The sequence below is a fragment of the Methanoculleus sp. UBA430 genome (genome assembly GCF_002506585.1).
Taxonomy (GTDB): Archaea; Halobacteriota; Methanomicrobia; order Methanomicrobiales; family Methanoculleaceae; genus Methanoculleus.
In genome coordinates this window covers 1-54,623 of the sequence record NZ_DAXW01000001.1, presented here as the reverse complement: position 1 = coordinate 54,623, position 54,623 = coordinate 1, and the positions used below count along the sequence as shown (strand labels likewise).

62 protein-coding genes and 1 tRNA gene (1 of these 63 running past the window's edge) are annotated in these 54,623 nt (G+C 61.2%); 41 read left to right on the top strand and 22 right to left on the bottom strand.

Annotation, left to right across the window (positions count from 1 at the left end; all coding sequences use genetic code 11):
• Positions 1–2,432, top strand: partial view of an Ig-like domain-containing protein gene (locus BRA49_RS00315; protein WP_292382450.1) — the 3' portion only. It extends 523 nt beyond the left edge of the window; only the last 2,432 of its 2,955 coding nucleotides appear in the window; the start codon falls outside the window, past its left edge; it ends in the stop codon at positions 2,430–2,432.
• A gap of 39 nt (positions 2,433–2,471) precedes the next feature.
• On the opposite strand, the gene BRA49_RS00310 is transcribed toward BRA49_RS00315, so the two are convergent.
• Positions 2,472–2,543: transfer RNA gene (locus tag BRA49_RS00310), tRNA-Arg, on the bottom strand.
• A gap of 55 nt (positions 2,544–2,598) precedes the next feature.
• On the opposite strand from BRA49_RS00310, the gene BRA49_RS00305 reads away from it, so the two are divergent.
• The gene (locus BRA49_RS00305; protein WP_292382448.1) at positions 2,599–3,024 is read left to right on the top strand and encodes a dCTP deaminase; all 426 of its coding nucleotides are present in this window, start codon (positions 2,599–2,601) and stop codon (positions 3,022–3,024) included.
• The gene (locus BRA49_RS00300) at positions 3,021–3,989 is read left to right on the top strand and encodes a DUF128 domain-containing protein (RefSeq protein WP_292382447.1); all 969 of its coding nucleotides are present in this window, start codon (positions 3,021–3,023) and stop codon (positions 3,987–3,989) included. The genes BRA49_RS00305 and BRA49_RS00300 overlap by 4 nt, the downstream gene beginning before the upstream one ends.
• On the opposite strand, the gene BRA49_RS00295 is transcribed toward BRA49_RS00300, so the two are convergent.
• Complete coding sequence (locus BRA49_RS00295) at positions 3,973–5,868, bottom strand: tubulin/FtsZ family protein (protein ID WP_292558964.1); 1,896 nt, start codon at positions 5,866–5,868, stop codon at positions 3,973–3,975. The two genes, BRA49_RS00300 and BRA49_RS00295, sit on opposite strands and share 17 nt — an antisense overlap.
• Positions 5,869–6,222: 354 nt before the next feature.
• Between BRA49_RS00295 and BRA49_RS00290 the strand changes: the two genes are divergently transcribed.
• From BRA49_RS00290 to BRA49_RS00280, 3 genes are all read left to right on the top strand, one after another.
• Positions 6,223–7,215, top strand: a complete 993-nt coding sequence (locus BRA49_RS00290; protein ID WP_292382443.1) for a 5,10-methylenetetrahydromethanopterin reductase — start codon at positions 6,223–6,225, stop codon at positions 7,213–7,215.
• Between the two features lie 175 nt (positions 7,216–7,390).
• Entirely contained in the window at positions 7,391–8,320 is a 930-nt protein-coding gene (locus tag BRA49_RS00285; protein WP_292382442.1) for a galactose-1-phosphate uridylyltransferase, read from the top strand.
• Between the two features lie 25 nt (positions 8,321–8,345).
• A complete protein-coding gene (locus BRA49_RS00280) occupies positions 8,346–9,767 on the top strand; it encodes an aldehyde dehydrogenase family protein (protein ID WP_292382441.1) in 1,422 nt (473 codons plus the stop codon).
• Between the two features lie 188 nt (positions 9,768–9,955).
• On the opposite strand, the gene BRA49_RS00275 is transcribed toward BRA49_RS00280, so the two are convergent.
• Entirely contained in the window at positions 9,956–10,798 is an 843-nt protein-coding gene (locus BRA49_RS00275; RefSeq protein ID WP_292382439.1) for a F420-dependent methylenetetrahydromethanopterin dehydrogenase, read from the bottom strand.
• A 143-nt stretch (positions 10,799–10,941) separates the two neighbouring features.
• Between BRA49_RS00275 and BRA49_RS00270 the strand changes: the two genes are divergently transcribed.
• From BRA49_RS00270 to cmk, 28 genes are all read left to right on the top strand, one after another.
• Positions 10,942–11,346, top strand: a complete 405-nt coding sequence (locus tag BRA49_RS00270) for a Tfx family DNA-binding protein (RefSeq protein ID WP_292382437.1) — start codon at positions 10,942–10,944, stop codon at positions 11,344–11,346.
• 818 nt (positions 11,347–12,164) lie between these two features.
• The gene (locus BRA49_RS00265) at positions 12,165–13,178 is read left to right on the top strand and encodes a 50S ribosomal protein L3 (RefSeq protein WP_292382435.1); all 1,014 of its coding nucleotides are present in this window, start codon (positions 12,165–12,167) and stop codon (positions 13,176–13,178) included.
• Positions 13,179–13,184: 6 nt separating this feature from the next.
• Entirely contained in the window at positions 13,185–13,934 is a 750-nt protein-coding gene (gene rpl4p, locus BRA49_RS00260) for a 50S ribosomal protein L4 (protein WP_292382433.1), read from the top strand.
• The gene (locus tag BRA49_RS00255; RefSeq protein WP_292382431.1) at positions 13,931–14,179 is read left to right on the top strand and encodes a 50S ribosomal protein L23; all 249 of its coding nucleotides are present in this window, start codon (positions 13,931–13,933) and stop codon (positions 14,177–14,179) included. Before rpl4p ends, BRA49_RS00255 begins: the two co-directional genes overlap by 4 nt.
• 12 nt (positions 14,180–14,191) lie before the next feature.
• A complete protein-coding gene (locus tag BRA49_RS00250) occupies positions 14,192–14,911 on the top strand; it encodes a 50S ribosomal protein L2 (protein WP_292382430.1) in 720 nt (239 codons plus the stop codon).
• A 10-nt stretch (positions 14,912–14,921) separates the two neighbouring features.
• On the top strand, positions 14,922–15,335 hold the full coding sequence (locus BRA49_RS00245; RefSeq protein WP_292382428.1) for a 30S ribosomal protein S19: 414 nt from the start codon (positions 14,922–14,924) through the stop codon (positions 15,333–15,335).
• A 5-nt stretch (positions 15,336–15,340) separates the two neighbouring features.
• Positions 15,341–15,802, top strand: a complete 462-nt coding sequence (locus BRA49_RS00240) for a 50S ribosomal protein L22 (protein ID WP_292382426.1) — start codon at positions 15,341–15,343, stop codon at positions 15,800–15,802.
• A complete protein-coding gene (locus BRA49_RS00235; protein WP_292382424.1) occupies positions 15,802–16,506 on the top strand; it encodes a 30S ribosomal protein S3 in 705 nt (234 codons plus the stop codon). Before BRA49_RS00240 ends, BRA49_RS00235 begins: the two co-directional genes overlap by 1 nt.
• Positions 16,507–16,710, top strand: coding sequence for a 50S ribosomal protein L29 (rpmC, locus tag BRA49_RS00230; protein WP_292382422.1), 204 nt, complete (start codon positions 16,507–16,509; stop codon positions 16,708–16,710).
• A complete protein-coding gene (locus BRA49_RS00225; protein ID WP_292382421.1) occupies positions 16,707–16,979 on the top strand; it encodes a ribonuclease P protein component 1 in 273 nt (90 codons plus the stop codon). The genes rpmC and BRA49_RS00225 overlap by 4 nt, the downstream gene beginning before the upstream one ends.
• A gap of 13 nt (positions 16,980–16,992) precedes the next feature.
• On the top strand, positions 16,993–17,319 hold the full coding sequence (locus BRA49_RS00220; RefSeq protein WP_292382419.1) for a 30S ribosomal protein S17: 327 nt from the start codon (positions 16,993–16,995) through the stop codon (positions 17,317–17,319).
• Positions 17,316–17,714: a 50S ribosomal protein L14 gene (gene rpl14p, locus BRA49_RS00215; RefSeq protein ID WP_292382417.1), complete on the top strand. Its 399-nt coding sequence runs from the start codon at positions 17,316–17,318 to the stop codon at positions 17,712–17,714. Before BRA49_RS00220 ends, rpl14p begins: the two co-directional genes overlap by 4 nt.
• A 13-nt stretch (positions 17,715–17,727) precedes the next feature.
• Complete coding sequence (gene rplX, locus BRA49_RS00210) at positions 17,728–18,093, top strand: 50S ribosomal protein L24 (protein WP_292382416.1); 366 nt, start codon at positions 17,728–17,730, stop codon at positions 18,091–18,093.
• On the top strand, positions 18,093–18,818 hold the full coding sequence (locus BRA49_RS00205) for a 30S ribosomal protein S4e (RefSeq protein WP_292382414.1): 726 nt from the start codon (positions 18,093–18,095) through the stop codon (positions 18,816–18,818). The genes rplX and BRA49_RS00205 overlap by 1 nt, the downstream gene beginning before the upstream one ends.
• On the top strand, positions 18,815–19,318 hold the full coding sequence (locus BRA49_RS00200) for a 50S ribosomal protein L5 (protein WP_292382412.1): 504 nt from the start codon (positions 18,815–18,817) through the stop codon (positions 19,316–19,318). The genes BRA49_RS00205 and BRA49_RS00200 overlap by 4 nt, the downstream gene beginning before the upstream one ends.
• A 3-nt stretch (positions 19,319–19,321) precedes the next feature.
• A complete protein-coding gene (locus tag BRA49_RS00195; RefSeq protein WP_292382411.1) occupies positions 19,322–19,501 on the top strand; it encodes a 30S ribosomal protein S14 in 180 nt (59 codons plus the stop codon).
• Positions 19,502–19,512: 11 nt separating this feature from the next.
• Positions 19,513–19,905, top strand: coding sequence for a 30S ribosomal protein S8 (locus tag BRA49_RS00190; protein WP_292382410.1), 393 nt, complete (start codon positions 19,513–19,515; stop codon positions 19,903–19,905).
• 14 nt (positions 19,906–19,919) lie between these two features.
• Positions 19,920–20,444, top strand: a complete 525-nt coding sequence (locus BRA49_RS00185; RefSeq protein ID WP_292382408.1) for a 50S ribosomal protein L6 — start codon at positions 19,920–19,922, stop codon at positions 20,442–20,444.
• Positions 20,445–20,449: 5 nt separating this feature from the next.
• Positions 20,450–20,878, top strand: a complete 429-nt coding sequence (locus BRA49_RS00180) for a 50S ribosomal protein L32e (protein ID WP_292382406.1) — start codon at positions 20,450–20,452, stop codon at positions 20,876–20,878.
• On the top strand, positions 20,871–21,323 hold the full coding sequence (locus BRA49_RS00175) for a 50S ribosomal protein L19e (RefSeq protein WP_292382404.1): 453 nt from the start codon (positions 20,871–20,873) through the stop codon (positions 21,321–21,323). The genes BRA49_RS00180 and BRA49_RS00175 overlap by 8 nt, the downstream gene beginning before the upstream one ends.
• Positions 21,323–21,850 (top strand): 50S ribosomal protein L18, encoded by a 528-nt coding sequence (locus tag BRA49_RS00170; protein ID WP_292382402.1) that lies wholly within the window; start codon positions 21,323–21,325, stop codon positions 21,848–21,850. Before BRA49_RS00175 ends, BRA49_RS00170 begins: the two co-directional genes overlap by 1 nt.
• A 1-nt stretch (position 21,851) precedes the next feature.
• Positions 21,852–22,469 carry a 30S ribosomal protein S5 gene (locus BRA49_RS00165; RefSeq protein ID WP_292382400.1) on the top strand — a complete coding sequence of 206 codons (618 nt, stop codon included), beginning with the start codon at positions 21,852–21,854 and terminating at the stop codon, positions 22,467–22,469.
• The gene (locus BRA49_RS00160) at positions 22,469–22,930 is read left to right on the top strand and encodes a 50S ribosomal protein L30 (protein ID WP_292382755.1); all 462 of its coding nucleotides are present in this window, start codon (positions 22,469–22,471) and stop codon (positions 22,928–22,930) included. Before BRA49_RS00165 ends, BRA49_RS00160 begins: the two co-directional genes overlap by 1 nt.
• Before the next feature lie 5 nt (positions 22,931–22,935).
• Entirely contained in the window at positions 22,936–23,361 is a 426-nt protein-coding gene (locus BRA49_RS00155; RefSeq protein ID WP_292382398.1) for an uL15m family ribosomal protein, read from the top strand.
• 20 nt (positions 23,362–23,381) lie between these two features.
• Entirely contained in the window at positions 23,382–24,815 is a 1,434-nt protein-coding gene (gene secY, locus BRA49_RS00150) for a preprotein translocase subunit SecY (protein ID WP_292382395.1), read from the top strand.
• 366 nt (positions 24,816–25,181) lie between these two features.
• Positions 25,182–25,757 (top strand): adenylate kinase, encoded by a 576-nt coding sequence (locus BRA49_RS00145; RefSeq protein ID WP_292382394.1) that lies wholly within the window; start codon positions 25,182–25,184, stop codon positions 25,755–25,757.
• A gap of 6 nt (positions 25,758–25,763) precedes the next feature.
• Positions 25,764–26,384 (top strand): DUF106 domain-containing protein, encoded by a 621-nt coding sequence (locus BRA49_RS00140; RefSeq protein WP_292382392.1) that lies wholly within the window; start codon positions 25,764–25,766, stop codon positions 26,382–26,384.
• Positions 26,384–26,932, top strand: coding sequence for a (d)CMP kinase (gene cmk, locus BRA49_RS00135; RefSeq protein WP_292382390.1), 549 nt, complete (start codon positions 26,384–26,386; stop codon positions 26,930–26,932). Before BRA49_RS00140 ends, cmk begins: the two co-directional genes overlap by 1 nt.
• On the opposite strand, the gene BRA49_RS00130 is transcribed toward cmk, so the two are convergent.
• From BRA49_RS00130 to BRA49_RS00120, 3 genes are all read right to left on the bottom strand, one after another.
• The gene (locus BRA49_RS00130; RefSeq protein WP_292382389.1) at positions 26,929–27,573 is read right to left on the bottom strand and encodes a V-type ATP synthase subunit D; all 645 of its coding nucleotides are present in this window, start codon (positions 27,571–27,573) and stop codon (positions 26,929–26,931) included. The two genes, cmk and BRA49_RS00130, sit on opposite strands and share 4 nt — an antisense overlap.
• A gap of 9 nt (positions 27,574–27,582) precedes the next feature.
• Positions 27,583–28,695: a V-type ATP synthase subunit C gene (locus BRA49_RS00125; RefSeq protein WP_292382387.1), complete on the bottom strand. Its 1,113-nt coding sequence runs from the start codon at positions 28,693–28,695 to the stop codon at positions 27,583–27,585.
• Between the two features lie 232 nt (positions 28,696–28,927).
• The gene (locus BRA49_RS00120; protein WP_292382386.1) at positions 28,928–29,686 is read right to left on the bottom strand and encodes a GyrI-like domain-containing protein; all 759 of its coding nucleotides are present in this window, start codon (positions 29,684–29,686) and stop codon (positions 28,928–28,930) included.
• Here BRA49_RS00120 and BRA49_RS00115 point away from each other — a divergent pair.
• From BRA49_RS00115 to BRA49_RS00090, 6 genes are all read left to right on the top strand, one after another.
• Positions 29,685–30,677: a histone deacetylase family protein gene (locus BRA49_RS00115; protein ID WP_292382384.1), complete on the top strand. Its 993-nt coding sequence runs from the start codon at positions 29,685–29,687 to the stop codon at positions 30,675–30,677. The genes BRA49_RS00120 and BRA49_RS00115 overlap by 2 nt on opposite strands.
• Positions 30,678–30,737: 60 nt before the next feature.
• Positions 30,738–30,938, top strand: coding sequence for a hypothetical protein (locus tag BRA49_RS00110; RefSeq protein WP_292382382.1), 201 nt, complete (start codon positions 30,738–30,740; stop codon positions 30,936–30,938).
• Between the two features lie 206 nt (positions 30,939–31,144).
• A complete protein-coding gene (locus tag BRA49_RS00105; RefSeq protein ID WP_292382381.1) occupies positions 31,145–31,711 on the top strand; it encodes a hypothetical protein in 567 nt (188 codons plus the stop codon).
• A complete protein-coding gene (locus tag BRA49_RS00100; protein ID WP_292382379.1) occupies positions 31,701–33,245 on the top strand; it encodes an ABC transporter ATP-binding protein in 1,545 nt (514 codons plus the stop codon). Before BRA49_RS00105 ends, BRA49_RS00100 begins: the two co-directional genes overlap by 11 nt.
• Positions 33,176–33,961: an energy-coupling factor transporter transmembrane component T family protein gene (locus BRA49_RS00095; protein ID WP_292382378.1), complete on the top strand. Its 786-nt coding sequence runs from the start codon at positions 33,176–33,178 to the stop codon at positions 33,959–33,961. Before BRA49_RS00100 ends, BRA49_RS00095 begins: the two co-directional genes overlap by 70 nt.
• Before the next feature lie 6 nt (positions 33,962–33,967).
• Positions 33,968–34,387, top strand: a complete 420-nt coding sequence (locus tag BRA49_RS00090) for a hypothetical protein (RefSeq protein ID WP_292382377.1) — start codon at positions 33,968–33,970, stop codon at positions 34,385–34,387.
• 5 nt (positions 34,388–34,392) lie between these two features.
• Here BRA49_RS00090 and BRA49_RS00085 read toward each other — a convergent pair whose 3' ends face one another.
• The 5 genes from BRA49_RS00085 to BRA49_RS00065 form a co-directional block, all read right to left on the bottom strand.
• Positions 34,393–35,136 (bottom strand): sugar phosphate isomerase/epimerase family protein, encoded by a 744-nt coding sequence (locus BRA49_RS00085; protein WP_292382375.1) that lies wholly within the window; start codon positions 35,134–35,136, stop codon positions 34,393–34,395.
• 10 nt (positions 35,137–35,146) lie between these two features.
• Positions 35,147–38,254 carry a helical backbone metal receptor gene (locus tag BRA49_RS00080; protein WP_292382373.1) on the bottom strand — a complete coding sequence of 1,036 codons (3,108 nt, stop codon included), beginning with the start codon at positions 38,252–38,254 and terminating at the stop codon, positions 35,147–35,149.
• Positions 38,251–41,919 (bottom strand): PQQ-binding-like beta-propeller repeat protein, encoded by a 3,669-nt coding sequence (locus BRA49_RS00075; protein ID WP_292382371.1) that lies wholly within the window; start codon positions 41,917–41,919, stop codon positions 38,251–38,253. Before BRA49_RS00075 ends, BRA49_RS00080 begins: the two co-directional genes overlap by 4 nt.
• A gap of 408 nt (positions 41,920–42,327) precedes the next feature.
• On the bottom strand, positions 42,328–43,572 hold the full coding sequence (locus BRA49_RS00070; RefSeq protein WP_292382370.1) for an ABC transporter ATP-binding protein: 1,245 nt from the start codon (positions 43,570–43,572) through the stop codon (positions 42,328–42,330).
• Complete coding sequence (locus BRA49_RS00065; RefSeq protein WP_394339095.1) at positions 43,569–44,450, bottom strand: FecCD family ABC transporter permease; 882 nt, start codon at positions 44,448–44,450, stop codon at positions 43,569–43,571. The genes BRA49_RS00070 and BRA49_RS00065 overlap by 4 nt, the downstream gene beginning before the upstream one ends.
• Positions 44,451–44,671: 221 nt before the next feature.
• Here BRA49_RS00065 and BRA49_RS00060 point away from each other — a divergent pair, with 221 nt between their 5' ends.
• Positions 44,672–45,637, top strand: a complete 966-nt coding sequence (locus BRA49_RS00060) for an EF-Tu/IF-2/RF-3 family GTPase (RefSeq protein WP_292382366.1) — start codon at positions 44,672–44,674, stop codon at positions 45,635–45,637.
• Positions 45,638–45,801: 164 nt separating this feature from the next.
• Here the strand turns inward: BRA49_RS00060 and mtrH are convergent, their stop codons facing one another.
• The 11 genes from mtrH to BRA49_RS00005 all read right to left on the bottom strand — a co-directional run.
• The gene (mtrH, locus tag BRA49_RS00055) at positions 45,802–46,839 is read right to left on the bottom strand and encodes a tetrahydromethanopterin S-methyltransferase subunit H (protein ID WP_292382364.1); all 1,038 of its coding nucleotides are present in this window, start codon (positions 46,837–46,839) and stop codon (positions 45,802–45,804) included.
• A gap of 15 nt (positions 46,840–46,854) precedes the next feature.
• Positions 46,855–47,592 (bottom strand): tetrahydromethanopterin S-methyltransferase subunit A, encoded by a 738-nt coding sequence (gene mtrA, locus BRA49_RS00050; protein WP_292382362.1) that lies wholly within the window; start codon positions 47,590–47,592, stop codon positions 46,855–46,857.
• Position 47,593: 1 nt separating this feature from the next.
• The gene (locus BRA49_RS00045) at positions 47,594–47,806 is read right to left on the bottom strand and encodes a tetrahydromethanopterin S-methyltransferase subunit F (RefSeq protein WP_292382360.1); all 213 of its coding nucleotides are present in this window, start codon (positions 47,804–47,806) and stop codon (positions 47,594–47,596) included.
• Positions 47,807–47,811: 5 nt separating this feature from the next.
• Positions 47,812–48,534 (bottom strand): tetrahydromethanopterin S-methyltransferase subunit A, encoded by a 723-nt coding sequence (mtrA, locus tag BRA49_RS00040; RefSeq protein WP_292382358.1) that lies wholly within the window; start codon positions 48,532–48,534, stop codon positions 47,812–47,814.
• Positions 48,535–48,544: 10 nt separating this feature from the next.
• Positions 48,545–48,829, bottom strand: coding sequence for a tetrahydromethanopterin S-methyltransferase subunit MtrB (gene mtrB / locus BRA49_RS00035; RefSeq protein WP_292382357.1), 285 nt, complete (start codon positions 48,827–48,829; stop codon positions 48,545–48,547).
• The gene (gene mtrC / locus BRA49_RS00030) at positions 48,830–49,684 is read right to left on the bottom strand and encodes a tetrahydromethanopterin S-methyltransferase subunit MtrC (protein ID WP_292382355.1); all 855 of its coding nucleotides are present in this window, start codon (positions 49,682–49,684) and stop codon (positions 48,830–48,832) included.
• Positions 49,685–50,536: a tetrahydromethanopterin S-methyltransferase subunit D gene (gene mtrD, locus BRA49_RS00025; protein ID WP_292382353.1), complete on the bottom strand. Its 852-nt coding sequence runs from the start codon at positions 50,534–50,536 to the stop codon at positions 49,685–49,687.
• A complete protein-coding gene (gene mtrE, locus BRA49_RS00020) occupies positions 50,533–51,432 on the bottom strand; it encodes a tetrahydromethanopterin S-methyltransferase subunit E (protein WP_292382351.1) in 900 nt (299 codons plus the stop codon). The genes mtrD and mtrE overlap by 4 nt, the downstream gene beginning before the upstream one ends.
• Positions 51,433–51,626: 194 nt before the next feature.
• Positions 51,627–53,333, bottom strand: a complete 1,707-nt coding sequence (mcrA, locus tag BRA49_RS00015) for a coenzyme-B sulfoethylthiotransferase subunit alpha (protein WP_292382350.1) — start codon at positions 53,331–53,333, stop codon at positions 51,627–51,629.
• Between the two features lie 6 nt (positions 53,334–53,339).
• Positions 53,340–54,101 carry a coenzyme-B sulfoethylthiotransferase subunit gamma gene (gene mcrG / locus BRA49_RS00010; protein ID WP_292382348.1) on the bottom strand — a complete coding sequence of 254 codons (762 nt, stop codon included), beginning with the start codon at positions 54,099–54,101 and terminating at the stop codon, positions 53,340–53,342.
• Between the two features lie 14 nt (positions 54,102–54,115).
• A partial coding sequence (locus BRA49_RS00005) for a methyl-coenzyme M reductase I operon protein C (RefSeq protein ID WP_292382347.1) occupies positions 54,116–54,623 on the bottom strand: 508 nt, incomplete at its 5' end.

Here is a 54,623-nt window from a genome sequence, read left to right as displayed (position 1 = left end):
CCGTCTTCATCGACGACGGGGGCTCGCCGGTGCCGGTGCTCGAACGGAGCACCAACGTCACGGGCTTTGTCCGGGCGGAATTTCGAACCGGCCGCACCGTCGGTGAGAATATCGTCCGGATGACCGTCCTCCCGGCCGGCGTCGACCGCTACATCTCCATCCGCGGGCTGCCCACCGGGCTTCCCGCCGCAATCGACGTCTCGGTCAGCCCTGATGCCGACCCTATCCCCTATCGGTCCGCGAACGGGGAAGATACCTTCACCCTGACCTACAGGCTCTTCGACGCCTGGGGCAACCCGGCGGCCGGCCGCGGCCTCCAGGTCAACACCTCCCTTGGAGAGAATGCCGTCCTGACGACGAACGGCACGGGCATCGCCTGCCTCACCTACGGCCCGAAGGACACCACCGGCAGGATCACCATCACCGTGACGACCGTGGACAACGCGAGCGTGACCTCATCAGAGACCGTCGAGTTCATCCACACCGACCCGGTGGATATGCTCCTGTCGGCAAACCCCCAGTCCATGCCGAGCCGGGATGTCAACCGAGATTCCATCTCGGAACTCCGGGCCAAGGTGATGGATATCAAGGGGAACCCGGTCGCGGACGAGACGGTGACGTTTGAGATTGTTCCCGGATCGGTCAATGTCGGTGGATACACCAAAATTCAGGATCCGGCACTGACTACGACGTCTGCCGAGACCGATGAATACGGGTACGCCACCGTTGAGTTCCAGCCGGGGACGTTTGCCGGTCCGAAGGAGAATGGCTGGGACGCCACTGCAAAGGGTACGGCGACTGTCCGGGCGACGTGGAGGGATCTCAGCCGGGATATTCTCCTGACCTGGATGAACTATCCTTATCTCTCCGTGGAGGCGAGCGTCTCTAACCAGACAGTTGCGGTGAACAACACGACCGAAGTCACCATCCGGCTGAAGGGAGATGGGTATGCGCTGCAGCCGGACCCGATCGATGTGGTGCTCTGCACGGATCGTTCAGGGAGTATGCTTTATGATAACCCCGACCGGATGCACTCGGTGAGGGAGGCGGCAAAGGAGTTTGTTGACAGCATGTCCGAGAGAGATAAGGTGGGTCTTGTCACCTTCGGGAGGAATACCGGTTCGAGAAATCAGATCGATGTTCCAGGGGAAAGTTCGTTTACCAATCCTTGGAACTATATCGACAATGACTATAGCACGCCGAAACGATATCGCGATTATGCGACGGTTGATCTGCCGCTTATTGATACTCTCTCTTCGGTGAAAACTGAGCTCAATAATATAGTGCCTGACTACGGAACACCGATGCGAGGTGGCACCTACAGGGCGATCAACGAGTTGAGCGTTAACGGCAGTTCCGATGCTGTGAAAGCGATCGTTTTACTCTCTGATGGGGATTACAATTGGTACGGTGATCCTCTGGCCAGAGGGAATGGTTATCCCTCTTCCTGGTATGGCCCTACTGCTTATGGAGATCTCGTTCAGGACTATTACATGTTCGACGGTCTGTTAGATGCCGAACAGAATCTTTCTGTCTATGCCCGGCATAAAAATGTCACGATCTACTCGATCGGATACGCGGACAGCATTTCTCCTGGCGGCAGAGCTGCCCTGAAAACACTTGCCGAGTCCACAGGCGGGAAGTATTACAACGGCACTGCAGCTAACATCGGTGCTGTCTACACTGCCATTGCAGGCGACCTCAAGACCGAGGCCGGCGTCGACACCACCATGACCCTCGACTTCGGCACGATCCGGGTCAACGACGAAGATCGGGAGGGGGAGGCCGTCTTCACTTACGTCCACGAAGACGGTATCTCAACCACCATCGAGAGCTGGGTTGAGAACGATACAGGACGCCACGAGATCACGCCATTTACCACTATCAACCAGACCGACGACTGGAACGACGACCACGCCCTGCAATTCGAGATCGGCACCGTCCACCTCGACCAGGTCTGGGAGGCGACATTCCGCCTCAGAGTGCTCACCGACGGCAACATCAACGTCTTCGGCCCCGGTTCAACGATCACGTTCAACGACGGTGCGGAGCTCGCCCTCCCCGACACCTTCATCACGGCCGTGCCGGACCTTGCCAACACCGGTCTCGGCTCCGCAACGCTCACGCTTGCAAACCCGCGTTACACCTGCACTGAGCCGGTGCTGGAGTTCCTCACCGCCGCCTGGGACCTCGCGTACACCGGGTCGGGGTCCGTGACCCAGGTCGTGGAGTACTCAAACGACGGCGGCCTCTCCTGGGTGCAGTTCGACACCCCGACCAGTGGTGCTTCCTCCCTCGACGTCCGAAACCGGCCGCCCGGAGAGTATCGGATCCGGGTACGTGCCTCAGCAGACGACGCGCCGGATGCCGGGGTAATCTTCCCCCCTATCCGGGTAGGAGAATGGCAGAATGCGTATATCCGACTTGCATAAGATCTCCGGGTGCCACAAGAGCGCACCCGGAAGAACTGACGGACCCAGCGGGAATTGAACCCGCGTCCTTGGGTTCGAAGCCCAAAAGGATGTCCTCTACCCCATAGGTCCCCACATGGTTTTCTATCATAAGTTATTAAGCGTTTTTATGTCAGTACAATATACAATGATTCTCTCGTCCAGCGAAATCGTTCGCCGGCTCCAGGACGGCGATCTCGTCATCGAACCATACCACGGCATCTCCCAGCAGCCCGCATCCTATGACCTCCGGGCAGCTGAAAAGACCGTACTCCCGTGCGGCACGTGCACCCTCGTCCCCTCGATCGAGCGGGTGGAACTTCCCGCCGACCTCGCGGCAACCCTCCGGTGCCGCTCCTCGCTCGCCCGCCGCGGCGTCCTCCTCGGCGGCGGATTCGTAGATCCGGGGTTCCGGGGTCAGCTGACGCTCTGCCTGACGAACACGGGTACAGAACCGGTTACTCTCGCCGGCGGAGACAGGATCGTCCAGATGATTCTCCAGGAAGTGCGGAACGGCGACCGCGTCTACCAGGGCCGGTATCAGGAAAGTGTTGGCGCGGTGCAGACACGATGACCTCCTCGATACGCTCGGAACGGAAGTACCTTGAGATCCTGCGAATCCTCGCCGATTCGCACGAACCCCTCGGCGCCAAAAGGTTAAGCGAGAAGATGGCTGAGAGGGGGTTCGTCTTGAGCGACCGCGCCGTCCAGTACTACCTCCAGTACCTCGATGAAGCGGGATTTACGGAGAAGGTCGGGAACCGGGGTCGCATCCTCACTGACGCGGGGATCGCAGAGAGCGAGAGCGCCCTCGTCGACGAGCGGATCGGCTTCATCATATCGAAACTCGAACAGCTCTCCTTCCGGAGCACCTTCGACCCGGCGACCGGGACAGGGAGCGTCGCCTACAACCTCTCCTTCGTGCGGGAGGAAGACCTCCCGGGCGTCGAGGCAGCCTTCGACGAGGTGGCAGGAGTTGGTTATGGATTCCTGAACACCTACCGGATCGTCGACACCGATCCCCGCATACCCGAAGGCCATGTGGGGATCATGACGGCCTGCAGCGTCACGCTGGACGGCGTCCTCCAGAAGATGGGTATCCCGACGAGGCTCGAGTACGCCGGCAGGATCGCCGTCGATGAGGATGGCTCTGCCGGGTTCCTCGACCTCATCGGCTACCGGGGGACATCGGTCGACCCCCTCCAGCTCTTCATATCCGCCGGCCTCACCTCGATCAACCGGCTGGTGACGACCCGGGCCGGGGTAGGGCTAGCCAACATCCGGGCGGTGCCCGCGGTTGCGCGGGGTCAGGTGGAGGAGGCCGCCGGGTTGATGATGGAGTGTGGGTTCGTATTCCCAGCCGGCGGGGGCATTGGAGAGTTCAATCTCCCGAAACATCCCTATCGGCTCTCCGTCGTCGCGTTTTCCGGCATGAACATGGTGGGGAACGCCCTTGAGAAGGGATACGCCATCAGGACCGAGATCGGCGCCGGGATCATACCGTTTGAACGAATGGCAGACGCTACCGGATCCAGGTGAACCCTTCACCGTCCGGATCCTCTTCGGCCTTCTTCTCCGCTTCCTTCCGGCTCCGCGACCGAGTGGTCGCGTCGATCACATCGAGCCTCCCGCGCGAGGGGTCAATCTCCTTCGGGCGAGGACCCCCGTGGCCGAATCCCCGGCCGTTCTGGTCCAGCAGGGCATCCTTCGGTGCGGGGGCCGCCCCACGCACACGCAGGTCGCGCCCATCGAGGGTACTGTCGCTCGGCCGCTGTATCCCACGATCGATCGAGGCCCGATCGCCGGTGAGCGCCCCGTCTTTCGGGCGCTGCACCGTTTTTATGGTTGTGGGGTATACGATTGTATCGTCCTTCGGAGCAGTCTTCTCGATGCTGATTCCTTTCGGACCAAAGACGGAGTTCTTCGGCGCAGGCATGGACGAGGTGACCGAGGTCGATCCCGTGAGGTCGATCTCCCTCCCGCCCTGCTTTGGGGGGAGGATGACGGCGCCGTCGTCTCGCTTCTTCTCGGCTTTCGGAAGGATATCGATGGTATCGTCCCTGCGCACGTTGCTGCCCTGGCCACTGCCCGGGAGCATGATCATCTCATCCCTCTCCGCTGCATGCTGTTCTGTCATATGCTTATTCTCCTCCTGAAACGCTGACTCCAGGGGAGAGACGAACTCCGGGGCGTCGTCCTCGTCCGGTGCCCCGGTCTCCGCCGCCCGGGCAGCTTCCTCGCGCAGCCGCTCCTCCTCTTCGGCCTTCAGTTCTTCTTCCTCGCATTCAAGCCGGTATTCGGTTCGGATCTCCCGGAGTTCTTCGACGCGGGGGACATTGGATAACCCCGAGAGCACGATGATGATCCCGACAAACGAGGTGTTCCTCACCGGATAGTCCCCGGACCGCATCTCGAGGCCGGCGATGCTCCGGTCGATCCATTTCCTGACGGTCTGAAACCCTTTCATCGAGAGCTCGGCCGAAGGCCCGGCGATCAGCACCAGTGCCTTATCGGCACTTGTGAGGTCGCAGGGGACCGATACCTCCTCGTAGACCGCTTTCTTCGCGAGCGAGACGATCCGGGCGGCCTTCTCCTGGGAGCCCTGAATGAAGTACTTCAGCGACCGCCGCCGGTAGAGGAGGTCCAGCCACCCGGTCGGCAGGCGTTCGGTGGCGTAACCGACCGCGACGAAACTGTTCCCTTTCAGGGTGTTGAGGACTTCCCCGGCATCCAGGACAACCTCGGCGAAATCGAGCCCGGACTCGTTGAACTCGCCTGCACGGAGGAGGAGGCCGATCTGGCGAGCGATCCGCTCGTTGAGCAGACCGTAGTGGGTCCTCGGGTCGAGCACCCCGGAGTTCCGGCGCAGCCTGCCCATGAAGCCGGGCTCTTCCGTCTCGGCTGCAGCCGCGGCCGCCCTGATCTTCTGCGACCAGGTCTCGTTATCGAAGAGGATGACCGCATCGACAAGCCCCTGGAGGGTATCAAGGTCGTCGGCGGCCTTGGCCGAGACCCGTTTCCCCTCATCCAGGCATGGCAGCATAGCGAGCGCGAAGATCGGTTCTACGTAGGACTTCCGGAGCTCTTCGATGATGGGCGGCGCGATGTCGATTACACTGCCTCCGAGCCCGCAGCAGAGCAGGACGGCGTCGATATCCAGTGTATCCAGGGCCTGGATCCGGGTCATCACCTCCTCGATATCGATCACGCTCGTGATATCGCCGGGATCCATGATATCGATCCGTGGGAAGAAGATCCTCGCGGGGTCAGGGAGGTGGCGGAGCTGCACGAGAGAGTTCGGGTCGATGTCGATCGCTACCGCACTCATGCAGTAAACTCTGCTTCGCCGATCGTGATCGTAGAGGCTATCCACAACCCGCGACCCGGCGCCACCCAACCCTATCGCCAGCACTCGCATACCGTTATACTCCCCCGTCCTCGTCGTATGTCCGGAGTGGCTTTTGCCGCAGAAAAGGGCGCGCATGCCACTCAAAACCATTGATGAATATGTGGGCGGGCGAACATATATATTTCTGTCACGTTCCGGGCCGGGAGCGCATCCGTTTTCAAAAGCAATGTATTTGAATCCTTCGGTTTCATCCCCTTGTGCTGGAGCCCTTCGTCGGGTTAGGAAGGAAATTCTCCGGATGTCCTGGAGAACACATTACATCTCTCCGTTTTGCAGTACCTGTGCAGTACGTGTCGTTCGGCGAGCACAAAATGGTAATATATATAACTCTCGGCACGTAACTACTCATTGAGGTGTATAGCCTTGACTACATATGGAATTGAATTTGTGCCCGGAGCAATCAATGTCAAGCAGGTGGTGAAGTTCACCAAGCTTGCAGAGTCAAAAGATATTGACTACGCTTGGATCACCAACCACTACAACAACCGTCATGCCTATCCGACCCTTGCCATGATCGCGGCAAACACCGACTCGATCAAGATGGGACCGGGTATCATGAACACGTTCACCGACACCCCGGCAGCCATTGCCTCCTTCATGGCTACCTTAAACGAGATCTCCGACGGACGCGCCGTCCTCGGTATCGGGCCCGGCGACCTCTCGACCCTCCCGAAGCTCGCCATCGACCCCGTCAAGCCCGTCGGCCACCTGAAGGAAGGCGTCGAGCAGATCCGAAAACTCCTCGCCGGTGAAGAGGTCAAGAAGAGCGGCAACATGGAGTTCTTCGACTACGACGGTGCCAAGCTGACCGGTGTCACCCTGCCCGGCAAGAAGGGCATCCCGGTCTACATCGGTGCCCAGGGACCCAAGGTGCTCGAGCTCGCCGGCACGATCGGTGACGGCGCCCTGATCAACGCATCGAATCCCAAGGACTTCGACATCGCGATCCCGATCATCAAGGGAGCCATGGAGAAAGTCGGCAAGAAGACGTTCGACGTCGGTGCCTACACCGCCATGTCCATCGACATGAACGAGAAGAAGGCCCGGAACGCCGCAAAGATTGTGGCCGCATTCATCGCCGCAGGCTCCCCGCCCGCGCTCCTCCAGCGTCACGGACTCGACCTCGCCAACGTCGCGAAGATCAAGGAAGCGCTCGGCCGCTTTGACTTCAAGACCGTCGGCGGACTCGTCGGCGACGCGGAGATCGACGCCTTCACCATCGCCGGAACCCCCGACATGGTCAAGCAGAAGTGCGAAGACCTCGCAAAGTCCGGAGTTACCCAGATCATCTTCGGCTCGCCTCTCGGCCCCGACATGACCAACTCCATCCGCCTCCTCGGCAAGTACGTCGTATAAGTCAGGAGACAGCACTCATCTTTTTTTTATCCACGATCCCGGGATCATTTCGTGCCGGCCCGGTATTCCCGGCTCTTCCGCCCGCTTCCACATCTCCCGGAGCCTTCGGCTTTCGTTCCCCGCAACCCGGACAGAGTTTTATACGGTCGGCGCGCCAATCGGATTACAAAAGGCCATGTTCACCACTCGCGAGATTCGGACCGATCGGGGAGTTCTCCAGTACCGCCGGGAGTCACTCACCGGCATCCGGTGCCGGATCAGTCCCGTCCGGGTCGAACGACGGATCGACGCCTTCCCAGCCCTGCCCTGCTCCCGTGACGGCTGCCCGTTCTGCCCCAACGCCATAGAAACATCTACCCCGACGTTCGCGGACGGCACCCGGCTCCGGTGCGGGAAGAGCGTGACGTTCCCGAACCTCTACCCTTACGCCGAGCACCATGTGGTCACGGTGATCACGCCCGATCACGATACGGCAGGTCCATTCGACCAGAGGACCCTTGCCGACGCCATATCCGGTACGGCGGAAGCCCTCGCCCGGGGACCGGGCTACGCGACCATCAACTGGAACTACCTCCCTTCAGCCGGTGCAAGCATCGTCCACCCGCACCTGCAGGGTCTGGCCGACCGGGAGCCCGCCCGCCTTGCGGACCTCTATATCTCCGGTGGCCGCCGGTACCTCGCCGACCACGGCCGCCTCTACTGGGACGACCTCGTGGAGCACGAGCGCACCTCGGACCGGTTCCTCTTCGAGGACGAGATCTTCTGGTCGGCAAGCCCCGTCCCCCTCGGCGAGCGGGAGGTCCGGGGGATCCTCCCGGTATCGACGCTTGCCGAACTCGGGCCGTATGTCGAGCCGCTGGCCGCCGGGATCCTCCGGGTCGTCGCCTTCTACCGGAGCCTCGGCACGCACGCCTTCAACGTCTCGATCTTCTTCGATGCTCCCCGTGCGGGGCAGGGTCACCGGGCCTTCTGTTCCCTCATCGCACGGCTAAATCCAAACAGCCTCTCCATGTGCGACTCGGCGTTCATGGAGCGGCTGCACCAGGAACCGGTCATTCTGACCCTCCCCGAGGACGTGGGCCCCCTCTTCCGGGAGAAAGGTTGATTCCGTCCAGTGCCGATTCTTTACCATGACGGGCGCGCGCGAATTCCTTGTCGGTGGGGAGTGGCGAGCGAGCAATGAGATCCTGGATGTCCGTTTCCCCTACACCCGGGAGACGGTCGGCCGGGTCTGCCTTGCCGGGAGCGTGGATATCGAGGACGCCCTTCGATCCGCAGCGGCAGGCTTCTCTCTCACCCGGCATCTTCCGGCCCACCGCCGGTCCGAGATCCTCTATGCCCTTGCTGATCTGCTCCGGGAACACGCGGCGGAGTTTGTGGAGACGATCGTCCTCGAAGCGGGAAAGACCCGGGCTCTTGCAGAGGGCGAGGTTCTGCGTGCCAGAGAGACGATCGAGGTCTCTGCCGAGGAAGCGCGCCGAATCGACGGCACGATCCTCCCTCTCGACTGGAACGAGGGCGGTGAAGGGCGGATTGGATGTATCCGCCGGTTCCCGCTTGGCCCGGTGCTCGCGATCACACCGTTCAACTTTCCGCTCAACCTCGCCTGTCACAAACTCGGGCCGGCCATCGCCGCCGGGGACTCCATCGTCCTCAAACCCGCGTCGGCAACCCCGATCTCCGCGTTGATGTTCGGGGAACTGATGCTTGACGCCGGGTTTCCCCCGGCGGCAATCAGTGTCGTCCCCTGTCGAAGCGAGCTTGCCGAGCGGATGGTGCAGGACGACCGGATCGCCTGCCTGAGTTTCACCGGAAGCCCGGCCATTGGGTGGCACCTTCGCGGCATCGCGGGCCGGAAAAGGGTCGGGCTGGAACTTGGCGGCAATGCGGCTGTGATAGTTCACGAAGATGCCGATATCCCCTTCGCGGTCGGCCGGATCGTCGCCGGCGGATTTTCCAACGCCGGCCAGGCTTGCATCTCGGTGCAGCGGGTCTACCTCCACCGGCCGATCTTCGAGGAGGCGCTCGCGCTGCTCGTCGACCGGGTCCGTGCCCTCACCGTCGGCGACCCGCGCGAGCCCGGAACTGCCGTGGGGCCGATGATAACGGGGGAGGCTGCCGGGACGGCGTTTGCAAAGGTGCAGGACGCGGTCGGGAAGGGTGCGAGGGCGATCACGGGCGGGAGCTGTGAGGGTCCGCTCTTTTACCCTACAGTCCTCCTCGACACGACCCCGGATATGGAGGTGAACCGGACCGAAGTCTTCGCCCCGGTGGTGACGGTCACCCCCTACGATACCTTTGAAGAGGCGATTGCACTCGCAAACGACTCTGACTACGGTCTGCAGGCCGGCCTCTTCACCCATGATGCCCGGAGGATCGCACAGGCGTTTGCCGGCATCCGGGTCGGCGGGCTGGTGATCAACGACGTCTCGACGTTCCGGATGGACCACGCTCCGTACGGCGGGGTCCGAGGTTCGGGGATCGGGCGTGAAGGGCCGAAGTATGCTATCGAAGAGATGACTGAAGAACGGATGATGGTCTTCTCTCCGTAGGCGGCAAGGATCGACCCGGGTTCCTGTCCTCTCGCATTGGTCCGATATCTTCTGGATCCCTGTTCGGGCTGTCCATCCGGGGAAGGCTCAAGCGTGCGTTACGGGTTGACTCATTCGTGCCGCTGCTCCAGGGAGCCCTGCGGCAGCAGTCGCTCACAAACGATGCAAAAAATAGACTGGTATTGGATTTACTCGGGCTTGCTGATGAGCGCAGTTTTCGAGACGATCTCGCCGGTCTTCTTGTGGGGCTTCCTGATGACCGCGTCCACACTCTTCTCGAGGTTGCGTGCTTCCTCGCAGAGGATCATCGCCTGGCGCATCATCTCGTGGGCGCTCGTGACGATCGGGATGTACTTCTCCCACTCCTTCGTCATGAAGCAGCCCTTGACGTTGACGCCTGCAACCGCCTGGGCGATCTCGTAAGCCGCGCGGGCCTTCGCGAGCGCGTAGGGGTTGCTGAACTCGCCCTCGACCGCCTTGTCGGAGGTCATGACGACCTTCGGGAGCGCGAGGTCCGCGCCCTTCTTGCCTGCCTTGACCTGGTCGATGACCTTGTCGAGCTCCGTCTGCATCTTCCGGAACGCGCCGGTGATAGCGAGGACCTTGACGAGGTTTCCATTGTAGTCCGCCATCTCGATGGGGTCGAGGAACTCACGGCGGGCGCCGATCATGGCGTCGGCCTTCATGATGATGTAGCCGAAGTTGCTCGCCTTGAGCGCCTCAAACTGCTCCTTCTTGGTGGTGACGTCGTCGGTGATGACAACGCAGGGAATTCCGGCCGCTGCGAGGTCTTCACGGGCCTTTACAGGTCCGGGGAGGACGCCGTTCGGGGAGACGACGATACAGAAGTCCGGGCCCCATGCCTTCATGTTGCTGACCACGCGGTCGATGTCCTCGGGCTGCAGTTTCGTGCCGGAGGTCGCCATGAACGTGATGATGTCCTCACGGTCGGCGCGCTCGTCGAGAAGGAGTTCACCCATTACACCGCTGGCGATATTTCCCAGTTTTGCAATTCCTACTTTAACAACCACTTTAACACCTCTCAAAATTTGAGAACACGATAGTATCGCCAAGTTCTCATATAAACGTTTTGAAATGGCCCGAAACCTCTCCCTGGAGTGGGTGAAGTTAAGGGGAAGTGTTTAAATTGAATGTGATTATATATATTTCCCTAATGAAACAGGGTCTGCTTACCGATCGCCAGAAGGAAGTGCTGCGCTACCGGAAGAAAGGGCTGACGCAACAACAGATCGCGGAGATTATCCATACCTCGAAGGCAAACGTCTGCACTATCGAAAAGGCCGCCATCGAAAACATCTCGCGCGCACGTGAGACGCTCGAGTTCCTCTACACCCTCGACGCGGCGCACCTCTGCACGCTTCCGGGCGGCCTCGACCTGCTCAAGGCGCCTGAGATCATCTACACGGAGGCCGAGAAGATGGGGGTAAAGGTCAAGTATGATACGATATCGCTCATTAACCGGCTCAGGGACGCTAACCCCGACCGGTTCAGGGGCAGGCAGGTCCGCGACGCGGTCGAGATCTACATCAACGAGGACGGCGACCTGTACTTCGGGTGATGGTGTTCCCTGGCGCGCGGGCTTATGCCGGCGCGGTCGTGTCGGGAGTCCTGCGGGCCGGGGTCTTCCCGCTGGGTGCCTGCGAGCGGCCCACTCGCGGCCCTTCGTTCATCCCCCGGGCAGCTCAGTTCGCCGAATTAATGCCGGACATGCAGCAGATATCCGTTTTGTCCGGGTTTCCGGGAAATTGGATGACAAGGTTTATATCCAATTTTAAGTAATGTTTAAGAAACCGCTCTCCATTGCTCCGCCCTGATCCACGAGATAACCGGCACTGCACGTGCCTCTGATCTCGGGGATCTCTCCGGTTTCGCTTCATACGCGGATCAGAGACTCGCGGCGGGGCAGTGTAGGGGGTACCAGACAAAGCAACGATCGAACCTCCTCATGGAGGGCCGATGTCGATATGGAGTTGTGCTCGTCACAACGGGATGACAGGAGCTGGATCTGATCGAGACGTTGGGCCAACGCCAGTGCAGCGCGCCCGGTTCCGGGAACCCCCTTCCCGGGAGCGTCAAAGTGTCAGGATCTATTGGCGAAGACTGGAACCACGCCCGGTGCACACCGGGCCGGCAACGGAGATGAGCGATCGGAAGGCGCGGAGACGGACGTCTCTGCGCCTTCTCGCTCCCCGCTGCCTCCATCAACTGTTTCCCTTCGCGTCGCGCCGTAATGGCGCGGCGTTCGATATCCTGCCCCGAATCTACGGGTTCGTCAGAAGACCGATCGTGCCGGCACGTCCGGCACGGAATTCGGCGTCGAGCACCGCTCTCAGGAGCGATGTATCGCACTACAATGCACGAAGGGTTGATTGAAACATGCCGAAGATTAACAGGCCACGCAGAGGATCCCTCGCGTACAGCCCGAGAAAGCGGGCAAAGAGCCCGGTTCCCCGCTACGGTTCATGGCCGAAGTACGCGGGATCCCCGGCTGTGCAGGGATTTGCAGGGTACAAAGTGGGGATGACCCACGTCATCATGGTGGACGACCACAAAAGCAGTCCCACCGAAGGCAAGGACGTGATGGTGCCGGTGACCGTGGTTGAGGTCCCGCCCATGCGGGTGGCGGGGGTGCGCGCATACAGCGAGGATACCTACGGAAAGCACGCGCTGACCGAGGCCTGGACGACCGACCTCGACGAGGAGTTGTCCCGCCGCATCAACGTCCCGAAGAACCACGACACCGCTGCCGCCCTCGATGCTATCAAGAATGCGATCGGTGAGGGCAAGGTCGCTGAACTCTACGCTCTGGCCTACACCCGGCCCATGGAGATCACCGGCGTTCCGAAGAAAGTTCCCGACCTGATGGAGATGCGGATCGCCGGCGGAAACCTTGACGATCAGATCGCCTACGCCGCCGGAATTCTTGGAAAAGAGATTACGATCTCCGGCAACCTCGAGGTCGGCGAATACGTCGATGTGACCGCTGTTACCACCGGTAAGGGCACGGAAGGCCCCGTCAAGCGCTGGGGCGTTCAGGTCCGGAAGCGGAAGCACTCCCGTGGCGGCAAGAAGCGCCACATCGGCAACCTCGGTCCGTGGCATCCGCACCATGTTCGGTGGCAGGTGCCCCAGATGGGCCAGATGGGCTACCAGCAGCGCACCGAGTTCAACAAGCGCATCTTAAAGGTCGGCACCGACGGCGCCGACATAACGCCGGCAGGCGGATTCCTCCACTACGGCCTTGTGCGTGGTCCCTACGTCTTGATCAAGGGTTCCGTCCCGGGACCGAACAAGCGCCTGGTCCGGATCCGGTCCGCAATACGGCAGGGTGAACACACCGTCCGCACGCCGGCGATCAGTTTCGTCAGCGCGCAGAGCCAGCAGGGGTGAGCAGCGATGAAGGCACAGGTTCGAACACTGACAGGCGAGATCGCCCACGAGATCGATCTCCCGGAAATCTTTAATGAAGAGTACAGGCCCGACCTGATTAAGCGGGCTGTCCTCGCGCTCCAGAGCACCCGGTTCCAGCCGCATGGGACAGACCCCTATGCCGGGATCCGCACCTCGGCAGAGTCGTGGGGTAGCGGCCGGGGTGTCGCTCAGGTCCCCCGTCTGAAGAACGGCAGCAAGGTGGCACGAGTGCCGCAAGCAACCGGTGGGCGTGCAGCACATCCCCCGAAGGTCGCAAAGATCCTCGTCAAGGAGATCAACCGGAAAGAGAAGCGCAAGGCCTTCCGGTCTGCCGTCGCAGCCAGCACGTACCAGGACCTCGTCCGGGGACGCGGGCACCTCTTTTCGGGTGAACTCCCGCTGGTCTTCGAGGACCGGTTTGAAGAGGTCGTCCGGACGGGCGATGTCATCTCGGCGCTCTCCGCCCTCGGGGTCTATGCCGACGTCGAGCGGGCGAAGGACAGCAGAAAGGTCCGTGCGGGACGCGGTACCATGCGTGGCCGCCGCTACAAGCAGCGCAAGAGTGTCCTCATCGTCACCGGGAGCGAACCGCTCCGGGCGGCCCGGAACCTTGCCGGCGTCGATGCCGTGGCGGTCAACCAGCTGAACACCGAACTCTTAGCACCCGGCACGCAGGCAGGACGCCTGACGATCTGGACCGAGTCTGCAATCCGGAGACTGGAGGAGTTCTCATGATGCTGAAATATCCGTTCGTTACTGAAAAGGCAACGATGATGCTCGAAGGCGAGAGCAAACTCCAGTTTATCGTGCAGAGGAATGCCACCAAGCAGGATATCAAGCGCGAGCTGGAGTCTTCCTTTGAACAGGAAGTGACCTCCGTCCGCACAATGATGACCATGAAAGGCGAAAAGAAGGCCATCGTAACGTTTGCGGATGCGAAAGCGGCTGAAGAGATTCTCAGCCGGCTGGGGATAATGTAAGGTGAGTGACGAATGGCACATCGAATTATAGCACAGAGCCGCGGAAAAGGCGGTCCATCCTACCGTGCACCGTCGCACCGGTATAAGGCCGAACTGCGGCACATGGGGAAGACTGACGCCCTGGTCTCCGGGATCGTCGTCGACATCGAGCACGACCCGGCCCGTCACGCGCCGATCGCTCTCACGAAACTCGAGGACGGCCAGAAGGTCTACATCCTCGCCACCGAAGGGCTCGGTGTCGGGGATGCGATCTCCTGGGGCACGGGAGGCGTGGTGAAGAACGGAAACACCCTGCCGCTCAGTGAGGTCCCGGTCGGTGCATACGTCTGCAACATCGAGGCCAGGCCCAACGACGGCGGCAAATTTGTCCGTTCAAGCGGCGTCCAGGCCCTCGTTATCGGCAAGGCCGACGACGGCAGAGTCGGTGTTCGGATGCCGAGCGGCAAGAACAAGTGGTTCAACGGTGCCTGCATGGCAACCGTCGGTATCGTTGCCGGCGGCGGACGGGGAGAGAAACCGTTCGTCAAGGCAGGAAAGAAGGCTTTCCACGTCAGGTCCTCCTCTGAACGGTGGCCGCGCGTCAAGGGTGTCTGCATGAACGTCATCGACCACCCGTTCGGTGGCGGTGGCCACCAGCACTGCGGACGCCCGAAGACCGTCTCCCACGGGACGTCCCCGGGGCGGAAGGTAGGGCATATTGCCGCCCGGAGAACCGGCAAGTGGAAGAAGTGAGAGGTGAATCATGGCAAAGAAGACACAAAAGCGAATGCCGCGGCGGCGTGAGGAATTCACCTATCGCGGCCACTCCATGGAGGACCTGCAGCAGATGGCTCTCTCCGAGCTGATGCCGATCATGCCGGCCCGGGCACGGAGGAAGTTTGATCGCGGTCTCTCACGGGAACACGAGAAACTCCTCGCCGATCTCCGGTCAGGAGACGAGAAGATCCGCACCCATCTGCGCGACATGGTCGTCCTGCCCGAGATGATCGGCAAGACGATCGAGATCCACAACGGGAAGGAGTTCCAGAAGGTGGAGATCCAGCCTGAGGCGGTCTTCCACTATTTTGGAGAGTTTGCACTGACCCGCAGGAGGGTCTCTCACGGCAGCGCCGGTATCGGTGCAACCCGGTCGAGTAAGTACGTACCGCTGAAGTGATGGCTATGGCACGAACAGAGTATTCAGCAAAGATTGAGGGCGAGAACGTCGCTCGCGCAAAGGCGAACGAGCTTCCCGTCTCTCCCAAGCACTCGATCGAGATTGCCAGGTTCATCCGGAACATGACCACTGTCGAAGCAAAGGCATACCTTACTGAAGTGGTGGCGCTCAAGAAGGCCATCCCCTTCAAGCGGTTCAACCGCAACGTCGCCCACAAGCGCGGCCTCCAGAAGTGGGCGGCAGGCCGGTACCCGGTCAAGGCTGCAGAAGCCTACATCAGGCTGCTCGAGTCTGTCGAGAAGAACGCCGAATACATCGGCCTTGATACCGCAAACCTCCGGATCGACCACGTTGCCGCGAACGCCGGCCGTGGCCTCCGGGCGTTCTTCCCGCGTGCGATGGGTCGCGCCACCCCGAAACGCAGGGAGACCGTGAACATCGAGATCGTAGTGACTGAGGTGGCGTAATGGCAATCGAGAAAAAATTTATCACTGACGGCGTGCGTAACGTCCGTGTCGAGAAGTTCCTTACGAAGGAACTCAAGCGGGCGGGATACGGCGGCATGGACATCACCCGGACGCCGCTCGGCACCCAGGTGACTATCTTTGCAGAGAAGCCCGGTATCGTGATCGGGAAAGGCGGCAAACAGGTCCGCCAGCTCACACAGGACCTCGCCACCGACTACGAGATCGAGTCTCCGCAGGTGGAGGTCCAGCAGGTCCAGAATCCCAACTTCAACGCCCAGATCATGGCTGAGCGGCTTGCAAACGCTCTTGAGCGGGGCTGGTACTTCCGAAAGGCCGGATCGAGTACGATTCGCCGGGTGATGGAGTCCGGTGCCCTCGGCTGCGAGGTTGTCGTCGCCGGGAAACTGACGGGCGCCCGGTCACGGACCCAGAAGTTCACCGAGGGCTACGTCAAGCACTGTGGTGAGCCCAGCGAGACGATCGTCGAGAAGGGCTACGCGCTTGCGATCAAGAAACTCGGGACCATCGGGGTTCAGGTCAAGATTGTCCCGCCGGATGCCCGGCTGCCCGATACCTTTGACGTTCTCGAGCCGGAGCCCAAGAAGGCTCCGGCCGAGCTGATCGAGACCGAAGAGGTCGGCGAAGAGGTCTTCGAGGAAGAGTTCGAGGAGACCTCCGATGAGGTATACCCGGAGGAGAGATAGATGGCAATCTTTCGCGCACGGGAAGTGAAGCAACTCTCCGATGTCGAGCTCCTCGAGCAGGAGCAGAAACTCTCCCTCGAACTGATTCAGGAGCGCGGGAAAGTCAGCGCCGGCGGTGCCACCGAGAACCCCGGGAGGATTCGCGAGGTCAGGAGAACGATCGCGCGCATCCGAACCGAGCAGAATGCACGGAGGAACGCATGATCTCTCCCCAGAACGTCCTGCGGCACGAATTGATCGGCCTGGACGTTCTGGTCGCCCGCGCGAGCAACCCGGGTCATGTCGGGGTGTCTGGTCGCATCGTCGATGAGACCAGAAACACCCTGGTCATCCAGACCGGGCAGGGAGAGACGCGGATACCAAAACGGTGCAGCGTATTCCGCCTCCGGCTCCCGGACGGCACGACCGTCGATCTGGACGGTTCGAGCCTCGAGACACAGCCGGAACGGCGGATCAGTATGCGCATCAGATAAACGAGGATGAATAATGGCACGAAACATTGGGTTGGACGTCCCCCTTCCGGAAACGGAATGTGAGGACGCAAATTGTCCGTTTCACGGCACTTTACCGGTACGCGGCCAGGTGATTACCGGCAAAGTCGTGAGCGACCGTATGAACGGTACCGTCGTCGTGGAGCGTGAGTTCCTCCACTACGTCAAGAAATACAAGCGGTACGAAAAGCGCAGATCCCGGTACCACGCCCACAGCACACCCTGTATCAATGCGGGTGTGGGTGATGTGGTCCGGATCGCGGAATGCAGACCGCTTTCAAAGACCAAGAACTTCGTGGTGGTCGAGGTGATGAAGGAATGAAGGCAATGCAGTCGACCATTCCTCGCGCCCTCGCCACCGGCTCCCGGATGGTCTGCTCCGACAACACCGGCGCACGGCTCGTGGAGATCGTCTCGGTTGACGGCTACCACGGTGTCCGGCGGCGGCAGCCCTGCATGGGTGTCGGCGACATCGCGACCGTGAGCGTCAAGAAAGGCACTCCCGATATGCGGAGGAAACTTGAGAAAGCTGTGGTCGTCCGGCAGAAGAAGGAGATCCGCCGCCCGAACGGCATCCGGCTTTCGTTCGAGGACAACGCTATGGTGCTCATCAACGAGCGCGGCGAGCCGAAGGGAACGGAGATCAAGGGTGCCGTCCCTCGCGAGATCGCAGAGCGTTTCCCGAAGATCGCCTCCATGGCGACGATAATCGTCTAAGGTGTGGTGAAGCATGGTACGCATAGTAAGCAAACAACCAAGAAAACAGCGTAAGGCACGCTATAACGCGCCGAACCACACCCGGGGCCGGTTCCTCTCCGCACCGCTTGCCCCCGAACTCCGCGGCAAATACAATACCCGGCGGACCCGTGTGGTCAAGGGCGATACCGTCAAGGTGCTTCGTGGAGACTTCGCCGGCGATGAAGGCGTCGTCGATGCGGTCGATATGCAGATGTGCCGGCTGGTCGTGCACGGCGTGATGGTGACGAAGTCGGACGGAACCGAGGTTCCCCGGCCGGTTGATCCCTCGAACGTGCAGATCACGAAGCTCAACCTGAAAGACAAACTACGTGAGGAGAGACTCGGAGGCGGAGCATAATGTCCAATTATCTCAAGCGGCTGGTAGCGCCGGAATCCTGGCATATCCCGAAGAAAGTACAGAAATTCGTCATGAAGACCGCCCCGGGCCCCCACAACGCCGGCGCTCTGCCGGTAGGCGTCTGGCTCCGCGAGCACGTCGTTCTTGCACAGAATGCGAGCGAGGTCCGGAAGATCCTGCACCAGCGTGACATCATCGTCAACGGGCGGGCCTGCCGGAACCCGCAGATGGGCCTTGGCGTATTCGACATCGTTTCGATCCCGAAGCTCGGGAAACACTACCGCATTCAGCTCGATATGCGGGGCAACCTGGTCGCCGTCGAGATTTCGGCAGAGTCTGCGAAGACCCGGCTCTGCAAGGTCCAGAACAAGACCACGGTCCGCGGCGGCAAGGTGCAGTTGAACCTTGCGTTCGGTGCGAACATCCTCGCCGACAACACCTACAAGGCAAAAGACTCCATCGTCGTGACCCTTGGTGACGGCGAAGACCGGTTCCGCATCGTCGACCACTTCCCCTTCACAGAAGGCAACGTGGCCACAATCGTCGGTGGAAAGCACTCCGGAAAGGTCGGCAGGATCGTCGAGATTATCAAGACCGCAAGTTCCGTCCCGAACCGCGTCATCCTCACGGACGACTCGACCGGAACCCGGTTTGAGACCATCGAGGAGTACGTCTTCATGGTCGGCCGCTCCGCGATTGCACCTGAACTGGAGGCACTGGCATGAGCGCGATGCAGGATATCTACATCGACAAGGTCGTTGTGCACATGGGCGTCGGAGAGAGCGGTGAACGGCTGGTCAAAGCCGAGGATCTCATGAGAAAGATCACCGGCCAGAAGTCCGTCCGCACCATCGCAAAGCGGACCCAGCCCGCGTTCGGTATCCGGAAGGGCGCACCCATCGGGTGCAAGGTCACCCTGCGCCGGGAGAATGCCGAGAAGTTCATCACGACCGCGCTTGATATCATCGAGCGCCAGCTTGCAACCTCGCAGTTCGACCAGACCGGCAACGTCTCCTTCGGTATCGAAGAGCACACGGACTTCCCGGGCATGTCCTACGATCCGGCGATCGGCATCTATGGTATGGACGTCAACGTGGTGCTCGAGCGCAAAGGCGTTCGGATTGCACGGAGGGCCGTCGAGCGCAGGAAACTGCCGGCCGACCAGAAAGTGAATAAAGAGGAAGCCATCGCGTTCATGCGCGAGCACTACCAGGTGGAGGTGTAAAGAATGGCAGATGCATCAGGAGCACCTTCAGCAGGCGAGAACGTAAAGAAGTTCGGCCGTGGTGCAAACGAGTGCCGCATATGCGGCAGAAAGCAGGGCCTTGTGCGTAAATACGGCATCTACTTCTGCCGACAGTGCTTCCGCGAATGGGCAGGGAAGATGGGCTTTAAGAAGATGAACTAGAGGTTAGAGAAATGGCACGACTGAATCCAATCGCTGACGCGATGAGCACGATCAAGAATGCCGGCGACGCTGGAAAGAACGAGGTTATTGTCGAACCCGCCAGCAAGCTTCTCGGTGCAATGCTCCGCGTTATGCAGGAAAACGGCTTTATCGGCAGCTTCGAGTTCATCGACGACGGCCGCGGCGGCCAGTTCCGGGTCCAACTCTCCGGAACGATCAATAAGTGTGGCGCCATCACCCCCCGGTTCCCGGTAGCGATGGCCGATATGGAATACTGGGAGTCGCAGTACCTCCCCGCAAAGAACTTCGGTATCCTGATCGTCTCCACCTCGAAGGGAGTTATCTCCCACGCCGAGGCCCGGGGCGAGGGTATCGGTGGGCAACTGCTGGGATACGTCTACTAAAGGAGGGGAAGAGTATGGGAATAACACGACAGGTCGAGATCCCTCCCGGTGTGAACGTCACGCTCGAGGGCAGCATGCTCACGGTCTCGGGACCGAAGGGCACGCTGGTTCGTGATATACGCTTCCCGCAGATCGATGTCACGGTCGGGGACGGCGAAGTTGTCGTCTCCACGGCATCCGATAAGAAGCGGTTTCTCGCCATGAGCGGCACGCTTGAGGCACATGTGAAGAGCATGTTCCGGGGTGTCGTCGAAGGCTACGAGTATCGCATGAAGGTGGTCTATAGTCACTTCCCGATCCAGCTCAAACAGCAGGGCGATCGCCTCGAGATCAACAACTTCCTTGGGGAGAAACAGCCCCGGTTAGCAAAGATCCTCAAAGGCGTCACCGTCAAGATTGGGAACGACGAAGTGACTCTCACCGGTATCGATAAGGAGAAGGTGGGCAACACGGCCGCAAACATCGAGCACGCAACCAGGGTCACGAAACGTGATCCCCGGGTGTTCCAGGACGGCGTTTACATCACCGAGAGGGCGTGAAGAGCATGGATGAGACTAGAAGATTGATCCGCGTCCGCACCCGGCACAACAAGCCCGCCTTCAAGAGGCGGGGACTTCACCGCAAATCGAGACTGGCAGACGTCTGGCGGCGTCCACGCGGTCTGCAAAACAAGCAGAGGCGGCAGTTCAGCGCGAAAGGCGCCCTTCCCCGGCCGGGATACGGGAGCCCTGCTGCAATCCGCGGCATGCATCCGAGCGGCTATGAGGAGGTCCGGGTCTTTACGCCGGCAGAACTTGCGGGACTGAACCCGGAGGTTCAGGCTGTCCGGATCGGCGGATCCGTAGGAAACAGAAAGCGTGGGGAGATTCAGGCACGGGCCCTGGAACTGGGGCTTAAGGTGCTGAATGCAAAGGATCTTACCCGTGCGGCCGCGACTGCGGAAAGCGAAGAAGAGGTGAACGAAGATGAGTGATCTCGCCAGTCAGAGGCGAATGGCAGCCGCTATTCTCAAGTGCGGTGCCAACCGTGTCTGGTTCGATCCTGAGCGCCAGGCTGATATCGAGGCGGCTATCTCCAGAAACGACCTGCGCGAGCTGATCGGCGAAGGCGTGATCAAGGCTCACGTCGTGAAGGGGAATAGCCGCGGCAGGGCCCGGGCACGGATGGCAAAGCGTTCCTACGGCCACCGGAAAGGACCGGGGCGGAGGAAAGGCGCCGCTGGAGCACGTGGCCCCAGCAAGCGGGCATGGATACGCAAGATCCGGGCGCAGCGGCGCACGCTGCGCGAGATGCGCGACGAAGGAACAATCGAGCGGAGTCTCTATCGCGTGATGTACCGGCGGGCTTCCGGAGGGCAGTTCCGGAGCGTGTCGCATCTTGCATCTCATGTTGAGACGATGGCAGGGAGGATGAGATAATGGCAACCGGCCCAAGATACTTCGTGCCTTTCCGGAGAAGGCACGAGGGCAAGACTGATTACTACAAGCGGATGTCGCTCCTGTCATCAGGAAGCCCCAGGATGGTCGTCCGGAAGACAAACCGGCAGATCATCGTGCAGCTGGTCGTCCCCGAGATTGAGGGAGACCGCACCCTGGTGGCTGCATACTCGGCTGAGCTTGCCGACTTCGGCTACGAGGGATCGACCTCCAGCACCCCGGCAGCCTACCTGACCGGGATGCTGTTTGCGATCAAGGCGTTGAACGCAGGGTATGAAGAGGGTATCCTGGATATCGGGCTCGCCCGGGCGAAACCCGGAGCACGCGTCTTTGCTGCCCTCAAGGGGGCAGTGGACGGCGGTCTCGACGTTCCCTATGGTGAATCGATCCTCCCCGATGAGGAGCGGCTCAAAGGTGCACACATCGCCGGGTATGCCCCTGAAAAGGCAGGCAACCTGGTGGCAAATGTAGAGGCTGTGGCTCTGGCCATCAAGAAGGAGCTGGTGTGACATGGCATACGTACAGGAAGAATGGATTCCGCTCACCGGTCTCGGGCGCATGGTCGCTGCAGGCGAGATCACCAGTATCGATGAGGTGCTCGCAAGCGGCAGGCCGATCAAGGAGCCCCAGATTGTCGATATCCTCCTGCCCGACCTGGAGGACGAGGTGCTGGACATCAACATGGTCCAGCGGATGACGGACTCGGGTCGCCGTGTAAAGTTCCGCACCGTCGTGGTGGTCGGGAACAGGAACGGTTACGTCGGGTTCGGCCAGGGCAAGGATGTCCAGGTCGGCAACGCGATCCAGAAAGCGATAGCAAACGCAAAACAGAATCTCGTCAAGGTCTCCCGTGGATGCGGGAGCTGGGAGTGCGGTTGTGACACCGCCCACTCTATCCCCATCGAGGTGACCGGCAAGGCGGGCAGTGTCCGGGTGACGCTGAAGCCTGCCCCGCAGGGAATCGGTCTCGTGACCGGGGATATTCCAAAGAAGGTCCTGCAGCTTGCAGGCATCAAGGATGTCTGGGCCTTCAACCGGGGGCAGACCCGGACGACCATCAACTACGCCAAGGCGACGTTTGAGGCACTCAAGCAGACGAATATCGTCCGGATCGGAGGGAAAGAGTGATGTACGCGGTAGTGCAGGTGCGCGGCGTGGTCAATACCAACCGCGAGATCAAGGACACCTTGAAGATGCTCCGTCTGCACCATATCAACCACTGCGTCCTCGTGCCCGATACCCCCGCGTACCTGGGCATGATCCGCAAGGTCAAGGACTTCGTGGCGTACGGCGAGGTGACCGGAGAGACTCTGGCCACCCTCCTGCGCACCCGGGGCAGGCTGACCGGAGACGAGCGGCTGACCGACGAATACGTCCGTGCGCATACCCCATATGCCGGCATCGACGAATTTGCAACGGCGCTCTGCAGTGGCGAGGCAAGCTTCCGCGATCTGACTGAGATTAAGCCGGTGCTGAGACTGCACCCTCCACGAAAGGGCTATAAAACCATCAAGCGAACCTTTCAGCAGGGTGGGGCTCTTGGCTACTATGGTCCCGAGATCAACGATCTCCTCTACAAGATGAGGTGAGACTGATGCCCGTAAACAAGAGAACCAAATATCGGGGTTCACGAACCTGTGGCGGCGGCACGCACAAGAACCGGCGTGGCGCCGGTAACAGGGGTGGACGGGGTAGAGCCGGGCAGCGGGACCACCGCTTCTCCCACTTCTACCTGAAGGGTGAGATATCCAATGGCAAGCACGGGTTCGTCAACAAGACCTCTGTGTCGGTATCTGCTCTAGATATCGGTGATATCGACCAGATGGCCGAAGCGCTGCTCCGTGAGGGGTTTGCCACCCAGGAGGGTGATCTCATCACCCTCGACGCCACTGAGATCGGTATTGAGAAAGTGCTCGGTGGCGGAAGAGTCACCCACAAGATGAGTATCTCCGCCCGGGAGTTTTCAGAACGAGCCCGGGCAAAGATTGAGGAGATGGGCGGTCAGGCAACGACCGCCTGATCTTCTTTTTAGGTGAAATCATGGGAGATCTGCTGGATAGATTTGAACCCATCCTTGCAGCGATGCCTGCAGTCCGAAGCCCGGAGGGGCACGTCCACTTCAAGAACAAATTGATGTGGACACTTGCGATTCTGCTCCTCTACTTCTCATTGACGAATATTGATATCTTCGGACTCTCTGCGCAGTCGCAGGATATTTTTGGAATGTACCGTGCCTTGCTCGCTGGTGCGAGCGGTTCGCTCCTGCATCTCGGTATCGGGCCGATCGTCACCGCATCGATCGTGCTGCAGCTGCTCAAGGGCGCCGGACTCCTGCAGATCGACACCAGTGAAGCACGCGGTCAGGTCATGTACATGGGCCTGCAGAAGATGCTCATCTTCGTGATGATCATCGTCGAAGCGCTCCCCATGGTCGCGAGCGGGCTGATGTTGCCCGATCCGTCGGTGGCAATGCAGTTCTTCGGCGGGAATATGCTTGCGGTCTCGTTCCTGATCTTCCTCCAGCTCTGCCTCGGCGGCCTTCTGGTGATGCTGATGGATGAGGTCGTCACCAAGTGGGGTGTCGGATCAGGGGTGGGGCTCTTCATCGTTGCAGGAGTGTCCCAGGGTCTCGTGAACGGCTTCCTGAACTGGCAGACGGGCACTGACCCCTTCCCGATAGGATTCTTCCCGCGGCTCTTCGCCGTGGCGACGTCGGGAGCCGACTTCCTCCAGTACTTCGGTACGGACCTGCTCGCCCTCGTCACGACGATCGCCATCTTCATGATCATCGTCTACGTGGAATCGACCCGTATCGAGATCCCGCTTGCGCATACCGCTGTCCGCGGCGCCCGCGCGCGTTTCCCGGTGAAACTCATCTATGCGAGCGTTTTGCCGATGATCCTGGTCCGGGTGCTGCAGGCGAACATCCAGATGATCGGGATGTTCCTCTCGAATGCCGGGATAACCATCTTCGGTGAGTTTGAGGGGCAGACACCGATGAACGGTTTCATGTGGTATATTGCTCCCATCAACCAGCCGCAGGATTGGATGTGGTGGCTTGCCGATCTCGGGCATGCCCCCTGGGAGATCCTCCTGCGCATGGGAATCGATACTGTCGTTATGGTGGTCGGGGGTGCGATCTTCGCGCTCTTCTGGGTCAAGACCGCAGGTCTCGACTCAAAGGACGTGGCACGGCAGATCCAGAGGAGTGGGATGCAGATCCCCGGGTACCGCCGGAATGCCCAGGTGCTTGAGAAGTACCTCGACCGCTACATCCCCCGGATCACCGTCATCGGCGGTGTGTTCATCGGGCTCCTCTCGGTCGTCGCGAACCTCTTCGGTATCGTCGGTGCGGTCGGCGGGACGGGACTGCTGCTTGCGGTGAGTATCACCTACCGGCTCTACGAGGAGATCGCAAGCCAGCAGATCATGGAGATGTACCCGTTCATGCGGTCGTTCTTTGGGAAGGAGTAAGTCCGAAGGCCCGACCCGGGAGGGTCGGGCCGGAGGAGTCATTCTGGGAGAAGCGGCGCGAAGCGCTCGCTTCGACGGGAATGTCCTCCTCCTGCTCAGAGGTGCCTCAGCACTTTTTTCGACTGGGAGTGAGTCCGGAGAGAGATCCATATCCCGGATAGGATCTGGAGTCAGTCTGGAAAATCAGTCCAGAAGACCTGCTCTCCCCCTGACCAGACCACGCGGGGGCTCACAACTCCCATATCTGCCCAGCAACTCATTTTCTCGCCTGGTTGCCCGCCCGGGCCCCGAGTGATTCCGAAAGAGATTACTCTTCAAGCGTGGATTTATTTTATACTGAACTACAATCTACATGGAGTGATAGAGTTGGGGAAGAAAGTCGTCGTAACAGGAGTTCCCGGTGTCGGGAAGACTACCGTCATCAACGGTGCGATGGAGAGACTGGCGGCCGAGGGCGTTGCTTACACGGCCGTCAACTTCGGCACGTTCATGTTTGATGTGGCCAGGAATGAAGACCTGGTCTCGAATCGCGATGAGATGCGCAAGCTCGGGAAAGATGACCAGAAACGCCTCCAGCAGGCGGCTGCCTCGGGGATCGCTGCCATGAGCGCCGATGCGAACATCATCATCGATACTCACAGCAGCGTCAAGACCCCGGCGGGTTTCCTCGCGGGGCTGCCTGCATGGGTGCTCCGCGAGTTGATGCCTGATATGGTCGTGCTGGTGGAGACCGACCCGGACCAGATCCTGATGCGCCGGCTCGGTGACGCCTCAAGGGTCCGCGACATGGAAGGAGCCCGGGAGATCACCGAGCACCAGGAGTTCAACCGCGCTGTTAGCGCGGCGTATGCAATGTACACCGGCTGCACCATCAAGATCGTCAAGAACGAAAACTTCCTGCTCGAGAAAGGCATCGACGACCTGGTGAGTGTGCTGAGGTAACCTGATATGGCGGACCTGAAGAAGCACGGCCCGACGATCGCCCTCATCTTTACCATGCTCGTGATGCTCTCGTACAGCGTCGAATGGATACGGGTGACGGTCGGTCAGGGGATGGACGTAGTATTGGGCCCCTTGATCGATACCCTCGGCGTCCCGTTTTTCGTCATGATCCTGATCCTCTCGAGCATCACGGGCCTCTACTCGTCGCTCGTCCAGAAGTACACCATCGACTACGAGAAGATGCAGGAGACGCAGGCGAAGATGCGGGTGTTCCAGAAGGAGTTCCGGGAGGCCCAGCTCTCCGGAGACGAAAAGAGGGTCAAGAAACTCCAGGGGAAACAGGAGCGGATGATGCAGGACCAGCTTGACATCTCCCGGCAGCAGTTCACTCCGATGGCGATCATCCTCGTGCTGTCTGTCCCGATCTTCTTCTGGCTCCTCTTACGGCTCCCGCCGATCGGCACGCCGACCACCATCGCGAGCGGCATTGTGCTGCCCTTCATTGGAGCCGTTGGCCTCTCAAGCTTCGCGTTCTGGATCGTGCCGGCCTGGATCCTCTGGTACATGATCTGCTCGCTGACCATCAGCCAGGTGATCCGGAAATCCCTCAACATCGGAGGGCTCTGATGCGGATCACCATCAGCGGCCCGCCAGGGAGCGGCACCACGTCGCTCGCCCGCTCCCTGGCCGGGAAGTACGGGCTTGACCTCATCTCTGCGGGAGAGGTCTTCCGCCAGCTCGCCCGGGAGCACGGCATGGACCTTGCTGAATTCGGCAGGTTCGCAGAGAACGATCCCTCCGTCGACCGGATGATCGACGCCCGGCAGAAAGAGATCGGCGAAGGTGCCGACAACATCATCATCGAGGGCAGGCTCTCGGGCCGGATGATCGAGAACGCCGATCTCCGGATCTGGCTCTCCGCATCGCTCTCCTGCCGGGCGAAGCGAATCGCTGGCCGTGACGGGATGGACGAAGCGGGGGCCCGGGTCTACACCGAGAACCGGCAGCGTTCCGAGGCCACCCGCTACCGGAACTACTACGGTATCGAGATCGACGATCTCTCTTCGTATGATATCGTCCTCTCGTCCGAGACCTTCGGCGTGGGCGCCCTCGGGACGATTGTGGATACCGCAATCGGGTGCCTCGCGCGGCAGAAGCAGCCCGAGACCCTCTAGGGTTTCTCTGCTCTCTTTGCTTTTATTCTTTTAATGCGCCGGAGCCGCACCAGATCCTGCCGCTCTATCTCGTCGCGCTGATCCTCGATGAACCGGCGCAACTGGGTGAGTTCCGGGATGACCTTGAACTCCAGTGCGTTCACACGCCGCCGGGTCCGTTCGATATCGTCGAGCAGTCGCCTGACGCCTCCTTCGAGTTCGGCACTTGCTATGATCGTTTCAAGGAGGTCCTCGTAGGCATCGGCGGCGTCATCGATGACCGACGTGGTCCCGAGGATGCCGTAACCCCGCTGCTCGAGCGTCTTCTTCACCATCACCGGTTCGAGTTCCGGAAGACGGACCCCGAAGACGTTCTTCTGCCGGGCCGTGTAGATCGGGGTGGTCTCCACCGAGAGCGCTGCAAGGAGCACTCCCGTCGCCCCTTCCATCATGGCGGCGACCGCCACCATCTCCCGGGCCCGGGTATATTGTTCTTCGAGTTCTCGGCGCTGCAACGCGGCCCGGTCGGTGAGTTTGACCAGTTCCAGCATCATACCGTCGAGTTTCATCGCGAGGAGTCGATGTATCCGCTCAGCAAGAGCCATCCGCCGCCTGACGATCAGGAGGCCGGCCCGGGTGGGTTTGATCTCATCAACCGGCATGGTGCTTCCTCACAGGACGATGTACTGCCATACCCGCTCGGTCGGCAGACCGAACGCCTTTCCTCGCGCGATTGCCCGCAGGTTCGCCACCTCGTACTTCTTCCGCTCCAGGTACGCAAGCACCGGCAGGATCGAGAACGGATGACGCCTGGAGAGGGACTCCAGCCGGTGAAGCCTGATGCGGGTGACTGCTATCTCGACCTCATGAATGGGCCGCTGACGCTGGTGCCATCGTTGCCAGACCAGTTCCGCGGCGTCAATGCTTGAGAATCCCGGATCCCGCCGGAGATCGCGCACCGCCTGGGCCAGGACCGGAACGATGTCGGTCTCCAGGAAGGCGCTGACAAACTCCTCCTCCGTCTCGATGCCGTAGAGCCGCCGGAAGTGTCTGATGGGAATACGGCCGCCCGGGATCATGGTCTGGTCAATGACCGCAAGGTTGCACGCTTCTTCTGCGCAGTGGAGCCGGAGAAGGTTCCTCATGTTGGTGATATCAATCTCAAACCGGAGATAGGCGTTCAACTCCTGACACCCGCTGCACCTGGTTCTGCCGGGATCGAGCAGCCCGGCGTAGTAGTGCCTGTAGAGTTCGTTCTCGATCTGGGCAAAGACGCCCTTCTCCCCGCAGACCCGGTAGGATTCTGCAAGGACCGGGTAGAGTCGCCAGTCCTGAAGAGCTTCGATAGTCTCGCCGCAGGTCGTCAAAGAGAGAAGATGGTCGAGGAGTGCGCTGTCGATCTCGCCTGCCGGGATAAGGAGGTCGCGGACCTGTTGCCCGGGTATGTTGTGAACCGTGCCCCGCAGGATAGCCATGACGTTTGCTATATCCCATCGGGTGAGGTATTCACGGGTCAGGATCTGCAGGTCTCCGGGAGCGATCGCCATACTGCTCCGGAACGACCGCGCCAGACTGTGGTTCACCGCCTCTTCGATGAGCTGGGCGCCAGAGAAGTCGGGTGTGAGATTCGCAATCTCCCGTGCGTACTCCAGGCACCGACCGAGGTGGGCGATGATCTCCGGTATGCTCATCCGCATAAGCCGCAAGTACTCTTCACGGGGGAGGAGCGCGGTCCTCCGGACCCGGAACCGGGTGCAGGCATAGATGAACGACGGAGAGGTCATACCTGGCAGGGGCATGCACCCCCATTACCAGCCCGCCTTATAAATGCGCACCCGGAGGTCCGGCCGCAGGAAGGAGGGGTAGCGACCACCGGCACACCCTGTCTCTCGAACGGATTGCAGGGTCGGAAAGACCCTGGCGATGCCGAAGGCGTCGAGCGTATCAACGGCCCGGGGTGACCGAAGAAGATGGTGACCTCATCGGGGGACCGGGATGGCAGGGTATGCTTGCGACTTATACCACCGGCATGACGATCATCGTCAATAGTTCGTTCTCCGGATACTCGGGTCCGTTGTAGTAACATTCGTAGACGGTACCGGTAGGCTTAAGCCCGTTCTTCTCTATCCAGTTCGCCATCTCAGTGTACGTCGAGACCATCTCTCTATATGGGCCACGATACATGCAGGAGACAACGTTGCCTTCCGGGATAGAGCCCGGGTGGATGTCCCCTTTCCCCGGCAATATCTTCGATACGGGAAACCCAATCTCGACATCAAGACGTTGCATATCCATGTTGTAGTAGGCCACATACGGGACATCTGAGACAAGTTCGCCCAGTTCCTTCAGGTAATCAGCTATCCTGCAGTAACTCTCGCCGATCAGCATGGGTAGATGTTCGACGTTTGTTCTGGTGCGAATCGATACGGTAGGTTGCTCCCTTTTACGGAAGATATCAATGTTCGATACTTTCGGCATCGTACTCCTCCAGTTGTGCAATATCGTTGACACCCGCTTCTGTCCCCCGATAAGCGGTCTGAGATCTCCTCGTTTGATGATTTTTCCTCCCACCTCAAATACTTTCTGCCGGGCTGCCTGCTCCTCGTTGAGTTGCACCTCCGGTGCACGAGCGGCGCTCGTCTCACGACTCGACCTCATCAGGCACCCGGTTATGGTCAGCGGGAACCGGTCGGGTCCCCTGCTGCCATGCATACCCCGGTCCCCGTCCGGCAGGTAAGATTCATATTCGGTGCCGTCAACCCCTCCGATAACCATGCCATACTCGGTCGTTACGGGGGATCTCTTCCGGGCCCATGACGACCCCGGTCACCCCGAGTCGCAGGCACGCCTCGATGCCGCTCTCACCGGGGTGCCGGCTGATGCCTACCGTATCACCCCGGAGCAGACGACGCTCCGGGACCTCACCCGGGTACACACGCACCGGCACATCGCGACCCTCCGGTCGTTCTGCAGGGCGTGTCCTCCCGGACGGGCCTGCTACCTCGACTCCGACACCTACGTCACCTGTGGGTCGTTCGATGCGGCCCTGTATGCGGCGGGTGCCGCGTGGCAGGCGGTGGAGCGGGCGCTCGAGGGCGAACACTCGTTTGCCCTGGTCCGTCCGCCGGGGCACCATGCCGGGCCGAACCGGGCTATGGGATTCTGCCTCTTCAACAACGCTGCCGTAGCGACAGCCCGCGCGCTCGAGTCGGTCGACCGGGCAGCGATCCTTGACTGGGACCTGCATCACGGCAACGGGACACAGGCAGCGTTCTACACCTCGGACCGGGTGCTCTACTGCTCGGTCCACCAGGCAGGGCTCTTCCCCGGAACAGGCTGGCCGGATGAGCGGGGCGCCGGCGCGGGCGCCGGGTATACCGTCAATGCGCCTCTTGAGCCGGGTTCGACCGGCGCCGACTACACCCTGGTCTTTCGGGAGATCTTCATCCCGGCACTCCGGCAGTTCGAGCCGGACCTCGTCGTGATATCGGCAGGTCAGGATGCGCTCTTCGACGACCCGCTCGGTTCGATGCAACTCCGCCCCGACGACTTCGGGGCTCTGACCGGGATGCTGGCGGACGCGAGTCCCGTGGCTCTCGCCCTTGTGCTCGAGGGAGGCTACGGGCGGTCACACGCCGGGGCCGTCGGTGCGATATGTGCCGCCCTCGGCGGAGCGCGCGTTGTGCCCGGCGGCGGTAAACCGAAGACGAGCACCCGGCTGCTTGTGGAGGCATATGGCGACGACGGGCGAGCTGTCCCTCTCTGAGGGAGGTTCATCGTCTCCCTGGTGGGGATGAGTTGCACGCCGGACCGTGGTGGAACCCTCGTGGCGACCATTCCCGTCGCCCCCGGGGATACCTCCGGGAACTCCGGCAACGGGGCTGCCGCTTCGACTACCACGGTGCCCACGGAGCCGGGGACCCCGACGAGCGCACCCTCCCCCGCGCCGACCACAGCGGCATCCGGCTTCGCCGTACTCGCCGCGGCCGGAGCGGTTCTCGTTGCAGCGTGGCTGGCGTGGAGGTGATGATTCCCGGCCACAGGTATCTATATATACAATAATGTATAATTTTGTACAATGATGTTTGTAATGGGTTCCAGACCGGCCGCCCGGTCCATCGATGCCGGAGAGCGCTCTCGCCCCCTTTCGCAGCCACGTTGGCGTCCTTGCTGATCTCTCAGTCCTAAAAACCGCATAGCCCGTCGAATACCATACTCGAAAGATAGGATACTATGAAATCAAGAGATATTGCAATCATCGGCATACTCCTTGCCGTAGGGGCTATCATCAGGTATATGTCCCTCCTGATCCCCGGCCCCATCGTATCGAACCTCGTGATCGCCTTCTATAGCCTTGCCATCATACTGGTCGTGCCCACATTCCGTGAGGCGATCGGGATCGGCGTTGTAGCGGGCATCATCTGTGCCCTTCTCAGCCACTCGATCTTCCCGCCCGCGAATTTCGTCAGCGAACCCATCGGTGCGGTCGCCTGCCTCGGGGTCTACCTGATGCTGAGAGACCGGTTCGTCCTCGCCCCGGCGGTGACGACGCTTCTGGCCACCTTTGCGAGCGGGTTCTCGTTCATCCTCATCTCCATCCTTGCCGTGGCGCCGACGGTCCTTGGCAAGTTCGGGACCTTTGAAGCGTTCCTCGCGGTCACCGTGCCGATTGTCCTGATCACCGCGGCGGTCAACGCCGGCGTCGCGCAGGCGCTCGAGATGCCGGCATCGCGGGCGCTGATGCGGGGGGTCCGGCAGGCGGCCCCGGCGCGGGACATGAGGCAGGCGGATGAGTCCTGAGGCCGGCCGGGAGACCGCCCTCTCTCTTCGAGGCGTCTCTTACGCCTATCCCGGCTCCGATTCACCGGCGCTCGACGGGATCAACCTTGATATCAGGAGAGGGGAGGTCGTCTTCGTCACCGGTCCAACCGGGGCGGGGAAGACGACCCTCTGCCTTGCGGCGTCCGGCATCCTCCACCACGAGTACGGCGGCACGCTCGAGGGCGCGATCACCATCCTCGGGAAGAGCGTCCGGGACTACCGGAGCATGGCCGGGATCGGGAGGCACGTCGGCGTGGTCTTTGACGATGCCGATGCCCAGCTCATCTTCTCCACCGTCGAGGAGGAGGTGGCATCGGGGCTTGAGAACCTCGGTATCCCGAGGGCGGAGATGGAGCAGAGGCTCCGGCACGTGATGGAGGCGACCGGGATCGCCGACCTTGCAGACCGGGCCCCGCACACCCTCTCCGGCGGGCAGAAGCAGCGGGTCGCCATCGCAGCAACCCTTGCCCTGGGGACAGAGATCCTGGTTCTGGACGAATCGACCGCCGAACTGGATGCAGAGGCAACCTCTACGGTATCCGCTCTCCTTCGACGGCTCGCGGACGAGGGGACGGCCGTCCTCATCGTCGAACAGAAGCTCACCGAACTCGCTGCCGTCGCGGATAGAATGGTCCTCATTAACGACGGCACGATCACAAAGGTCGGGTCCCCCGCGGAGATGATGCAGGAGGTCGTCCTGCAACACCCGACGGCCGGCGACATCCGCGGTATCCGGCCGCCCGCACCGGGGGCAGCCTCCCCGGGCGGGGTGCTCCCCGTCATATCGATCCGGGGGCTCGTCCACCGTTACGATGGGGTTACGGCCATCGGGGGTCTCGACTTCGAGGTCGCTCCCGGTGAGATCGTGGCTGTGGTCGGGGAGAACGGGTCCGGGAAGACGACGCTCGTCAAGCACTTCAACGGGCTGCTCCGCCCCACCAGCGGCAGTGTTGTCGTCGACGGGCTGGATGCCGCCACCGTGCCGATAGCGGAACTTGCGCGCCACGTGGGCCTCGTCTTCCAGAACCCGGACACCATGCTCTTTGCAGAGACCGTGGAGGAGGAAGTGGCCTTTGGTATTCGGAACATCAACCCGGATGGAGACCCGGGACAGACAGTCGAGGCCGCCCTTTGTGAGGTCGGCCTCTTCCGCCGGAAGGGAGCCTACCCGCGGTCACTCTCCCGTGGCGAGCGGCAACGCCTGGCGATCGCCTGCGTCATCGCAATGAGGCCGAACGTGATCGTGCTCGACGAGCCTACGACCGGGCTCGATGCCCGGGAGTCGGAGCGGGTCATGGAGGTTCTTGAGCGCTTGCGGCAGAATGGTCATACAATCGTCATGGTGACGCATGACATACACCTTGGAGAAGAGTATGCCGACCGTATCGTCAGGATGAAGCAGGGAAGGATCGTCGGCGACGAGAGAATGTACGAGGAGGAACCATGCCCGAGATTATGCAGTATCTCACCCGGGAGAGCGCCTTTCACCGCCTCCACCCGATTACCAAACTGATCTTTGCAGCCGTCGTCGTTGCCCTCGCAGTGCTGACGAGCGATACCGCGATGCTCGCGGTCCTTGTCGGGGCGGTCGTAGCCGTAGCGGTAGTGGGGGGGCTCGCCCGTGATCTTCTCCGCCAGGTGCCTCTGCTGCTCTCTCTTGCGGCAAGCCTGCTTGCCCTCACCGTCCTCACCATCCGGAGCGGGGGTATCCTCGGTTACCTGATCCCGCCATCGGTCCCGGTCATCGGGGGGGCCTTCCCCGTCACGACGGGGGCGATCGACCTCGCCGTCGCGATGACGCTCCGGTTCGCGGCGATGCTCTTTGCCTTCCAGCTCCTGGTTATATCGACTCAGCCGCGCGACCTCGTCCACGTCATGGACCGCCTCAAGATGCCTGTGGACTACACGCTCATGTTCCTGATTGCGCTCCGGTTCATCCCGAGCCTGCAACTCGAAGGGAAGCGGATCCACGAGGCACAGCTCGCCCGGGCCTACAACCCGGGGAAGGGCCTCTCCGGGAAAGTCCGGGGGCTCTTTCCCATCATCATCCCCCTGGTTTCAAACTCCCTTGGAAAAGCCACGGTCCTTGGTCTGACCATTGATCTCCGGGGCTACCGCTCCGGCAGGCGGACGCCGATGCGTGACCTCTCTCCGGGCCGGGCCGATGTTGCCGGCATCTGCTGCATGGGGCTTCTCGTCGCAGGGTATTTGGCTGTGCTGGTCATATAATCCGATATGTGCGACGGTGCATCTCCCACTCCCTCTTTTCTGCTTCCGACGGCGTTTGAGTTCTACATCGGCGGAAGTGCCGGGCCGTCCCTCTACGTCAGGCTCGTGGACGGGCGGCTCCTCTATGAGTGGGCGAGTGCCGGCGGCTACTCCGGGGTGGTGATGGAGGCGTCGCCCACACCGGATGAGTGGGCACGATTCCACGAGACCGCCGACCGGCTCGGTGTTTGGGAATGGGAGCCGGAGTATGTCTCTGCCTACTCCTGCTGCGATGTCACCTACTGGCACCTGCGGATGGAGATGGGTGGACACAGTATCGTCGTGCGGGGCGCAAATGGGTATTCGGGCTCTGCCGGCCCGGAGGCATCGCGGGAGTTCCGCGAATTCCGCGCGGCAGTGGGAGAACTGATCGGGCGCGAGCCGTGATTGTTTCAGGGAGAGAGCCCGCCCAGGTGTTCGAGGCTTTGTTCGTAGTGCTGAAACGAGTTCGGCTCGACAACCTTCGTGACGCCCGGTGGAAGAGCGGCCATCACGCGGCGAAAATCGATATTCCCGTCACCGCAGGCCAGGTGTTCGTCACGGCGGCCGTGGTTGTCGTGCAGGTGGACATGGATCGTTTCTCCACACTCAAGGAACGATGCCAGGTTACCGTTTACATGGGCATGCCCCACGTCGAGGGCGAAGCCGAGGTCCCGGTCGGCAAGGCGGTCGAGAAAATCCGGTTCCCTGAAGAAACAGATCTCCCATGCCCCCATGTTCTCGACGGCGAACCGGACATCCACCATATGTTGAACTGCAGCGAGGTCGTCAAGCGATCGGTCGAGAGCGGCCTGCGCGGCGCTCCGCATCTCTTCTCCCCAGATGTGTCCCGGGTGGACGACCAGCCGCTCGGCGCCGATCCGGTCGCAAACTTCTGCAAGATCGGCGAGAACCTTGATGGCCGCCCTGCGCAGGTGCTCGTTCTCGGACGCGATGTTAATATCGGCGACCGGCGCATGGACGGTGTAGCGGAGATCGAACGAGTGGCAGACCTCTTCGCACCGGAAGAGGCAGTGAGGGCCGTCGGAGAGAATCTCCGTACGACCCGTACGGCCGGAGATGAGACCGAGCGCCTCCTCAAGCGCCCGGTCCATCAGGCAGCAGGTGGAGCACCCGATCGTATTCGTCGACTGCATGGCGTCCGACCTACCGCTTCCCTCTCCTCCACCAGGCCCGCGCGGCGACAAAGCACACGCCTGCCGTAACCGGCGCTGCCGGAGAGAGCGCCATCCCCTCTTGCGGAGCTGCGTGCTCCTGATCGGAGACAGCGGCAGTGCGCGACAGTTCACCGATAAGAGTTGCCTCCGGCAACGGCATGTCGAGCGTCTCGGCACGGAGGGGTTCCGGCTGCACCTCAAGCAGCGACACGGTCCCATCGAGTGCGCCGGTAAGGATCTGTGTTGTTTCGGACGACTGAGCCGAGACACACCTGATCTCCTCCTCCGTTGGGTGCGTCCACACGTTCTCTCCGTTCCGGTTGAATAGGGTGATCCCACTGCCTGCCAGCACAAGAGTCGACCCGTCTCCGGAGATCGATACATCCGCGATCCGCTCCTGTAGTGGAGATTTCCACAGGAGCCGTCCGTTCCGGTTGAGGAGATATGTAACCTGCTGGGCCGATCCTGCGGCAACCGTCGAACCGTCGCGGGAGATGGCAACCCGGATGCCGTTGCTGCCCGTCCTGTAGTTCCAGAGAAGCCGGCCTTCCCTGCTGAAGAGATATATGTTCCCCTGACCGTCGCCGACAACGATGCTCGAACCGTCGCCGTCGATCGATACGCTCTCGATCGGATCTCCGGTATCAAAGGACCAGGAGACGTTGGCAATCGTTTGTCCGTTGTCCTGGGAGAACACCCGGAGCATGGTGCCGATCCCTGCACCGATCGTACGCCCGTCTGCGGCGATAGCGACGCTCTGCACCCGGGATTCCGGTCTGGAACGCCAGAGCACCTCGCCTTTCCGGTCGAACAGCAGGAGGTGGTCCCCCCCGGCTACGATGCATTCGCCGTCGGAGGAGATGGCCACGCATCTGCTGCAGGATACTGGGTAACTCCAGAGCATTGTGCCTTTCTGGTCATAGAGGTGGATGCTCTCTTCTGTGGTGACGGCACCGTAGAGACCGCTCTCTGCGAGTGCGGCCGCCGCAATCCGGTTGCCGAGTTCCGCTCGCCAGAGTTCTTCGCCGGAGAGCGCCTGCCCCAGGACCGGGTACGCAAGGCCGCTCGCGACGATAACCACGAAGAAAATGGGTAAGATCTGGTTCCACCGCATTCCGCACCGGTCCTTCTTACCTGCCCTGATCAGGAGAACGGTGAGCAGCGCAAAGGCAGGCAAGATCGTGCAGAAACCCGGCGACTGGGCCGCATGAGTCTCTTCGGGGATGCCCGCATCAAAGAGGTCCGGGTGGAGGGTGGCCGCCACCTCTTCCAGCGCATCCACGATCCGCGGGCTTCCGCGGCTGATGATGTCAGCGTCGACGACGTAGACGTGGCCGTTTCTGACCGCATCGAGCCTCTGCATCCGGGGCTCGTTCATGAAGTAGTCGTAGACGATGTCGTATCCTCCATTGCTCATGCCGGTACCCGAACTGACGAAGATGTACTCCGGGTTCGTGGTGATGAACTCTTCGAGGCCGACGATGCCCCACCCCTCTGTCGAACCGAATGCATTGGTCCCCCCGGCCATCGTGATCACCTCGTCCTGGAATGTTGCCCCGCCGCTGACCCAGATCGGGTCGTACCAGACGACATGGGCGACGGACGGTCTCTCCGCCAGGGCCTCTGTCGTATCGGTCACCGCCTGAATACGGGCCTGCAGTTCCCGAACGCACGCCGCTGCCCGCTCTTCCTGCCCGGTAGCCACTCCGACCAGTTCGGTGTCCCGCAGGACATCGTCGACCGTCTGCGGGTTGAGGGTGACGACGGTCATCCCGAGAACTCTCAGGCGGTTGACCACGTCTTCGGTGTTGCCGGTAGCGGCGAAGATCAGGTCCGGTTCGGTTGCGAGCACCTTCTCGATGTTGATGGTGCTGTATCCGCCGACCTTCAGTTTGCCGGCGGCCTCTGGCGGGTAGTTACAGTAGTCGGTGACGCCGACGATCCGGTCCTCAAGGCCGAGGGCATACAGGATCTCGGTATTGGATGGTGCGAGCGAGACGATCTTCTGCGGCAGGCCCCGGATCGTGACGATCTCCCCATAGTCGTCGGTCACCGTCACGGCTCTCCCGGCCGCGTCCGTCGCTGCCGGAGCGTACGTCCCGGCCGGGGTCGTGGTAGGGGCGGCGGCCATGATGCCCGGCGTGGGTGTGGCGGACGGCGAGTGCACCGTCGGAGAAGGGAGTATGGGGTATGGTCGCCCGAGGAGTGCGGGAATTGCGCTTGCAGTCATGCCGCAGGGATTGTCGGTCACGTACGCCGTGTAGCGGAACGAACCGTCGGGGTTCTGCAGGCCGGCAAGGTGGTCCACCACACTCGTCTCACCCGCTCTCCAGTTCGCGGGGTTGTCTCCCGTGGCAACGATGCCCTGAATGACCCAGGCATCCGACGCAGCGTTTGCGGCGCTCGTTCCCCCGTAATGGAAACCGCCGTTCTCCTGCTGCATTCCCTTCAGGTATGCGAGCGCGTTCTGCACCGCGGCTGCATCGTGGGGGATGCCTGCCGCCGCGAGCGCCTCGAGTGCGGCACCCGTGTCGTCGGGGTCGCTCTCGGCACCCGGCGTCCAGGGGAAGCCGCCGTCGGCGTTCTGCCGTGACATCAGCCACCCGGCCGATCTCCCGGCATCCTCGCCGGCGGAGGCGAGGGCTACGATCGTCCAGATTGTCGTGTAAACATGGTCCCCGGCCTGTCCGTCGGACTTCACCCGCGACTTCAGTTCAGCAACGTAGTCGGTCCCGGAGAAGGCGCGGGGGTCTTCCCCGACTGCAACCAGCGTCAGGATCGTGCGCGCGATATCGACAGTCCCTCCTTTTGCCAGGATGTCGTCGTTCATCGACCGGAGGTAATCGATGGTCGAGTTGCCGTTCTTCACCCACATCCGCGGGTCTTCGCCCGCAGCGACGGCTGCCATGATCGTCCACGACGTCGTGCCCGGGCTGCTCTCGCGCCCGGCTTCCCCGAAACCCCCATCGTCTTTCTGGCAGGCGCGGAGATAGTCCAGGGAGGTCTGGACGGCCGGGTCGCCCGTGCTCAGTGGATAGGCGCCGCAGGAGGCGATGCAGAGGAGGAGGATGAGCAGGATGCTGCCGATCCGCTTCATTGTCTTCTCCTCCGCTCGATGAAGAGGTATGCCGCTCCGATGAGCAGGGCCATGCCCGTGCCGGCGATGATGAGCGGTGATGCTCCTGCAGGCGCAGGCGTTCCGGCTGCGGTCGGTGCACCGGAGGCGGCAGCGGTAGCGGTGCTCACCGGGATATTCTGTGCCGCGGGCGCTGCCGTGACCGTCAGCAGGCCGAAGGCCGAGAGGCCGCCGGGTGAGATTCCCTCGAAGATCAGGTTCCCGTTCCTGTCGGTCCCGGCAGGCCGGGTTTCGAGTACCTCGTATCTGCCGTCCTCCGCAGACCGTGCGATCCTGACGGCGTCCACGCCGCCGTGCTCTTCCACCCACGTGGGGCTTACGGTCATCCGGATCACCGCTCCGGCGATATCCTCGCCGTTCTCCAGGTTGGTCCGCGTGACGGTCATGGTATAGGCAAGAGCATCGATCTCCTCACCGTTCTCTGCCGCGGCGAGGTGGAAGGCACTTGCCGCACCTGCATCGGGTGTCTCGGTGATGGAGATCTCGATGCGGCCGTCTCCCGGTATGCCGGTGAGGTTCAGGTCCAGCGATGCGGCGACGAGACCTATCGAGCTGATGTTAGCCGTGACGGGCTCGATCGATGCCGTGACGCTCTCGATCAGGCCCGTGGCCGTCCCTTCCTTTTCGTTGATGTTCCGGGCGGTAAGGACCATGGTCAGCCCGTTCCGCTTGATGATAAAGGAGTTCCCCGATACGGTGACCTGCTCCGCGGACGTGTTCCCGCTGCCGGTGTAAAACGAGAAGACCTGACCCCACTCCCCGAGTTCGACGAAGGCCCCGGCCGGCAGCCCGAGGAAGAACGACGGGATTGCCGCTCCCGGCTTATTGGAGCCCTCGGTTACGGTGTCCGATGCGGAACCCGACGAACCGGAACCGCCGCCCGACGAACTCGATTCCGAACTGCCGGCCGATGCCGGGATCGTAACCCTGATCGGGACGATGTCCGACGATGTCGCCGGGGTCGAACTCATCCCCTCGCTCCAGAAGAAGACGACTTCATCGCCGTTAGCGAGCGCATATGTGTTTGCACCGACGGCGGGGCTTTCGCCGTTCACCTGGTACATCCAGCCCTTCGTCCCCGTGCCTGCTCTGCCCCTGACGGAGTTGAGGAAGAGCGACCCGTACTCCCGGTAGTACGAGTCGTCGACGGTATAGGCGGTTCCCGTCGCATCGAGGGCACCCAGTGCTGTCTGCCGGCCGACCGTGTAGGTCTTTCCGCTGTTTGCCGCGGTGATGTTAAACTTACCTGATTCGAGGGTGACGGTGATCCAGGAGGCCGGCGAATCGCCTCCTCCTCCCTCCCCTCCCGGTGTCGGGGTGGGCGTTGTCGGGATGGAGACGGTGATGTTGACCACCGCGCCGGCGCTCTCGGGTGGCGAATCCCATGCCCCGTACCAGTAGGTGACGACGTCCCCGTCGGCGAGCTGGTAGTCCGCTGCTCCGACGCCGGCGGTCACCCCGTTGACCGCATAGAGCCACGAGTCCCAGGAGGTTTCGTTGTAGGCGATACCGCCGATGGAGTAGAGGTACGAGCCCCAGCTTTCCTCCTTGAGGGTATAGTTGAAGTTGCCTCTCGTCGCTGCCGCGTCCAGCGCTCCGAGGGCCGAGGTCCGGTTGACGGTGTAGGCGGCACTCGCGTTGTTGAGCGGCGTGACCGTGAATGTTTGCCCGTCCGTCAGGTTGACTGTTCCTTCCCATGCGAAGTCGCAGACGTTGACGTTGATGTTGATGACGTGGTCGGCGGTCTCCGGGGTCGAATCCCACGCTCCGTACCAGTAGGTGACGACGTCCCCGTCGGCGAGCTGGTAGTCCGCCGCTCCGACGCCGGCGGTCGCCCCGTTGACCGCATAGAGCCAGGAGTCCCAGGAAGTCTCGTTGTAGGCGATACCGGCGATGGAGTAGAGGTACGAGCCCCAGCTCTCCTCCCTGAGGGTGTAGTTGAAACCGCCTGCCGTCGCTGCCGCGTCCAGCGCTCCGAGGGCCGAGGTCCGGTTGACCGTGTAGACGGCGCTCTGGTTGTTGAACGGCGTGACCGCGAAGGTCTCTCCCCTGGTCAGGGCCACGGTCCCGCTCCACAGGCCGGGCGCCGGGGTGGGCGTTGCCGGGATGGAGACGGTGATGTTGACCACCGTACCGGCGGTATCGGGCGTCGAATCCCACTCCCCATACCAGTAGGTGACGATATCCCCGTCGGCGAGCTGGTAGTCCGTCGTTTCGACGGTGGCGGCGACGCTGTTGACGCTGTAGAGCCATGAATCCCCGGAGGTCTCGTTGTAGACGATGCCGGCGATGGAGTAGAGGTACGAGCCCCAGGTTTCCTCCCTGAGGGTGTAGTTGAAACCACCTGTGATCGCGGCGGCATCCAGCGCGCCGAGGGCCGAGGTCCGGTTGACGGTGTAGACGGCGCTCTCGTTGTTGAACGGCGTGACCGTGAAGGTCTCTCCTTCGGCGAGTCTCACCATTCCGCTCCACCCGGAAAACGCCGATTCCGGGACCTGCCCTTCCCCGAAGGCATAGAGGTTCCCTTCATCGGACCCGATGTAGAGGATGCCGTTCGATACGGCCGGCGAGGACTGGAGGTAATTGGTCGTGGCGTACCGCCAGACTTCGTTGCCCGCAGTATCAACCGCGAAGATTGTGGCTGTCCTGGTGTTGGAGGCGAAGTAGACGGTATCGTTCGCAACAACCGGTGAGGTGTCGATCCTGCCGTTTGCAGTAAACGTCCACTCTTCGTCTCCGGTCTCTGCATCGCGGCAGTGCATGACCCCGTCGGCCGTGCCGAGATAGAGCCTGCCGCCGGCAACGGCGGGCGTGCCCCACGATGCACTGACTGACCTGTTCCAGACCTCGATACCCGTGACGGTGTCGAGGGCATAGAGCCGGTTTGCCGACGCGGCATAGACCATGCTGCCGGCGATCGCCGGCGACGACTTTACCTGTCCGTCGGTAGTGACGTTCCAGATCTCCTCACCGGTATCGATGTCGATACAGTAGAGGGCATCTGTCACGGCGTTGCCGGCGAAGTACGCCCGGCCTGCGGCATCGACAGCCGGCGAAGAGTAGGCAAACGTCTTGTTTCCGGTGGTATACGTCCGGACTTCGTTTCCATCGGGATCGAAGGCGTGCAGCGTCCCGTCGGTCATAGAGGTCACCAGGACCATGTCGTCGTACACAACCGGGCTGCAGGAGAGGCCGTGCCAGTTACCGCCTTCTCTCCCGGTATCGACGGGAACGTTCCAGAGCGTGCTGCCGTCCGTGGTATCGATACAGTAGAGGTTCCCGTCCATGCATCCGACAAAGAGCCTGTCGCCGGAGACGGCCGCGCCGGATACGGTGCCTTCGCCGGCACCCAGGGGGTTCCTCCAGACCTCGCTGCCGGTGGAGGCATTCAGGCAGAAGAGGTAATATTCCTCCTCGGAATCAAAGTTCATGTCCGGCCAGACCCCGATGTAGACCCGGCCGCCATCCACCACTGGTGATGCGCCGACGAACTCACCGAGGTTGGCCTTCCAGAGGATAGTGTTGTTCTGCGGCCCGTCTTCGGGGACGTAGCCGGTTCGTTGCCCGTCGTGGTGAAACATCGGGTATGCCGCGCTCACCACGCCGACGAGCATGAGTGAGAGCATGATAAGCCCGATAGAGATTTTAAAACCGTTTGATTTCATTAGTACAAGTACACTTGATATAACTTAATAAAATTTTACAAATTGATTCTTCAATAACTAATTTTCATTTGTATTCAGGCCGGTTCTCCACCCGGACGCCCTGATGCCGGCGCGCCTTCCAGGGCAGTTTCCGGCCCGATTTGACGACGTTATCGCGGAGAAATGCGGGGGATGGCTGTGCCGGATCCGCCAGCCGGGGTGGCGCCGCGCGCATACGGTTGATCCAGGAGAGGGCACCCGGCACGCAGAGCCGTACAGCGGACCGGCTCCATGTGACTACCGGCAACAGCCCATGCCCGCCCCTCTTGCTTCCCGGGCACGCCCTTGCACATCATCTCCGGTCGGTACCCGCGATCCTGCAGCGGCGGGTCACGCCGACCCCATAAGGAACTGCAGGACCTGCTCGATCCGCTCCGCCGTGACCGCCCCCCGTTCAAGCAGCCCGTAAATGATCGCTTCTGCCTCTCCTCCGGTGCAGTCCTGGAAGGACCGGTGCGTGTCGCCGTTCAGGAGCACAATCCGCTTATTCCGGTAACCTTCCAGTATCCTGATGTTCTCGATATTGCCCTGCCCTACGGGCATTGCCGTTACGACGACCGCATCCGCGGCAGCGATGCACCGCGCGAGGTCCTCGCGGGCGCCCGGAGAGATTGCGCTGAACGGTGCCTCGGTAACGCAGGGTATGTTCAATGCCGTTGCGGTTGCATAGTCGGTATCGAAAACGTTGAGCACACCGGTGCTCACCCGGAATCCCTCCTTGTGGAGAGCGTAGAGGAGATCGGACCCCGTCCCGCCGCCGCAGACGACGTGCACGCCCCGTTCCGGCTGGCGTTTCGCGGCGTATTTGTACGTAGGGAGGATATACGGCTTCCCTGTCAGGGGATGGGGTTTTACCAGTGCATCGATCCCGTATACTGTATTGAGTGTCTCACGGGTCAGGACATCCTTCGGCGGTCCGGCAGCATAGACCCGCCGGTCTTTGAGCACGATCAGGCGGTCGCAGTAGTATGCAGCCAGATTCAGGTCGTGAAAGACGCTGATCACGGTGATATCCTCGGTGAGACCCTTGATGATGTTAAGAATTTCGATCTGGTGACTGATATCGAGGTTTGAGGTGGCCTCGTCGAGCAGCAGGACCTCTGGTTCCTGTGCGAGCGCCCGCGCGATGAGCACCCGCTGGCGTTCGCCGCCGCTGATCTCGTGGACCGACGAACCGGCGATGTGAGTGACGTTTGCAAGGTGCATGGCGTGGTCACAGATCTCCAGGTCCTCCGATCTCTCGGAAGCGAATCTCCCGATGTAGGGGTGCCTCCCCATCATGACGATCTCGCGAACGGTATAATCGAAGCTGATTGAGATCTCCTGCGGCACGACGGCGACCTGTTGCGCCAGATCCCGGAAACTGAAGGTGCCCAGGCCCTGTTCGGAGAGACGGACCTCTCCCGAATCCGGGGCGACAATCCGGCTCATCGCTTTGAGCAGTGTCGTCTTCCCGGACCCGTTCGGCCCGATGATCCCGAGAATCTCGCCCCTGTCCGCGTAAAACGAGACTGCCTCAAGAATCTTCCTTGCGCCGTAAGAGACGTCGATATCGATGATTTCGACCGGCTTCATGCTCTCATCCGACTCCGCAGAAGGTATATGAAAAACGGTGCGCCGAAGCAGGCGGTGATGATCCCGACCGGCATGTCGTTCGCGAACGTCCTTGCGAGCGTGTCGGACCAGACGAGGAGGATCCCGCCTGCAAGGGCGGCTGCAGGAAAGAGGATGCGATGGTCCGGCCCGACGATCAGGCGCATCACGTGGGGGGTGATCAGGCCGATGAACCCGATTGCCCCTGCGATAGAGACCGCTATGCCCGTCAGGGATGCGCTCGCAAAGAGGAGGATCCGCTTTAATCGTTCGACATTCACGCCGAGATGGATCGCGTCCTCTTCCCCGAGCGATATGATGTTGATATCGCGTGCATAGAGGTAGATGGCCACGCACCCGATCGGGATGAGGATGGCGATGAAGACGTCGTCCCATGCGACATTCCAGAACCCTCCCATCAGCCAGAACATGATCTGGTGCAGGCTCCGTCCGGAGGTATACATGAGGAACGAGAGAAATGCGGAGAGGAGCATGGAGAGGGCGACGCCGGAGAGCAGGAGCGTCTCGACGGGAATCTTCCCGCCCTGGCGGGCGATGGTGTAGACGGCAAAGGTGGTGATTGCCGCTCCTGCGAATGCGAGAACCGGCAAACCTGCACCTGCCAGGAAGACGATGGACAGCGTGGCCCCGAGGGACCCGCCGGTCGACGTGCCGATGATGTAGGGATCCGCCATCGAGTTCTTGAACAGTCCCTGCATGGCCGTGCCTGCCACGGCAAGCGCACAACCGACCAGCGCTGCAGCGATCACCCGTGGAAGCCTGACGTCCCGGACGATCATCCCTGCCGTCTCCGGACTGAAGAGTGATGCGATCGAGACGTTGGTTGGTCCGATGGCCACAGCAAGGATCATGCTGGCAAGAAGGATGCAAATGAGTATCGGAATCGCAATCAACCTGATTCTGGACATTCTCTGTTAAGTAAAGTATTTTTTACTTTATTAAACTTATCTTGTGTATAGCCGCGCGCCAGGTTTCTAGAAACGTAGATTGACCGGATTCTTGTGCATTGGAGGGAATCTGGGTAAGCCTGATACGATGAGCCGTCAAACCTCTCTGCCATATGGGCAACCTGAACATTGCTGTGCTGGGACCCGGTGGTTACGCCAAAGACCTCGGGAAGAAGGGCACGGAATCCGATATCACCTTCTATAACCTGAAGAAGGGCGATGATACCGTCACCATCATCGAACCGACCCGGTATCCCGAGCGGCTGGCCCCGCTCTTCTACGCCGCATCGATGGCGGATGCGGTTCTCATCGTGGTGAGCGAGATCACCCCGACACTCGGGGAGTGGGTGCTGATACTCGATGAGGTAGGGGTAAAGCAGGGTTACATCGTCCTCCGGAACTATCTGACCCCAGGTGACCTCGCGCCGCTTCTCCGGGGAACGGTGCTCGAGCACTACGAGTTCGTAGACGCTGACCCGATCGCGCTCCGAGACCTCCTGCTCGACCTGGCGCACGCTCGACACCCTGTTCCGCCCGGCGCCGGTGCTGTGGGAACGATCCCCATCGATCATCACTTCAACGTCCGCGGTATCGGGACGGTTATTCTCGGCGGCGTGGTGCGGGGTGGGATCAGGAAGCACGATACCCTGAAGATCTACCCCGGGGAGCAACCGATCACGGTGCGGTCCATCCAGAAGCACGACGACGACTTCGACTGGGCCGCCGAAGGCGACCGTGTGGGGCTCGCGCTCAAGAACGTCGAGTCCGACGACCTTGACCGCGGCTTTGTCCTCTCAAACGATCCCGCGATCCGGACCCGGACGAGCCTTGAGGCGCGGGGGACCCTGGTCAGGTATTGGCCGGCGCCGCTCACGGCGGGGACGGTCCTTCACATCGGCCACTGGATGCAGTTCATCCCGGCGCGGGTGGAGGCCGTGCGGGACGAGGGGAACTGGCGGCAGCCGACGCTCTCACTTGTGCTGGAGAAAGATCTCGTCTACCTTCCCGGCGACACGGCGGTGCTCCACTATCTCGAGGGTGGGAAACTCCGGATCGTCGGACATATCGAACTGCCCTGAGCAGTTTGGGCGGGAAGATCCCGTCAAAGATATCAACTCATTTTTAATCAGGCCCCGGGGGCCTCTGCCGTACCCGTGAACCCGGAGACTCGCACCAGTCACGCCGGGTCTGTGATGCTGGAGCAACCACGGCGAAGAGCCGTGCGACCTAAAAAAAGGGGGGGTTAGACGAGTTTGAAGAGCGGGTGGGTATCGACCTTGGGCTCGATGCCGAGGTCGCGCACCGCTTCCAGCACAACGATATCGACGTAGGCCTGTGCGGTGATCATCGCCTCGACATTCTCGATCGGGCCGTACATGATCAGGTCGGCACCAAGCGTGCTTGCAACCATGTTGCATCCGATATCGGGTGCAGACCAGGCCGCCTGGCGCATACCGTCCGTACCACCGAGGTAGTGGTGCGTGAGCTGCTCGATGAGGGCATCCTTGCCCTCGAGGCCGGCCAGCTGCTGGGAGGGGACTTTCTTCGTTCCCTTCCACCGCTTGAGCCAGGTCCAGGAGACGGTCATGTTGTGGTAGGCACCGCCGGTCGGCAGACCGTGGATCGCCTTGCAGGCGAGGATCTCGCGGTATGAACCGCCGGAACCGAGACCGAGCGGGGTTGCTGCGGTATCGAGGATCGGGCGGGTGATGCCGCACTTCTCCGCGATCTCGAGCATTCCCATCTCCTGCCCGGCGACGCCGCCCTCGGTCAGGACCTTCTCACGGCCGGCAACCGACGGGTCGGCGGGGTTGAAGGCGAGGACGATGGCTGCATTCACATCGCTCTTGGCCAGCGCCTCGATGTTCTCCGGTCCGATCGAACCGTTGATCGAGTTGTAGATCGCACGGTCTGCGGTGCCCGACTGGGTGACGTACTCGCACGCATGGGCGAGCGCCGCCGGGACGGACGAGTCCATCAGGAACGCGGTCTTGTCGTCGATGCTGCAGAACCAGTCGATGTAACTCTCGAAGGCCTCGCCGTATTCCCCGATAATCTGAATGAAGTGGGGAATACCGGTAAGGTCCGAGAGTTCCTGGCAGCGGTTCCAGAGCCCCTCTGCTTTCAGCTTGTCGATCTTTCCGGTGTGGTCATCCAGAACAACCTCGTGTTTGTTGTAGAAGATGGATGCACCGAGCACGGTCGGGTATTCACCAGGCTGCCCGCCGATCATGGTACCGTTAAAGTCGTGTACCGTCTGCTCTTTTTCGAACTTGAACATATTCGTCAATCCTCCTTACAGGTACCCAACCAATTTGGGCAGTAATACCAACAACATCATGAATACAATCAAACCTGCAACCAGCCCATACAGGATGCCGATATCGCGCCCGATCTTTCTTCCGACGCGTTGGGCTATCTCTGCATCGACGAACTCGATCCTCTCCTCGATAGCGTTGAGCCGCTCCTCGATCTCAAGGAACTGTGGGTTTGCGCCTGCGGCGGCAACTTCCGCCGCGCCGCCTGCTTCCTTGACCTCGACGATCATGGGTTCTGCGGGGAACGCACCGGGGTCTTTGGCCTTGAGTTCATCGATCTTGGCCTTGATGGTGCCCATATCCTCGCTTTCCATGATGTTGACCATCTCGACCTGGTCCTGGAAGCGCTTGATCGCCTCGTCGGTAAGGTTCTCGATGAACGGGATGGCTCCCTGAGCGCCGACGATCTTACCGCCGGAGACTCCTCCGGCATGCAGCGCTATGAAGCTCTGACCGGAAAGGTGTCCCTTAACCTCCGTACCACAGCAGAGGATGAACCTGATGTTGGGATTGGAGATGACGTTCGCAATGATCTTCTCGATACCGAGGTTCTCGGTCTTACAGGACCCGGCGATTGCCGCTCCGGCATCGCAGATGCCCTGCTCGTCGAGGTGAGATCCCATGGTGACGACGCCGACGCAACTCTGTGCGTCTCCCGTGTGGAAGTCGCCCTGAACAATCGGCCATCCGCTGGCCGGTGATTTCTTCTCAACCATGTTAGATCGCCCCCAGCATCAGTGCCGGAATCACGATCAGGAGCATGGCTACGATGAGTCCGACTGCGAACCCGACGATGCCCATGCCCATGATACCGGATTCGAGTTTCGTCGTGCGGGCAAGGATCTGTGCCTTGTACCGAATGCCGTCCATCATCGTGTTGATCGCCGTCATCCGGATGGGGCCTGCAGCCTGTGTAGTTTCTTCTGCCATCTATCTCACCCCAGCAAGATGAACCCCAGGATCACGAACGAGACGATCAGGCCGATCATGAGGCCCTCAATCTTGCCCGAGTAGACACCGGCGGCAAACTTGTTGCGGTAACCGATGTCAGTGACCATCCGTTCGATGACTTTTGTCCGTGCGTGTATCAGTGCCAGTTCACCGGAAAGCGGCTGTACTTCGCCGGTCGCTTCCTCTGCCTCACCGCCTGCTTCCTTGACCTCGACGATCATGGGTTCTGCGGGGAACGCACCGGGGTCTCTGGCCTTGAGTTCGTCGATCTTGGCCTTGATGGTGCCCATATCCTCGCTTTCCATGATGTTGACCATCTCGACCTGGTCCTGGAAGCGCTTGATCGCCTCGTCGGTAAGGTTCTCGATGAACGGGATGGCTCCCTGAGCGCCGACGATCTTACCGCCGGAGACTCCTCCGGCATGCAGCGCTATGAAGCTCTGACCGGAAAGGTGTCCCTTAACCTCCGTACCACAGCAGAGGATGAACCTGATGTTGGGATTGGAGATGACGTTCGCGATGATCTTCTCGATACCGAGGTTCTCGGTCTTACAGGACCCGGCGATTGCCGCTCCGGCATCGCAGATGCCCTGCTCGTCGAGGTGGGATCCCATGGTGACGACGCCGACGCAACTCTGTGCATCTCCCGTGTGGAAGTCGCCCTGAACAATCGGCCATCCGCTGGCCGGTGATTTCTTCTCAACCATGTTCTTCACCTCACAGCAGTCCTAATACGACGACACCGGCAACCAGAAGGCCGATTGCCATGCCATACCAGAATGCGGTCACGCCTCCGGCGACGTTGAGAACTCCCTCCCGGTTCGGGAACGAAGCCAGGAAGTTGCCCTCCCCGGAGAGCATGCCGACCAGGTCGTCGGTAATCTTCTCGAGTTCTGCTACCTGCTCGAGTACGGGGGTATACGACACACCTGCGGTGGTGACGACGCCGACCAGCGGGTCGACGACCAGTCCGTACTCAGGCAGTACCTGAATGTATGCCATTTACGCACCTCCCTTGGGCTCCAGGATCGGCTGTGCGTCGAGCCACGCATAGGCGTCACGCTTCGAGAGCGCGATGTACTGCGTGTAGGTGTAGATCCACCCGATGACCGATACCAGCAGCGATATGAGAGCAGGGATGAACCCGATAAATGCGAACGATATGATCGCAACGGTGATCATGGAGAGGAAGCCGCACTCTGCAGCGAGCATGAGCGTCCGGTCCTGCCGCTCCCCCGGCCCGAGACAGGCGTTGAAGGAGTGCTGGATGGCGATGGCGCCGAGCATGAAGATCACGGCGATGATGCTGCCGCCGATGAGGGAGAATTCGTAGGTCTCGACAGCGAAGCCGAGGATCGAGATCTCGCCGGTGATCATGCCGATGAACTCGAACGTTCCGCAGGCCATCGCCGCGAGACCGAGCACCGTCATCGCGCCGACGATTGCAAGTTCCGTCAGGGAGATGATCATGACCGGGATGTCCATCCGGACGACATGATTTGCCATTACTCCGGCGACCGCACCGATGATCGCGGCGATGATGATCGTCACGATGGGCGCAGCGATGCCGGTCGTCGCTCCGAAGAGCGCGGCGATGACACCGGACCCGAGCGCGATCATGCCCGCCGACGGGACACCGGTACCGAGACCGTAACTGCAGAGGTGCTTGATCGTGTCGGTACCCCAGATGAGCGCGACCACGGCAGCAAGCCCGCCGAAGAATGCGAAGTACTGGGTGCCGGTGATCGTGTTTAAGTATGTCAGGTAGATGAGGACAAGCGATCCCACGAGGCCGTAGATCACGAGCTGATTGTGCGGGATGCCGCCTCCTGCTCCTGCTTCAATCTTTACCGACATTTAGAACACCCCCACCAGTTCGAGCAGCCCGATCGAGAAGATGCCTGCAACAGCGGATGCCACAGCGGCCGCGATGACCGCTCTCGGGAACCGTTTGAACTTGGGGTCATGCGGCCCTTCGATCGTACCGGTGATGTTGTATGCGGCAAGCACGGCGTTCATCAGGAACATACCGACCGCGAAGACACCGGCAAGCGAGATGGCGACGGGCGCGATCTGCTCGACCGTTGTGTCCAGGATTGTAGGCAGCTGTGCCTGGTAAATATCGAGGAGTTCAAGGTAGATGAGCGTCCCGCCGAGACCACCGAGTGCGCCGCCGATGACACCGCCGACCCAGGAGATGAACGGGAGGCCGTGCCCCTCGGTACCCTGGCTCTTGTACTCGGGGAAGGTGTCGCCCGTGATCGGGTCTTTTGCGACTTTACCGGAAGCTGCCGGGATACCCATGCCGAAGACGTAGATGATGTTGACCATCGTGCAGGTGATCGCCATCAGCAGCCCGCCACCGACCGCACCGCCGGCGAGGGCCAGCGGGAGTCCGAGGGGGGCAGCCCATGCGCCACCGAAGAGTCCGGCAAGGCCGGCGCCGGCGGCAAGCATCGCGACACCGGTCGCGATACCGGGTGCCTGTCCCATTGCAGCGGGGGCACCGCCGACCGGGACGAAGTGGACGCCGAACCCGATCAGGACGCCGCCGATGATGATGCCGACGAGCGCGATCAGCCCGGCCATCTGTGCGAAGAAGAAGGCAAGCACAAGTGCGACGATGATAAGAACTATGCCGATAGCGATGCCCATTCCTGTCGGGGACTGGACACCCCCTGTCTGTTTAGGTCCACCGAGCGCGCTCATGACGATGCCTCCTCAGGGGCCGTGTAGGGTCCGAAAGTCTTCCTTGCCCAGACCTCGATGTAGCGGTCGATGATGGCAAAGATCAGGATGATAACGATACCGATGATGACCGCTCCCCATCCGGCGGCGAGCGGCTCAAAGACAACGGTACGCCAGAGTTCGAAGAAGACGATCAGGCCAAAGCAGATCCCCGATGCGGGGCCGCCGAGTTTGGCGCTGAAGAAACCGTTGTCGAGCGAGTTGCGCTGTCCGGCTTCGGCGTAACGGACGATGTTGCCGGACGCGGAGATCGGAACACCGGCTCCAAACTTCTGCTCCTGGTACTGCCGCTCCTTTCCGTAGAACGGGTTACCGGTTGCAGACCCGGCTGCACCGAGTGCGATACCCCATACGAGACCCAGGAGCGGGAGCGGGAAGGGGTGACCGAGTGCGCTGATCATCAGGTGACACATCGCGACGGTGGTGAAGATTGCTACGAACGCGTGTGCCATGGTCACGGTCGTCATCGACTTCAGGATGTCGATATAGACCGGCTGTCCAAACTTAGCGAGACTTGCAGTACGGCCGAGGTATGCGGTTGTCGCATAGACGCCCTGCACGAAGACCGCGAGAGCGCTCCCGAGCACAATTGCAAGTATCGGGTTTATCTGCATCGCCATGAATGCCCAGGCAAGGCCTGCACCCAGAGCAACCCATAAGCCGTACGCTGGGGGTTCACCGGCAACTGCCTTGTTAAAGATGCGGTGAATATATCCCATTTGCGGAGCAAGCTGAACCTGTGAGTTCGGGTCACCCTGTGATCCGATATCAGACTCAGTGTCTTCCGCAGCGCCGGCGACGGTTGCAAGAGCACCTGCCAATGCGGTAATGCCGATGCCAAATACGATCTCTTCCATTCAGCATCCTCCTCTGATGCGCATTGCGCCAGAGTATAAGTTCAAAACCTTTTTGGTTCATTTAACAGTTGTTTATGACTTAATTAAAGGTTTCGAAAAGTTGCGCCGCTATAGCAATGAAATGTAAAAAATCGTCCGGAATGCCCGTTTTGGGCATGTTAAGTTACGCTAAAGAAAAAAAAGTTGATTTAGGGTTACCGCGCCGGGATGATGAGCGAACGCTCGCCGGCGGGCATAAACTCGCGGATTGCACCCTTCGCGAACTCGCGGCGGGGCTCGGCGAAGTCGAACTTCAGGGCCGGGTCGGCGAAGCAGATCTTCACCCGCGGGTCGAAGCACCATGCGTCGCCACGGCCGTAGTGAGAACCGGCGACGATTGCGGCGTATTCGCCCTGGTGACCGACGTTCATCGCGTAGTTCGGGTAGTTCGGACCACGGACCTCGCCGATCGCGCCCTCGTCTCCACGGATGGAGAGGGAGTTCGCGGAACCGCACTGGTCCTGGAGGTCGTAGCCGAAGAAGCCGAGACGCGACCATCCGTCCTTGTGCAGGAGCATGCAGAGGTACCAGGCGTTCAGGCCGGCGTTGGAGTTTCCGGTCGCGATGGAGGTCGACAGACCGCAGGCGGCGGCAAGCACACCGGCACGCTGGGACCCGCCGAAGTGGTCCTCCATCATGGTCGGGAACTGCTCGTACTGCTCCATGCCGTTGAGGGCGACCTCGGTCGCGATGTCGTTGACGATGTCGTAGGTCGGCTTGACCTTGTCGTTCGGGCTCGGGTTCTTCCAGTCGACCTTGTACTTGTCCTTGATGTAGTCCATACCGTAGTAGGTGAACTCATCGAGGATGTTGTCGGTGTAGGCCGCGGTCGCGTACTGGGTGAATCCGACACCGCCGGACATGTAGGAGCCGAGCCAGATCTGGTCGTAGAGCATGGTTCCGGCGCCGACAACCTCGAGGGAGGCCCGGGCGGGGTCGTTGGGGTACTTCCGGTTCGCCTGAACGATATCCGAGAAGAGACCGAATGCAAGGCCACCGGGCTCGTTCGGGCCACGGGCACGCCGGGCGGGCAGGTGGGACGCCATCTGGATGACACCCGCGTGCTTCGCGGCGTAGGAGAGGTCGGCGACGGCTGCTTCGCCGGCGCACATGCGGTAGGCGCCGATGAAGGACATACCGATCTGCATCGCAGACCACCGGGAGGTCGTTCCACCGTCGCAGGTCCGGACGACTGAGGTCGGGATGTGGATTGCCTGCCAGAGGGACTTTCCGACGGCGGCGGAGAGAGCCTCGGCCTGCTTGGCGGGGAAGGCCTTCTCGACGTCGATGACGAACTGGGGTTCGATATCGTCGGCAAGTTCCTGGTCGCCGGTGAAGACCTTGACGTAACAGTCGTCGACGAGGCCGGGGTGAGTCTCGACCATGTGTTCCTGGACGACGGCCGCGCCGGGCATGGCGTGGTTCAGCACGTGCAGGTACTCGTTGATCGTCTCGGGGGTGACTTCCTTGCCCAGACGCTTCTGCAGGGTCTGGTGAGCGAGGTCCATGTTGACGATGACAGTCCGCCGGATGTCGTCCCACATCTGCTGCATCGCAGCGTTGTTGACGAAGTGCAGGTCGTCACCTTCGACGAAGACGCCGGTGCCGGAGACCTCGTAGGTCATCAGCTGGCGCTGGCCGAGCGGGATACCGCCAAGGTGGCAGCGCACGGGGTCGTACATGGAGATACCGCGGTCCATCTCGACGGCGCGGCTGGCCTTCACGAACTCCTCCTTGCGGGGGGACTGGTGGTACCCATTGAAGTTGTAGTACTCGGCCGTATCAGACTGGACGTCCTGTCCCTGGAATTTCTCCTTGAGCGATTTCAGGAACAGCTTCTGGGATCTTTCAATCTTTGCCATATTCAATCACTCCTTGGGAAGGAACCCGTATTTCGTCCGCAGCGTGTGGATGCGCTGGACGTACTCGATGTATTCGGCATCGTCACGGTACGGGGTGCCACCGAGTGAGTGGAAGATCGTCGTGCGGGCCTTAAGCCACTTCTCGTCGAGCGGCTTGCCGACGGCAACCGCACGGTCGAGGGGCTCACCGATCTGGTTCTTGACGTAACGGACGATGCCGTCATCGCCAAGGACACTCCTCTGGAGCATGTCGAACATCATGCCGTTCTCGGCAAGACGGAGCGAGTGACCGTGCACGGTCGCACCACGGATGCCGGTGCGGGCTGCGTCGAGGAGCTCGGTGTTGATAAGTTCCTTGGAGTACTTCTCGAGATCGCGCTCGCGGCACTCGACGATCTGACGGCCGGAGAGCGTACCGGGGTCGATACCACGGAAGCGGTAGCACTCGGTGTAGGTCCGCTGGTAGGGCTGCGAGGGGGCGAAGAACATCGAGTCCGCGAACTGGATGTAGCGGACACGGTCGCCGGCCTTGGCACCGTCAGTCGGGGTTACAATCTTGCGGATGGGGCAGTCGGGTTCCTGCTGCTCGGCGAGCGGCGGGTGGGCCGTCGGATAGGCGGATCCCGGCGCCCTGTGGCCGAGGATCAGCACGATATCCTCGTCTGTCACATCGCGCATCTTTTCAAGCTTCTGGTTGGGGTTCATCTGCTTGCGCCGGTTCTCGGCGACCTTGGATGTACCCGGTCCGTATTGGGGCTTGTATGCCATGTCTCAATTCACCTTCATGTTGGGCTTTTTAGCACTTTCATAACGGCACGAACGACTTCTGCCAATTTTTCCCTGCCAGGGGTCTGACCCCGTGTCACACCGCTGACGATATCCATCACCATGCCTTTCGTCTTAACCCGGTCGGGCGGCGGCATAACAACCGCTGTCCTGACTCCCTCCTTTGCGAGATCTTCAAAGTCTATCGGGACCTGAGAAACGACGATCGCCCTGATCTTCACGTGCTCAAGGATAAACCGGATCTTCTGCACCACATGAGAGCGGACATTCCCGTGGTGCAGGATGGCGACCTTGTGCTGCTCGATCTGAGCAATCTCCTTCTCCGTTAGCCCGAAGTAGGCTCCGAGGACATGACCCTTGATAGGTGAATCTGCCGGGACTCCGCTCCCTGCGTTCAGGACAAGCGTGGTCACGGAGAACTCCGTCCCTTCCCTCCGGAGGCCGGAGGGGATGTCGCAGACCGGTTTTGGGACGGGTCTGCGGCCGGGGGACATTCCAATCACG

What these genes read in the sequence shown, in the direction of transcription:
- BRA49_RS00305 (WP_292382448.1), top strand. Translation starts at nt 2,599, where the DNA reads ATGATTCTCTCGTCCAGCGAAATCGTTCGCCGGCTCCAGGACGGCGAT.
- BRA49_RS00300 (WP_292382447.1), top strand. Translation starts at nt 3,021, where the DNA reads ATGACCTCCTCGATACGCTCGGAACGGAAGTACCTTGAGATCCTGCGA.
- BRA49_RS00295 (WP_292558964.1), bottom strand. Translation starts at nt 5,868, where the DNA reads ATGCGAGTGCTGGCGATAGGGTTGGGTGGCGCCGGGTCGCGGGTTGTG.
- BRA49_RS00285 (WP_292382442.1), top strand. Translation starts at nt 7,391, where the DNA reads ATGTTCACCACTCGCGAGATTCGGACCGATCGGGGAGTTCTCCAGTAC.
- BRA49_RS00280 (WP_292382441.1), top strand. Translation starts at nt 8,346, where the DNA reads ATGACGGGCGCGCGCGAATTCCTTGTCGGTGGGGAGTGGCGAGCGAGC.
- BRA49_RS00270 (WP_292382437.1), top strand. Translation starts at nt 10,942, where the DNA reads ATGAAACAGGGTCTGCTTACCGATCGCCAGAAGGAAGTGCTGCGCTAC.
- BRA49_RS00265 (WP_292382435.1), top strand. Translation starts at nt 12,165, where the DNA reads ATGCCGAAGATTAACAGGCCACGCAGAGGATCCCTCGCGTACAGCCCG.
- rpl4p (WP_292382433.1), top strand. Translation starts at nt 13,185, where the DNA reads ATGAAGGCACAGGTTCGAACACTGACAGGCGAGATCGCCCACGAGATC.
- BRA49_RS00255 (WP_292382431.1), top strand. Translation starts at nt 13,931, where the DNA reads ATGATGCTGAAATATCCGTTCGTTACTGAAAAGGCAACGATGATGCTC.
- BRA49_RS00250 (WP_292382430.1), top strand. Translation starts at nt 14,192, where the DNA reads ATGGCACATCGAATTATAGCACAGAGCCGCGGAAAAGGCGGTCCATCC.
- BRA49_RS00245 (WP_292382428.1), top strand. Translation starts at nt 14,922, where the DNA reads ATGGCAAAGAAGACACAAAAGCGAATGCCGCGGCGGCGTGAGGAATTC.
- BRA49_RS00240 (WP_292382426.1), top strand. Translation starts at nt 15,341, where the DNA reads ATGGCACGAACAGAGTATTCAGCAAAGATTGAGGGCGAGAACGTCGCT.
- BRA49_RS00235 (WP_292382424.1), top strand. Translation starts at nt 15,802, where the DNA reads ATGGCAATCGAGAAAAAATTTATCACTGACGGCGTGCGTAACGTCCGT.
- rpmC (WP_292382422.1), top strand. Translation starts at nt 16,507, where the DNA reads ATGGCAATCTTTCGCGCACGGGAAGTGAAGCAACTCTCCGATGTCGAG.
- BRA49_RS00225 (WP_292382421.1), top strand. Translation starts at nt 16,707, where the DNA reads ATGATCTCTCCCCAGAACGTCCTGCGGCACGAATTGATCGGCCTGGAC.
- BRA49_RS00220 (WP_292382419.1), top strand. Translation starts at nt 16,993, where the DNA reads ATGGCACGAAACATTGGGTTGGACGTCCCCCTTCCGGAAACGGAATGT.
- rpl14p (WP_292382417.1), top strand. Translation starts at nt 17,316, where the DNA reads ATGAAGGCAATGCAGTCGACCATTCCTCGCGCCCTCGCCACCGGCTCC.
- rplX (WP_292382416.1), top strand. Translation starts at nt 17,728, where the DNA reads ATGGTACGCATAGTAAGCAAACAACCAAGAAAACAGCGTAAGGCACGC.
- BRA49_RS00205 (WP_292382414.1), top strand. Translation starts at nt 18,093, where the DNA reads ATGTCCAATTATCTCAAGCGGCTGGTAGCGCCGGAATCCTGGCATATC.
- BRA49_RS00200 (WP_292382412.1), top strand. Translation starts at nt 18,815, where the DNA reads ATGAGCGCGATGCAGGATATCTACATCGACAAGGTCGTTGTGCACATG.
- BRA49_RS00195 (WP_292382411.1), top strand. Translation starts at nt 19,322, where the DNA reads ATGGCAGATGCATCAGGAGCACCTTCAGCAGGCGAGAACGTAAAGAAG.
- BRA49_RS00190 (WP_292382410.1), top strand. Translation starts at nt 19,513, where the DNA reads ATGGCACGACTGAATCCAATCGCTGACGCGATGAGCACGATCAAGAAT.
- BRA49_RS00185 (WP_292382408.1), top strand. Translation starts at nt 19,920, where the DNA reads ATGGGAATAACACGACAGGTCGAGATCCCTCCCGGTGTGAACGTCACG.
- BRA49_RS00180 (WP_292382406.1), top strand. Translation starts at nt 20,450, where the DNA reads ATGGATGAGACTAGAAGATTGATCCGCGTCCGCACCCGGCACAACAAG.
- BRA49_RS00175 (WP_292382404.1), top strand. Translation starts at nt 20,871, where the DNA reads ATGAGTGATCTCGCCAGTCAGAGGCGAATGGCAGCCGCTATTCTCAAG.
- BRA49_RS00170 (WP_292382402.1), top strand. Translation starts at nt 21,323, where the DNA reads ATGGCAACCGGCCCAAGATACTTCGTGCCTTTCCGGAGAAGGCACGAG.
- BRA49_RS00165 (WP_292382400.1), top strand. Translation starts at nt 21,852, where the DNA reads ATGGCATACGTACAGGAAGAATGGATTCCGCTCACCGGTCTCGGGCGC.
- BRA49_RS00160 (WP_292382755.1), top strand. Translation starts at nt 22,469, where the DNA reads ATGTACGCGGTAGTGCAGGTGCGCGGCGTGGTCAATACCAACCGCGAG.
- BRA49_RS00155 (WP_292382398.1), top strand. Translation starts at nt 22,936, where the DNA reads ATGCCCGTAAACAAGAGAACCAAATATCGGGGTTCACGAACCTGTGGC.
- secY (WP_292382395.1), top strand. Translation starts at nt 23,382, where the DNA reads ATGGGAGATCTGCTGGATAGATTTGAACCCATCCTTGCAGCGATGCCT.
- BRA49_RS00140 (WP_292382392.1), top strand. Translation starts at nt 25,764, where the DNA reads ATGGCGGACCTGAAGAAGCACGGCCCGACGATCGCCCTCATCTTTACC.
- cmk (WP_292382390.1), top strand. Translation starts at nt 26,384, where the DNA reads ATGCGGATCACCATCAGCGGCCCGCCAGGGAGCGGCACCACGTCGCTC.
- BRA49_RS00130 (WP_292382389.1), bottom strand. Translation starts at nt 27,573, where the DNA reads ATGCCGGTTGATGAGATCAAACCCACCCGGGCCGGCCTCCTGATCGTC.
- BRA49_RS00125 (WP_292382387.1), bottom strand. Translation starts at nt 28,695, where the DNA reads ATGACCTCTCCGTCGTTCATCTATGCCTGCACCCGGTTCCGGGTCCGG.
- BRA49_RS00115 (WP_292382384.1), top strand. Translation starts at nt 29,685, where the DNA reads ATGCCATACTCGGTCGTTACGGGGGATCTCTTCCGGGCCCATGACGAC.
- BRA49_RS00120 (WP_292382386.1), bottom strand. Translation starts at nt 29,686, where the DNA reads ATGGTTATCGGAGGGGTTGACGGCACCGAATATGAATCTTACCTGCCG.
- BRA49_RS00105 (WP_292382381.1), top strand. Translation starts at nt 31,145, where the DNA reads ATGAAATCAAGAGATATTGCAATCATCGGCATACTCCTTGCCGTAGGG.
- BRA49_RS00100 (WP_292382379.1), top strand. Translation starts at nt 31,701, where the DNA reads ATGAGTCCTGAGGCCGGCCGGGAGACCGCCCTCTCTCTTCGAGGCGTC.
- BRA49_RS00095 (WP_292382378.1), top strand. Translation starts at nt 33,176, where the DNA reads ATGCCCGAGATTATGCAGTATCTCACCCGGGAGAGCGCCTTTCACCGC.
- BRA49_RS00090 (WP_292382377.1), top strand. Translation starts at nt 33,968, where the DNA reads ATGTGCGACGGTGCATCTCCCACTCCCTCTTTTCTGCTTCCGACGGCG.
- BRA49_RS00085 (WP_292382375.1), bottom strand. Translation starts at nt 35,136, where the DNA reads ATGCAGTCGACGAATACGATCGGGTGCTCCACCTGCTGCCTGATGGAC.
- BRA49_RS00080 (WP_292382373.1), bottom strand. Translation starts at nt 38,254, where the DNA reads ATGAAGCGGATCGGCAGCATCCTGCTCATCCTCCTCCTCTGCATCGCC.
- BRA49_RS00075 (WP_292382371.1), bottom strand. Translation starts at nt 41,919, where the DNA reads ATGCTCTCACTCATGCTCGTCGGCGTGGTGAGCGCGGCATACCCGATG.
- BRA49_RS00070 (WP_292382370.1), bottom strand. Translation starts at nt 43,572, where the DNA reads ATGAAGCCGGTCGAAATCATCGATATCGACGTCTCTTACGGCGCAAGG.
- BRA49_RS00060 (WP_292382366.1), top strand. Translation starts at nt 44,672, where the DNA reads ATGGGCAACCTGAACATTGCTGTGCTGGGACCCGGTGGTTACGCCAAA.
- mtrH (WP_292382364.1), bottom strand. Translation starts at nt 46,839, where the DNA reads ATGTTCAAGTTCGAAAAAGAGCAGACGGTACACGACTTTAACGGTACC.
- mtrA (WP_292382362.1), bottom strand. Translation starts at nt 47,592, where the DNA reads ATGGTTGAGAAGAAATCACCGGCCAGCGGATGGCCGATTGTTCAGGGC.
- BRA49_RS00045 (WP_292382360.1), bottom strand. Translation starts at nt 47,806, where the DNA reads ATGGCAGAAGAAACTACACAGGCTGCAGGCCCCATCCGGATGACGGCG.
- mtrA (WP_292382358.1), bottom strand. Translation starts at nt 48,534, where the DNA reads ATGGTTGAGAAGAAATCACCGGCCAGCGGATGGCCGATTGTTCAGGGC.
- mtrB (WP_292382357.1), bottom strand. Translation starts at nt 48,829, where the DNA reads ATGGCATACATTCAGGTACTGCCTGAGTACGGACTGGTCGTCGACCCG.
- mtrC (WP_292382355.1), bottom strand. Translation starts at nt 49,684, where the DNA reads ATGTCGGTAAAGATTGAAGCAGGAGCAGGAGGCGGCATCCCGCACAAT.
- mtrD (WP_292382353.1), bottom strand. Translation starts at nt 50,536, where the DNA reads ATGAGCGCGCTCGGTGGACCTAAACAGACAGGGGGTGTCCAGTCCCCG.
- mtrE (WP_292382351.1), bottom strand. Translation starts at nt 51,432, where the DNA reads ATGGAAGAGATCGTATTTGGCATCGGCATTACCGCATTGGCAGGTGCT.
- mcrA (WP_292382350.1), bottom strand. Translation starts at nt 53,333, where the DNA reads ATGGCAAAGATTGAAAGATCCCAGAAGCTGTTCCTGAAATCGCTCAAG.
- mcrG (WP_292382348.1), bottom strand. Translation starts at nt 54,101, where the DNA reads ATGGCATACAAGCCCCAATACGGACCGGGTACATCCAAGGTCGCCGAG.